Genomic DNA, 57,671 nt, shown 5'->3' with positions numbered 1-57,671 from the left:
CGCTGGCCACTGGCGCTCAGCGAACTCACCCAGCCGATAGGGCGGGGACCAACAATAGCGTTCAGCGGATCGTGTGGTAAACCATGCCCGCTTCGTGGCTGATAAGTATAACGTTGTCGCATTAGCGCTCCTGGCTTGTCTGATAAACTTCGCACCACAACGGTGTCATGGCATCCCAATCACGGTTATCGGGAAAGGGATGACCTTAATGCCCGCCTGGCTGTAGCACGAATTATTTGGGACTCAATTTGGGGATATTAGGTTTAAATGCAATACAGATAATCGTGTAAGCGGATTGTGCGATGCCGTCATCCAGCGTATCTTACGCCCGCGCTACTTTCCGGAGAATCTATGAACAAGCCAACCGCCACCTCGCCATTCCATTCCCGTAATCGCCATCAGGGCCGTTATGATTTTGCTGCTCTGACCGCCGCCCATCCGCCGCTGGCGGTGAAAGTGCGTCCAAATGGCTACGGCGAGCTGTCGGTAGATTTTGCCGATCCCGAAGCGGTGATGCTGCTCAATCAGGCGCTGATCAAACTGTTTTATAACCTGAACTGGCAGTTACCGGAAGGCTACCTGACACCACCCGTACCAGGTCGTGCTGACTATGTGCATGCGCTGGCTGATTTGCTGGCCAGTGACAACGGCGGCAAAGTGCCACGCGATGTCGATATTATGGATATCGGTTGCGGTGCCAACCTCATCTATCCGTTAATCGGCCACGCGGAATACGGTTGGCGTTTCACCGGTACGGATATCACGGCTGAAGCGATTACTGCTGCTAACCAGATTGTCGCCAGCAATCCCGGCTTACAACGCGGTGTGCGCCTGCGTCGTCAGAAAGACGATTCCGCCATTTTCGCCGGTGTGGTGCACAAAAATGAGCGCTACCATGCGGTGCTGTGTAACCCACCGTTCCATGCGTCGGCACAGGAAGCGGCGATGGTGGGTCAGCGTAAAACGCGTAATCTAGGCTTAGGTAAAAATGCACCACTCAACTTTGGTGGTCAGCACAAGGAACTGTGGTGCGAGGGCGGAGAACGTCAGTTCGTGGGTAAGATGATCGACGAGAGTGTGGCTTACGCGGATCGTATTGTCTGGTTTACCTCACTGGTTTCGCGTAAAGAGAACCTTCCTGCGCTGCGCGATCAGTTGCGCGATCTCGATGTTGAGGAAGTGCGAATCATTGAGATGGCACAGGGGCAGAAACAGAGCCGCTTTATCGCCTGGACTTTCCTGCCGCCCGCTGCGCGCACTAAACGCCTCGTGCGCTGATTCAACGGGCGCGGAGGCCGTATTTCTCTGGGTGTAAAACGTGAAGGCGGGCTCTGGCCCGCCCATTTGATCACTTGCGCTAAGCTGTACCGCCTTGCGTTTGCAGTCCATATCGAAATGAGCCCTGGCAATGTCCCACTTCAGTTCTCGCGCTGAATTTAGCGATCGCCATCGGCATCGGTTTGGCGGCAGGTGCGAGTCCCGGCCCCGTCATGCAGGCGCGGAATCTGACAACCCGGTGCCGTCCCTGTGTGATGCTACGATGGATTGGGCGGCGGCAGTGCTGCCAGCGTAGCCGCCGAAGCCACATCGTTACCCGTCTGCATCACTTCCACCGTCTGATGCGGCGTTCTAATCCCTGCGGCATCAAAATGCTTCTTCACCTTATCATCCAGCGCAAAACGCACTGTCCACTGCTTCAGCGGTTGGGTGGTGAATGAGACGCGCACGGTAAAGGATTGATTGGTCAAGCCTACCAGCCCGGAAAAACTTGGTTCGCCAATCACCATGCCGCGAATATCCGGATTCTCCAGCAACGCTTTCACCGCCGCCTGCAAGGTCGCATTCACGCGCTCGGTGTCTTCACTGCGGTCTACATCATAGTTGGCGACAAACGAGCCAATACCGCGCACAAAGTTGGCGAAAGTGGTAATCGAAGACCAGGGAATGATGTGATAGGCACCGGTATCCTGTCGCACGCCGACGGAACGAATCGACATGCGCTCCACCGTGCCGGTAATCGGGCCAATGGTCACCAGATCGCCGGTATTCATGCCATTCTCAAACTGAATAAAGATACCGGTGATAATATCCTTCACCAGCGTTTGCGAACCGAATGACACTGCCAGCCCCAGCGCACCGGCACCCGCCAGCAGCGGCGCGATGTTAACGCCCACTTCTGACAGCAGAATCATAATGGTGATGGTGCTGATCACCACCGCCAGCGCGTTACGGAATAGCGTCAGTAAGGTGCGCGTACGTGCGCTGGGCATCGGCCTTCCGTGTGAATCCGAAGCCAGACGGCTTTCGATCAGGCTAGCCAGCAGTGTCCAGCCGATGGCGGAAAGCAGTAAAATCATCACGATACGAATCAGCACATCCACCATTTTCTGTCCGGCTCCCAGGGTAAGCCAGTGCCAGAGATCAAACAGATTCCAGGCATTGAGCAGCAGCAGTAGCGTGGCGAACACGGTGATCACGCGCGCCAGTTTCAGCAGTGCTTTCACCCAGTCATTGACGCGTTTCTGCAGCTCAGGATAGTTGCGACGCAGATCCGGCGAAAGCGTCAGCGTTTTGCCAATCCAGCGCGTCAGCATGCCGGAAATCAGCGCGGCGATAACAATAATCGCCATGCTGCGCACCGTGGCCGACATCATAAACTTCAGGCTGTCACCCGGATTGAAGATCGAGAACAGGAACAGCGCGATAAAGTAGGCGCTCGCCAGCCAATGCCACACCATCGCAAAGGCGCGAATAAACAAGGCAAAGAAACTCATACTGCGATCCGCCAAACGCGATAGTTCGTCGTGGATGTTACGTCGATTGCGGAAAATCAACCACAGCGCCCAGCCGGTCATAATGCACATGATCAGTACATTCACCAATGCAGCGATTTGCATATTGACCTGATTGCCGACGATCGGCACCACCACCAGTAAGCCATAACCAATGGTGCCGCTGAGCCAGCTGAGACGCGTGTTCCAGTATGCGGCACGTGCATCGGAAAGATGAAAGAAGCGCAGCGTGGGGAAGCGTGGGCAGAATATCAATCGCAACACCGCCTTGAAGAATTCAATCAACGCAAAGGCATTGAGGAATAGCCCCTGCTGATAGGCAATGGTGCGATTGTTGTTGTGGTAGTTGTCACTGATGATCTGACCGACAAACAGCGTCAGCGCCAGCAGCACTAAGTCGAGAAGAAAGGCAACGAGGATGGTGGCAGGAAGATGCAGCCACTTGGTGCGCTCCAGATTATGATTGCGCCCCCAGCGGCCCATGCGCTGCCACACGGGATACATCAACAGCCGCGTGAACCAGTAAAAAGCAAAAACGGCAGCGGCGAGCCCGGCGAAATACTTCAGTGCATTGAAGAAGGTTTGCTGATTAAAGGATTTGTGCGGCGCGTTAACGATGTTGTCGTGCAAACGAACAAACTGCGAGGCGACGGCGCCCCCGTATTCGCGTGTGACGTTGGTGACGCTCTCCAGTACCGTGGGATCTTCCTGCTCAGCCTGCGGTGGTGCCAGGACGGGTTGTTCATTGTTGGCTTTACTGGTGGCGGCCTGACGCAGCTGATCGATCAATTCCTGACGCGAATCGTTATTCTCCAGAATATTCGCCAGCGCGGCATAAGCGGCTTTTTTATCTTCCAGCGTTGGCTCTGCTTCAGCGGTGGTGTTGGCAGCGGGCGTTGACGTTTGTTGAGCGGCGACGGCGGCCTGCGGCAGATTGACCGCGTTTGCGGTGGGAACGAGGAACAGACAGAGCAGCATCCATATGGTAAGGCACCATGATGGGCGGGCAAACGACATGACCTTCTCCTTGAGCAACGCGCAACGGCACAAGAGAAAAAGTATAGTCAGTGATGGAAGGTGAAGATTCTGAAAGGAAAATTCTTTACGGAAGAAGAGGCGGCTTTACAGCCGCCTCGTCATTTATGATACGTGCTGCAGGAACTCACGCAGACGATCGCTCGGTGGGTTGGTGATCAACTCATCCGGATTGCCATCTTCAGCGATGGTGCCTTTATCAATGAAGATCAGACGCGAAGCCACTTTCTGAGCGAAGCCCACTTCGTGCGTCACAATCACCATCGTCATGCCTTCTTCAGCCAGATCCTGCATCACCTTGAGCACTTCATGGCGCAGTTCTGGATCGAGTGCAGAGGTTGGCTCATCAAACAGCATCATTTTCGGCTTCACCGCCAGTGCACGGGCGATGGCGACACGCTGCTGCTGACCACCAGACAGTTCGGCTGGGAAGTGGTGCGCACGCTCGGCGAGGCCGACTTTACCTAACAGTTCACGTGCCAGTTTCTGTGCGTCGTCCTTCTTCGCACCGCGCACACGAATTGGGCCGAAAGCCACGTTGTCCAGCGCACTCATCTGTGGGAACAGATGGAACTGCTGGAACACCATACCGGCTTCCTGGCGAATCAGACGCTCATCGACTTTAGGATCGTTAACTTTCATGCCATCAACAATCAGGTCACCGGTAGTGATCTCTTCAAGCTTGTTGATGCAGCGCAGCAGGGTCGATTTACCTGAGCCAGATGGCCCGATAATCACCACCACTTCACCCTGATTGATCTTCAGGTTAATGTCGTGCAGGACTTTGGTCTGGCCGAAGTTTTTAGAGACGTTTTTAAATTCAATCACAGGATTTTCACCTTCTTCTCAATACGGCGCAGTACAAAGCTCAACACCAACGTAATTACCAGATAGATAATCGCAACGGCACTCCAGATCTCCAGCGCGCGGAAGTTTCCGGCGATGATTTCCTGACCCTGACGGGTCAATTCCGCCACGCCGATCACGATAAACAGCGAGGTATCTTTGATACTCACGATCCACTGGTTACCAAGCGGTGGCAGCATACGACGCAGTGCCAACGGCATGATGACGTAACGCAGGGTTTCACGACGGGAAAGACCCAGCGCCAGGCCTGCTTCACGGAAGCCTTTATTGATCGACAGTACGGCACCACGCGTGATTTCCGCGATATAGGCACCGGAGTTAATCATGATGGTGACCACGGCAGCGGTAAACGGATCGATACGTAGGTCCGGGAAGGCCATCGGCAAGGCGAAGTAAATAAACATTACCTGCACCACGATTGGCGTACCGCGAATCAGCTCGATGAACACCAGTGCGATGTTATTGGCGATCCATCCACCGTACGCGCGTGCGAAGCCGGCGACTAAACCAATGATTAACCCGCCAATTAAGCCGAGTACGGAAATTATCAGGGTCATTTTGGCGCCTTCGATCAAAATCGGCAGGGCTGGCCAAATGACGCTCCAGTCAAACTCCATGGTGTAACTCCAAAATCTGTTGCAATGGAAATGTAAAAAGCAGGGAGACGAAGCTCCCTGCTGGAAAAAATCGGCTTAGGCCGGAATTATTTTGGCTCGCTGCCGAACCATTTTTTATAAATTGTATTGTACGTGCCGTTGTCGCGCAGGGTTTTCAGCGCGCCATTAATCTGATTACGCAGCTCATCACTGCCTTTTGGCAGGGCGATGCCATACTGCTGAGCTTCGATAGACTCGCCAACCGCTTTGAAGCGACCTTTACCGGCGGTGTGGATGAAGTACAGGATGTTTGGCGTGTCGTGCAGCACGGCGTCAGCACGGTTGGTGCCCAACTCCATGTAAGCGTTGTCGATGTTCGGGAACTGACGCAGATCTTTAGACTTGATGTGCGCTTTTGCGTAATCAACAGAACCGGTACCGCTCTTCACCGCAACCACTTTGCCGTTCAGATCGTCGATGCCTTTGATGTTGTTTTCGTTCTCACGCACCATCACCAACAGACCACTTTTGTAATAGCCGTCAGAGAAGTCGATGGCTTTTTTGCGCTCGTCGGTAATGGTGATACCGGCCAGAGCCACGTCAACGTTTTTGGTTTGCAGTGCTGGGATGATACCGCTGAAATCCATTGGCTTCAGGGTGTAATCCAGCTTCAGTTCTTTGGCGATAGCGGCCCACAGGTCGATATCGAAACCAACATATTCGTTACCCTGTTTGAATTCAAAAGGAACGAATGCGGTGTCGGTCGCAACAACCAGTTTCTTATCTGCTGCAGTGGAAGAAAGCGAGAAGGCCAGCGCCAGCGCGGCCACGGAGACTTTAATCAAAGACTTCATCATTATTTTCCTTATTACCCTTCAGACCTGATGGCCTGATGTACGGCTATTCATATGAAAAAATTATGCCAACTTTTCATTTTGGTCGAAATCAGCAGGATGCAGGGCCTGGCTGAAGCGATTTTGCTGTAGTCGAAAAGTCTGCACTAATATGGCTCACCAAAATAGTGCATCGTGCTGTTGTGGTGCAGGCACAGTGTGCACCAAGGGCTTAGCAAGGGAAAGGTAGGATTAAGAATTTGTTAACGACGTCAAAAAAAGCACCAAAATGTTACAGACATAAAAAAAGGCGGGATAACCCGCCTTCGCTGTAACTGACATTATTCGATGTTGGATTCGATGAACCACAGGAATTTATCCAAATCACGCGATGCCGCCGTGAAAATGTCTGCAGTGTCTTCATCGCTTACTTCACTGATGGCCTTACGCGTATCGTTCGCAACAATCGCGTAACGATCGGCCAGCGCTTTCAGATGATCCTGAACGGTGTGGATGTTGAGCGGATAGCTTTTCAATGGCGTCTTGTCGTTGACGATCTGAGTGGTACCCAGCGCCACGCCGCCGAGCTGTACAACACGCTCTGCAATGGTGTCCTGATGATCGGTGATGGCAGTACGGAAGCCATCCAGCATTTCGTGCACACCGATAAAGTTGGCACCACGCATGTTCCAATGCGCCTGCTTGGTGATCAGTGACAGATCAATAAACTCCACTACCAGACGGTTGAGCACCTCGATGGTCGCTTTCTTATCGCTATCAGCAACATCATTACGGGTGTAAATGAGATCAGACGATTTAGTTTTAACCAGTTTTGCGGTACTCATCATTAATATCCTCTAATTGATGGTTGTCCTAATCAAGCACGAGAATAAGTATAGCAGCAGTTTTTGGCTGTGCCGGATTGTTTAAACCGATGACAGGAATAGATAAACCTTCATGTTGTGCGGGATTTGAGCGTTTTATTTATTTTGCATTTATAACAATAACTTACGCTGTATGTTAATTGCTTTTCAATGATGTTGCAAAATAATAACAAAACCTAAGGGTGTGATGAGAAAAAAGAGAATGAGAATGCTTATATATTCAGCCTGCAGCTTAACAGGCTGAATTTGGCATTATTTATTGCGGGTTATTAATATCCACTTCGCTTATTTTGGCACTCTTCTGTTTCATGGTGAGTGTCGAACCTGCCGACGCGGCGATAATCGCCAGCAGCGCGATCCACTGCTTCAGCGTTAGCAGCTCACCGAGGAACAACATCCCTGAAAGTGCGGCCATCGCGGGTTCCAGACTCATCAGCGTGCCAAAGATGCGAGCCGGCAAGCGGGTTAAGGCCATCATCTCCAGTGAATAAGGAATGGCACTGGAGAGCAGGGCGATAATCAGCGCCAAGGGCAGTATTTCCCAGTGCCAGATGCCGGGCGCAGCAAAAGTTAACCCGAGGGGGACGAAGATCACTGAGGCGATCAACGATCCCATGGCAACCGTCGCTGGACCATGTTCCGCACCGGCGCGTTGCCCCGCCAGAATATAGACCGCCCAACAGGCACCTGCTCCCACGGCTAATAGCGCACCCAGCGGATCGATATGGCTGATGCCATCACCAATCGGCAGTAGAAACCACAAACCGGTAACCGCCAGCAGTACCCACAGGAAATCGAGGGGACGTCGCGCACCGGCCAGCGCCAGGGTTAAAGGACCCAGAAATTCCAGCCCAACCGCCACGCCCAGCGGCACGGTGCGGATCGAGAGATAGAAGAGATAGTTCATACAACCGAGCGCCAGACCGTACATCAACAGCGGTTTACGCTGGGCGCGGGTAAAACGTAAACGCCACGGCTTAAAGATGACGCACAAAATCAGGGTGCCCAGTCCGAGACGCAATGCGGTGATGCCCGGAGCCCCTACGGTAGGAAACAGTGATTTTGCCAGGGAAGCACCGCCCTGAAGCGAGAGCATGGCAATCAGTAGCACGGCAATCGGAAACAAAACCGGGGCCATTTTGGCGTTCGTCTGAGGCGTAGACATCCTGTAATTCAATCCCGTAGTGATTAACAACACAGCAACAAAACGCCAGTGTAAAGGAATCTTAAGGAAATAAGGAGGTGTGTAAGAGGGAAAATAAATGCTGCGACAGCCTGGGAAATAACCGTTTTTCGGGCCATTTAAGTAAAGAAATGTCAGGTTAGTTTAGGAATATCCTTAAAGGCATTTTTTATAGCACGAAATATTATTGCAGGAAGATGACGCTTTTTATAAGTAAAATGAATGACATAGGAAACTTCATTAACTTTCTGTTACACCAAACAATCTCTTAGACAACAAATAGCGGGCAGAGTTTCTTGCTAATTTTTGTTATATTTTCAGCGTTGTCAGGAGAGAAGTATATTCACATTTGAGGTGGTTTATGAAAAAAATTGCATGTCTTTCAGCACTGGCTTGTGTACTGGCAGTTTCAGCAGGTTCAGCCATGGCGCAGAGCACCGTTTCTGCTGGTTACGCGCAGAGCGATTATCAGGGCGTTGCTAACAAAGCAAACGGCTTCAACCTGAAATACCGTTACGAAGATGGTACTAACCCACTGGGTTGGATCGGTTCTTTCACCTACACCGAGAAAGACCGCACTGACGCTGGCGTTTACAACAAAGGCCAGTACTACGGCATCACCGGTGGTCCTGCTTACCGTCTGAACGACTGGGCAAGCATCTACGGCGTAGTGGGTATCGGTTACGGTAAATACCAGGCAACTGACGCTGCTGCACAGTACAAAACTGATTCAAGCGATGTTGGTTTCTCCTACGGCGCAGGCATGCAGTTCAACCCAATCCAGAACGTTGCTGTTGACGTGGGTTACGAGCAGAGCCGTATCCGTAGCGTAGACGTTGGCACCTGGATTGCTGGCGTAGGCTACAGCTTCTAAGTTTTTGCTTAGACCAGAGTTGCACAAGAAACGGCCCATTATGGGCCGTTTTTTTATGCCTATTTTTGCGGGGCAGGAGGAAGGGTCGCGCGGATCTTTTTCACCTGATCGGCCGTTACCGGTGCCGCTTTATTACCCCATCCATTGCGAATAAAGTTAGCGACATCAGCGACCTGCTGATCATCCAGGCGCCAGGCGAAATCTGGCATGGTGAAACCGGTCGGTGCCTGTTGCGTAATCGCACGCTGGCCGCCTTTCAGAATCACACTGATCACTGATGACGGGTCTTCACTCAACAAGGCCGGATTGTGCGCCAGCGCCGGGAAGGTACTGGCATAGCCTTTACCGTCCGTACGGTGGCAAGCAGCGCAGTTATCCACGTAAACTTGCGCGCCTGGCTGGCTGAAATCCCCTTTGAACAGCGCTTGCGATGTCGCATCGCTGGCCTGTGGTGCAGTGGTGTTATCCGAAGCCGGTAAAGACTTCAGATAGACGGCAATCGCATTCAGATCTTCATCACTGAGGTACTGAGTACTGTGTGCGATCACATCCGTCATCGAACCAAAGGCAGCGCCTTGCTTATTCGCGCCGGTTTTCAGGAAGAGGGCGATATCTTGTTCGGACCAGCTGCCTAAACCGGCTGCCGGGCTGGCGGTCAGGTCTGGCGCATGCCAGCCTTCCAATGTGCCGCCGGTCAGATAGCCTTTGCTGTTCTGATCCATGGCTTTCTCCTGGAAGCCGATGCCACGAGGAGTGTGGCAGGAGCCACAGTGGCCGAGCCCCTGCACCAGATAAGCACCGCGTTGCCACTGTGCCGATTGACCGGCAACCGGAGCGTAAGTGCTGTCATCGGCAAAGGTCCAGCGCCAGAACGCCAGCGGCCAACGCATGCTGAGCGGCCACGGGATATCACTTTTGTGATTCTCCTGGCTTACCGGCTTCACACCCTGCATAAAGTAGTCATACAACGCGTGCATATCACTGTCGCTGATTTTGGCATATGACGGGTATGGCATAGCCGGATAGAGCGAACTGCCATCTTTGGCGACACCCCCGCGTACCGCTTTGACGAAGTCGTCGTAGCTGTAGTCACCAATACCGTGCGTTTTATCTGGCGTAATGTTGGTGGAGTAAATGGCGCCGATCGGCGTGCTCATTTTGAGCCCACCAGCGAAAGGTTGTCCACCTGCTGCGGTATGGCATGCGGCGCAATCGCCCGCTTTGGCCAGATACTCGCCTTGCTTAACCGAGGCATCGGTCGCGGCCGATGCGGCGTGGCTGATCAGCGCGCCGCTGAGAGCGAAAAAGAGTGTGGAAAATTTCACTATAACGCTCCTTATCAGGCCTGAACCAGCGGACCAGGGTTAGCAAGATAGCGGTTGCGAATCGCATCCGCCGCGAATAATGCGGTGGCACAGACAATCCCGGTGGGGTTGTACGCCAGGTTTTGCGGGAAGCAGCATGCACCTGTCACGAACACGTTCGGTACATCCCAGCTTTGCAGGAACTTGTTCACCACGCTGGTACGCGGATCGTCGCCCATCACGGCACCACCTGTGGTGTGCGTTGACTGGTAAGGGCGGACATCGTAATGGCTGTTGAGCGTTTTGAAGCCCACTTCATAGTGCTTAGGATTCATCACCTTGACGATCTCCTCGGCTTTATCTTTGATGAAGTTGGTCATCTTCAGCTCGTTCTGCTGCCAGTCGAACGTCATACGCAGCAATGGTTGGCCGTAGATATCACGGTACGTGGGATCAAGGTCGAGATAGCACTGCTTATACGGCATCACTGAACCGGACGAGCCGACGTTCATGTTGTGCAGATAATTATCTTTGATGGCCTGTTTCCAGCCGGAACCCCAGCGCGGCGCATCTTTAGGGATGCCCATCTGCTGGATGGGACGTCCGCCGGAGAAGGCTGCCGAAATGGTGGCACCGCCAACAAAGCCGACTTTGCTGTGATCGAAGTTTTCTGCATTGAAATCATCGATAACGGTAGAGGTTGCACCGGTTGCCGCAAAGGGATTGAACCAGTTGTCGTTGTCATAAAACAGCTTGATGCCGCCGGTCATCTGGTAGGCATAGTTCCTGCCCACTACGCCGTCACCGGTTTGCGGATCATATGGCTTACCGATTTTTGACAGCAGCAGTAAGCGCACATTGTGCAGCTGGAAGGCGCTGAGGATCACCAGGTCAGCCGGTTGCTCGACTTCGTTACCTTGCGCATCGATATAGGTTACGCCGGTGGCTTTTTTGCCGCTGCTGTCGGTATTAACGCGAATCACGTGCGCCTGAGTGCGTAACTCAAAGTTACTAAACGGTTTCAGAGCAGGGATAACACAGCTTTGCGGTGAACCTTTGGAATAATTGAAGCAACCGAAGCGTTCGCAGTAACCACAGTAGTTACACACGCCAAGCTGCACGTTGTAAGGGTTTGTCCAGGCTTCGGTACAGTTAGCGGCGGGACATTCGAACGGATGATAGCCGAGTTGTTTCGCTGCTTTGGAGAACAGTTCGCCAGCATACAACGTCTCGAGCGGCTTAGTGGGATAGCCATTTTTACGTGGGGATTCGAACGGGTTACCCCCTTCGACTTTTTCACCGTTGAGATTACCAACCTGACCCGCCGCACCGCAAATTTTCTCAAACTTATCGAAGTAGGGTTCCATCTCGTCATAAGAGAATGGGTAATCCTGCACCGTCATGTCTTTCGGGATGAAATCAGCCCCGTATTTTTCGATGACCGTGCTGCGCATTTTCAAGTCAGCTTCCAGCGGACGCCACAGCTGACCGTTCCAGTGCGTACCGGCACCGCCCACGCCATCACCGGGCAGGAAGGAACCGAAGCGACGATATGGCAGCGCGGTTTCCTGCGTGGTATGGCGAACCGTCACGGTCTCTTTCGAGGCGTTTTGGAACAGTTTTAAACGAATGCCGTAAGTCAGTTCATCGGCAATACGCGGATAAGAGAAGTCGGGGTAGGTATCGCGATTTTCGCCGCGCTCCAGTGCCACTATATTCAAACCAGAACTGGCCAGTTCCATCGCCATGAGCGAACCAGTCCAGCCGAACCCGACGATGACCACATCGACGGGCGCTTTTTTTACTGCCGCCATTACACGCTCCTTTTACTGGAAATGCTGACTGGGCCAAGAGGGTAGGGTTTATTAGGCTGCTGTACGGTATCGACGAAATCCGCACGTGCACCGGGAAAACCAATCATTTTCCACGAGGCCAGCGTTTGGTTGCCGCCGTGAATCGGATCGGCGAGATAACCCTCTTTGGCGTTTTCCAGTAGCTGCTCGAAAAACAGCTTGCCGTGAATGGCATCGTTATGCAGTTTGTCGGCTTCCAGCGCGTGCAAAACCTCTTCCTGTTGCGCCGTTTCCAGTTGATAAAAATCTTTTTGGTACTGCTGCTGACAGTGCTGATCAGCTAAAGCGATGCCCAATCGATAGGTATCGCGTGGCACCAGATGGGATTGATAACCCATTTCCGGAATCGAATCGGCGAACGGGCCTTGCATGTACCACAGGCGACCATAGCCGTAAGGCAATTCCATCTGCTTATCGATAAACACCTGTACACCTTCACTGACGGCGCCAGGACCGTTGGCATCGGCAGGGATCAGGCGATCCAGCGCGGCGAGCAGAAATTTCCACTCTTTATCGTTGAAGTAAGCGGGAACATAGTCGGATAACACACCTTGCGGCTTGTCGGCAGCGGGGGAGGAGAGTGACACCACACCGGTACTGGCTGCGGCGGCGAGGGGAATGAGCGAGAGCGATTTTTGTAAAAATCGTCTCCTGCCCGATGGTTGCTCTTCAGGCTTTTTAAGTGACATTGCTAATCTTCCTTACGAAAAACCCACCCTGGGTTGATTTTGTTATAAGTATGTAATTTTTTGTTATTAGAAGATTAATCAGACGTCACAACAGGTTGCAAGCTAAATGTTAGCAGCCTAAGCGTTTAGATGTCGTTGAAGGTAAAGTTATGTCAGTGCCTGAAGCGATTCAGCCACAGTGAGCGCAGGGATCGGGAATTCGTTCAATAACAATAGAAAGAGTGGGACTAAAAAGGTTACAAAATGTGAGATCGTGCAAAGGATCCGTCAGAGAAACGGATCCTGAGAAGGAATTTATGGATGAATCAGCCGCGCCAGATGAGATTGGGGCAGGGGCGCTCGGTCAGCTGTTTGCCGGTTAGCTTTTCAATCAGCATCAGACGCAGGGCAAAGGGCGAGCGTTTAAACAGGCACAGCAGCGATTTCAGCTCAAAAGCTGGTTTGCTCTGCTCAACCTGGAAGCATTTGCCACAGTCGAGGCAGTTTTTCATGGTGGTCATGTTCACCTCCCGAATGAATAACGACGTAACAGTAAGCATAAACCTGCGATAAACAGCAGGAAAAGGAGTAGCAGCAGATAGGGTGCGCTCATCATTGCCTCCTAAATAAGCTATTCGCTTACATTACGAACAAAGATAGCACTGGCTATACTCTTTAGCCAACACTATTTAGGAAAAATTTGTGCTTATTTGTGCCTGGTTTACAATGAGCGCAGCCAGGCCCGCACCGCAGGTAAAGTGCGGCAGATAATAAAGAGGAAGCTGAATGAGTCGTCGTGCAAAGAGCGCCACCAATACGCCCCAGGGGCCGCTTAAAGATATAGAGGAGCATGTCGAAGGATTTCGCCAGGTGCGCGAAGCGCATCGACGTGAACTTATTGATGACTACGTAGAGTTAATCTCTGATTTAATTCGTGAATTTGGTGAAGCCCGCCAGGTCGATATGGCCGCGCGCCTTGGCGTTTCACAGCCCACCGTGGCAAAGATGTTGAAGCGTTTAGGCACCACGGGTCTGGTGGAACAGGTTCCCTATCGCGGCGTTTTTCTGACGGCTGAAGGTGAAAAGCTGGCTGAAGCGAGCCGTGTGCGTCACCACATTGTGGAAACCTTCTTGCTGGCGCTAGGTGTCAGCCCGGAAACTGCCCGCCGGGATTCAGAAGGTCTGGAACATCACGTCAGTGATGAAACCCTCGCCGTCTTCCAGAAGTTTTACGAGAGCCGCTAACCTACAAGGCCTTACGCCATCATGCCCATCGTACTGCGTTCCTTAATGCGTGATCGTATTTTGCATTTGTTGTTGCTGTTGGGTGTGATTTTATTGCCGCTGGCGGAGTATCGTTGGCCGCAATTGCCTGCCGCCGTTGACTGGCACACCATCATGACGCTCACCGGGCTATTGATGCTGACCAAAGGACTGGAAAACAGCGGCTATTTCGATGTGCTCGGCGCACGTCTGGTACAGCGCTTTCAACATGAGCGCACGCTGGCGCTGTTTATGGTCTGTGCCGCAGCGCTACTTTCCACCTTTCTCACCAACGATGTGGCACTTTTTATTCTGGTGCCGCTGACGCTGACGTTGCGCAAATTCTCGCGTCTGCCGATTTCTCGTCTAATTATTTTTGAAGCGCTGGCGGTGAATGCTGGATCGCTGCTGACGCCAGTAGGCAATCCGCAAAATATTCTGTTGTGGAGTCACGGCACACTCAGCGTGCCAGGTTTTATTCTGCAAATGGCACCGTTGGCTGCGGTGTTGATGATCAGCCTGATGGCACTCACCTGGTGGAGTTTTCCCAAACGAACCATTCAGAAGCATGCGCAAAGCGAAACCCACCAGTGGCAAAAACCATTATTTATCATCAGTGTGCTGCTCTATCTGGTATTTATTGTGGCTTTAGAGCTGAAAATGACCGGATGGGCGCTGTTGTTGGTGGCAGGCTGCTTCCTGATTATGGCGCGAGGCGTATTAATCAGTATCGACTGGAGTTTGCTGCTGGTATTTGTCGCGATGTTCATTGATGTTTTTTTACTGATGCATCTTCCTTTGCTGCAACCGCATTTCGCCGCAATAGGTCACTTAAGCGAAGGGGGAATGTATTTGTTGGCGATCGGTCTTTCACAGATCATCAGTAATGTGCCAGCCACCATTCTGTTGCTGCAAAAAGTGCCGCCTTCTGAGGTGCTCGCCTGGGCCGTCAACATTGGCGGATTCGGCTTGTTGCCGGGTTCACTGGCTAACCTGATTGCGCTGCGTATGGCGCAGGACAGCAAAGTCTGGTGGCGCTTTCACCTGTTTTCTCTGCCCATGCTGGCGTGGTCGATGCTGTGCGGTTGGTTTCTGTTGCACTGGCTACATTAAGGTAGCCAATTTGTCCTGCAGGTGAAGCTGACGCGCTGGTTATTCAGCGCGTTATCGCACTCAGTGGCAGAAAATGCGTTGATTGTTGGGTTGTGTAAAGTTGTACTGGCATTTGTCAATTTTCGATCTAAGGTTAAGTTGACCGTTTTTGCCCGTGGATCGGGATCACAGCCAGCGATGATAACTTATGAGTGATAACCACAATCAGCCGCCCGCTCGCGAGCAGCAGGATGCACAGCACGCTTCAGACTCCAGTCAAGAAAACAATGAACCGCAACGTAAACGCCCCGGCAAAAAGCCCCTGATCATTCTTGCCATCGTGGTCGTGATCATGCTGCTGGTGGGACTGTGGTTCTGGTTTACCACGCGCAATATTGAAAGCACGGATGATGCCTTTACCGAAGGCGATGCGGTAACCATCGCGCCGAAAGCGGCGGGTTATGTGGTGAAACTACTGGTGAGAGACAACCAGCGAGTGAAGCAGGGGGATTTGCTGGTGGAGATCGACCCGCGCGATACCAGTGCCCAACGCGATCAGGCCAAAGCCCAACTCGGTCTGGCGAAGGCGCAACTGCATCAGGCACAGGCGCAATTAGCGCTGTCTCGCGTGCAGTATCCTGCGCAGCGCGATCAGGCGTTAGCCGATCAAGCAAAAGCTCAGGCCAATCTTTTGAATGCGCAGGCGGATTATCGTCGTCAGCGCGGCGTAGATCCTCGCGCGACTTCCCAACGCAACATCGATACTGCAGCCGCGCAGTTGCGCTCCGCTGAAGCACAAATGCAAAGTGCTAAAGCGCAGGTCGAAGTGGCTTCACAGGTGCAATTGCAGATTCGTCAGCAGGAAACCAATGTGGAGGCGCGCCAGCAGCAGGTTGAGCAGGCGCAGGCACAGCTCAACACCGCCGAACTGAATCTCTCTTATACCCAAGTGCGCGCCCCCTACGATGGCTTTGTCACCAAGCGTAACGTGCAGGTCGGCACACTGGTACAGGCCGGCACGGCGCTGTTTTCACTGGTGTCGCCGGATATCTGGATCAATGCCAACTTCAAAGAGTCACAGCTGGCACGGATGAATCCTGGTGACAAAGTGGATATCAGTATCGATGCCTGGCCTGATATGAAGCTGGAAGGGCACGTTGATAGCGTGCAGATGGGCTCCGGCTCGCGCTTCTCCACCTTCCCGGCCGAAAATGCCACCGGTAACTATGTGAAAATTGTGCAGCGCGTGCCGGTGAAAATCGTTATCGATAAAGGGTTGGATCCGAATCATCCGCTGCCACTGGGCCTGTCGGTTGAGCCGAAGGTCACCGTCGAATGAGTGCGAGCGAAAGCTGGCGTCCGGCCAGCAATCCCTGGCTGGTCGCCATCACGGTGACGCTGGCGGTGTTTATGGAGATCCTCGACACCACCATCGTTAACGTGGCGCTGCCGCACATTGCCGGCTCACTCTCTTCCAGTTACGACGAATCCACCTGGGTGCTGACTTCCTATTTGGTAGCCAACGGCATTGTGTTGCCCATTTCCGCCTTCTTTAGCCGCTTGTTTGGGCGTAAACAGTTCTTCCTGATCTGTATTGTCATGTTCACCATCTGCTCGTTCCTGTGCGGTATCGCCACCGAGCTATGGCAAATCATTCTGTTCCGCGTGTTGCAGGGCTTTTTCGGCGGCGGTTTGCAGCCGGTGCAGCAATCGGTGCTCCTCGATTACTTTAAAGCGGAAGACCGTGGCAAAGCTTTTGGTCTCTCGTCGATTGCGATTATCGTTGCGCCAGTGATCGGCCCCACACTCGGCGGCTGGATCACCGATAACTATAGCTGGCGCTGGGTGTTCTTCATTAACATCCCCGTCGGCATTTTAACGGTGCTGGCGATCTATCAGCTGCTGGAAGATCCGCCGTGGGAGCGTAAATGGGCAAAGGGCAAGCTGAAGATCGATTACATCGGCATCAGCTTGATCACCCTTGGACTCGGCTGTTTGCAGGTGTTCCTCGACCGTGGCGAAGATGAAGACTGGTTTGCCTCGCACTTTATTCGCCTGTTTTGCATGCTGGCGGTGATCGGCATTGTCGGCGCCGTCTACTGGTTGCTGTATGCACGTAAACCAGTGGTGGATATCACGGTCATGAAAGATCGTAACTTCTGGGTGGCCGGTTTGCTGATGGCAGGCATGGCGATGATTCTGTATGGCAGTTCGGTGGTACTTCCACAGCTGGCGCAGCAGGATCTGGGCTATACCGCGACCTGGTCGGGGCTGGTACTCTCGCCAGGTGCGATATTGATCGTTCTGACTATTCCGCTGGTGCTGAAGCTGATGCCGATTGTGCAAACACGCTACATCATTGCTTTCGGCTTTACCTGTCTCGCCAGCGCCTTCTTTTATTCCACGACCTTAACGCCGAACGTTGATTTTACCACCCTGGTATTAATGCGCAGTGCGCAATCGATAGGGCTGGGTTTTCTGTTTGTGCCGCTGACTACCATTGCTTTTATTACGGTGCCGCAACGGCTCAATGCGGATGCATCGGCATTGTTTACCATGTTCCGTAATGTGGCGGGATCGATCGGGATTTCACTGGCAACGGCAGGGATTACCGAACGTATGCAGACGCGCTCAGCGAATATGGTGCATAACATGACGCCGCTTAACGAGCCGTTCAACCTGACTTTGCAGCATTGGGCGCAGGCGATTCGCGACTTTACCAGCGCCGTCGGTGATCCACTGACGCTGGCGACCGGTCAGCTGTACAAAGAGATGATTGCGCAGGCGCGTATCCTTGCGTATATCGACGTATTTATGGGGCTGAGTATTGTGGCCTTGCTGTTGATTCCATTTTGTTGGTTGCTTTCGCCGATCAAGAGCGAAGGCAGTGCAGGAGCACATTAAAATGATCACCTCTTCGCGCTTGAGTTTGCTGGCGCTCTCTCTGCTTCTGGCGGGTTGCGCTGTGGGTCCTGATTATCAGCCTCCCCATGCACAGACACCGGGCAGCTATCGCGATTTACCATCGCAGGAAGCCTCAAAGCCGCAATCGGCGGCCACCAACCCGCTATGGTGGAAAAGCTTTAATGACCCACAGCTGGATAGCCTGATCGAACGCGCCATCGCAGGTAACTTAACCTTGCAGCAATCGGTACTGCGCATTGCCGGTGCGCGTGATCAACTGGCACAGGCGCGCGGAGGGCTTTTTCCGTCACTCAATGGTTCAGCCAAAGTGACCCGTCAGCAGTTGGGTTTAAAAGGCTTACTTAAGTCCAACGGGGTTTACGATCAGGTGGACAGTGACGTTGCCAGCCAGCTGAATGGCCTCGATCACTCTGTCACGCTGTACCAGGGTAGCTTTGACGCCAGCTGGGAGCTGGATCTGTGGGGCAAAGTGCGGCGTCAGATGGAAGCCGCAGATGCGCAGCAGCAGGCCGCCATCGAACAGCGCAATGATGCGCTCGTGTCGCTCGAAGCGGAAGTGGCGCGCGCCTATCTGCAACTGCGCGGCGCGCAAGCGGTGCTCAACACGCTGCAGCAGCAAATCGATGTGGCGCAGCAAACCTGGGAACTGACGCAAAGCCAGCAACGTAACGGCATGGCACCGCTCACCGATGTGGAAAACGCGCGTGCACAGCTGGCCTCGTTGAATGCGCAATTGCCAGGTTATCAATCGCAGGAGCGGCAGGCCATGAATGGCTTAGCGGTTTTGCTGGGCAAAACGCCGGGCGCACTGGATAATGAGTTGATGAGCAGTAAAGCGTTACCCGCGCTGCCGAAAATGGTGGCGGTGGGGATCCCATCCACGCTGGCGCGACGACGTCCGGATATTCGGCAAGCGGAAGCCAATCTGCATGCGCAGACCGCCAACATCGGCGTGTCGGTGGCGGATCTGTTCCCCAGCCTGTCACTGACGGGTCAACTCGGGGTTCGCAACACCGATGCCAGCTATCTGGATGACTGGAGCAGCCATTTCTACAGCATTGGACCTTCGCTCTCCATTCCGATTTTCCAGGGCGGGCGTTTGGTCTCCAGTGTGAAACTGGCGCGCGCGCAGCAGGCCAATGCGGCGCTGGAATATCGCCAGACGGTGCTGACCGCCTTGCAGGATGTCGAGAATGCCCTGGTCAGCTATCGCGCCGATCAGCAGCAGGTGACAGCTCTGGATGAAACCACTGGCGCATTGCAGAGAGCATTTGATCTCGCCAGTGATAGCTACAAGCAGGGGATTTCCACCTTCCTGGATGTGTTGGACGCACAGCGCCAGTTAGCGCAGGCAGAAGCACAATCGACACAGGCACGCATGCAGAGTGCACTGGATTTAGTCGCGTTGTACAAAGCGCTGGGCGGCGGCTGGGAACCTTATCAGAACGTTAATTTGCCTGAATATTCCGTGTTTGGCCCTGCCACCACGGTGCCTTAATCATAAAAGGGGGCAGTCTGCGGGCTGCCCCAGCATTAGGCATTACACTCCACCCATTTTGGAATGAAAATTTTCATTTTGGATTAAATGCAAATTCCCCTCTGATCACTCTTCACCGATTTACACGCAGTAAAGCCGCTTTTTGTGATCTGCTCCGCATGCAAATGCGGTGTTTATGATCTATCGCGCAAAATTTAAATTTCATAATTATTCCTGTTGGTTGAAATAAACTATTTTTAAATCTTCTCTCACTGTTAAGGATTGGATTATGCCGCGGGAAAACTACCTTACCCCCAACAAAGCATCAGGGCCGAACAGCAGCACGCGCACTGAACCCTTTGTGAAGGTAATAGCAATGATTGCCACCTTAGGGGGGTTGCTGTTCGGCTATGACACCGGTGTGATTTCTGGCGCACTGTTATTTATGGGTAACGATCTCCATCTGACACCCTTTACCACGGGGTTGGTCACCAGCAGCCTGCTGTTTGGCGCGGCTTTTGGTGCCCTGGCGTCAGGCCACTTTGCCGCCGCGGCCGGGCGGAGAAAAATCATTCTGGTGCTGGCGGTGATTTTCGCCATTGGCGCAATCGGCACCGCGTTAGCACCTGACGTTGAATGGATGATTTTCTTCCGCCTGGTATTGGGTGTGGCGGTGGGGGGAGCGTCAGCGACGGTTCCGGTGTACATCGCGGAGATGGCGCCCGCCAACAAACGTGGCCAGTTAGTGACCATGCAAGAACTGATGATCGTCTCCGGGCAGATGTTGGCTTACATCTCCAACGCCGGATTTAACGCGGTATGGGGCGGTGATACCACCTGGCGCTGGATGCTGGCGGTCGCGACGGTGCCTGCCGTGCTGCTGTGGTTTGGCATGCTGTTTATGCCCGACTCACCGCGTTGGTATGCGATGAAAGGGCGGTTGGCGGAAGCGCGTCAGGTGCTGGAACGCACGCGAGCTAAACAAGATGTTGAGTGGGAACTCACGGAAATAGAAGAGACCTTAGCTGAAGAGCAACATGAAACGCGCCCACGCCTGCGTGAACTTCGCCAACCCTGGCTGTTTAAATTATTTTTGATTGGCGTGGGGATTGCGGTCATACAGCAGTTAACCGGGGTGAATACCATCATGTATTACGCTCCGACCATGTTAAAAGCCGTGGGCATGAGCGATAACGCAGCCTTAATTGCCACCATCGCCAATGGCGTTATTTCGGTATTAATGACTTTCGTTGGTATCTGGCTGCTGGGGCGCATTGGGCGCCGTACCATGACGATGTTAGGGCAGTTTGGCTGTACCGCCTGTCTGGTGTTTATTGGTGCCGTCAGTTATTTCATGCCGGAGACGGTAAATGGTCAACCTGATGTACTGCGCAGTTATATGGTGCTGCTGGGAATGCTGATGTTTTTGAGTTTCCAGCAAGGAGCACTCTCACCCGTGACCTGGTTGCTATTGTCTGAAATTTTCCCTACACGTCTACGTGGAATATTTATGGGCGGTGCCGTGTTTGCTATGTGGATCGCTAATTTCCTTATCTCGCTGATGTTCCCGATCCTGTTGGCATCGGTGGGCTTATCGGGAGCGTTCTTTATTTTTGCGCTAGTCGGAATAGGAGGAGCCATTTTTGTGGTTCGCTATGTACCAGAAACACGAAATCGTTCGCTGGAACAGATCGAGCATTATTTGCACGACTGGCTGTCAAATGAAGAACCGCAACCGCAGTTGACGCACGCTGTGAAGAAAAGCTCGTAACCTGAGGTGACGTTTTATGAGGGTATGACGTTTTATGAGGGTAAAAGCCGGTGCATGCGCTGGCTTTTTATCGTAAAGGGGGATAAAAATGCGATTGTGCTATCAACTGTAAAAATATAATAATCACCTGTGAAAATAGATTTTCGTCCATAACATTAATCTTCATTAATCTGCGAACACACTTCAGCCAGACAAGGCATTAGCCGCTAAATGCTTGTTTATCAGCCGGGAATAACCTCTGAAATCGGTACCAGTTCCAGTCGGTGGTACTAAAATGCTGTTGTTAATTCACCGTTAATTAAAGCTTCTCGCTGGGGGGACCGCTCAAATTGTGAATACGTTAATCAGTTAGGAATTATCCGTCCGCATAAATTAATTTATTTTTTTATTTGAATTGGGTAATCTTGCCACTACAGTTTATTTAAACCCCCTTAAGCAAGGACCTTGTGATGAGTGACGCATTTAAAGTTCTGAACAACATTCGCACATTACGTGCGCAGGCTCGTGAACTGCCATTGACCGATCTGGAAGAGATTCTGGAGAAATTAACCGTGGTGGTGACTGAGCGCCGCGACGAAGTTCATGCAGAAGAAGCGCAGAATCGCGAGAAAGAAGAAAAGCTGTCTAAATACCGCGAAATGCTGCTGGCTGACGGTATTGACCCGAACGAATTGCTGGGTGCGCTGGAAACCGGTAAAAAACGCGCGAAGCGTGCACCGCGTCCGGCTAAATATTCTTACACCGATGAGAACGGTGAAGAGAAATCATGGACCGGCCAGGGCCGTACCCCAGCAGCGATTAAGAAAGCGCTGGACTCTGGTAAAAGCCTGGATAGCTTCCTGATCAAATAATCTACACAATCCTTGTAAGCGGGAGCCGAAGACCACGTTGTCTTCGGCTTTTTTATTTCTCTATTTACAACAACGCGTTCAACGCCTTCGCTCGCTGCCCGCAGGCGCAGAGGTGGCGTCCCGGTGCTGCTTTCTGGCATAATGCCCGCTGTTTTTTCCTCCACTGCGTAACAAAGGTCAATGCCGTGTTAGTTTCCAGCAATATTACTATGCAGTTCGGCAGTAAGCCGCTGTTTGAGAATATCTCCGTTAAGTTTGGCGGCGGTAATCGTTACGGTTTAATCGGTGCGAACGGCAGCGGTAAATCGACCTTCATGAAAATACTGGGCGGCGACCTGGTACCAACCAACGGTAATGTTTCACTCGACCCTAACGAGCGTATCGGTAAGTTACGCCAGGACCAATTTGCTTTTGAGCAATTTAGCGTGCTGGATACGGTGATTATGGGTCACGCCGAATTATGGGCGGTGAAGGAAGAGCGCGACCGTATTTATGCTTTGCCAGAAATGAGCGAAGAGGAAGGCTATAAAGTTGCCGACCTGGAAGTCGAATACGGTGAAATGGATGGTTACAGCGCGGAATCTCGTGCCGGAGAATTATTACTGGGCGTGGGTATTCCGGTAGAACAGCATTACGGTCCGATGAGCGAAATCGCACCAGGTTGGAAACTGCGTGTGCTGTTGGCGCAGGCATTATTCTCAAACCCGGATATTTTGCTGCTCGACGAACCGACGAACAACCTGGATATTGATACCATTCGTTGGCTGGAGCAGGTGCTAAACGAACGTAACAGTACCATGATTATCATTTCGCATGACCGTCACTTCCTGAATATGGTGTGTACGCACATGGCGGATCTGGATTACGGCGAGCTGCGCGTGTATCCAGGAAATTATGACGAATATATGACCGCGGCGACGCAAGCGCGTGAACGTTTAATTTCTGATAACGCGAAGAAGAAAGCGCAAATTGCTGACCTGCAATCGTTTGTTAGCCGTTTTAGTGCCAACGCCTCTAAATCGCGTCAGGCTACTTCGCGTGCCAAGCAGATTGATAAAATTAAACTGGATGAAGTGAAAGCGTCCAGCCGTCAGAACCCTTATATCCGTTTTGACCAGGATAAGAAGCTGTTCCGTAATGCGCTGGAAGTTGAGGCACTGACAAAAGGATTTGATAACGGTCCGCTGTTCAGCAAGCTTAATCTGATGGTTGAAGTTGGCGAGAAAGTGGCTATTTTGGGCGCCAACGGTATCGGTAAAACCACGTTGCTGAAAACATTGGTCGGCGAGCTAACGCCTGACAACGGCACCGTGAAATGGTCCGAGAATGCGCTCATTGGTTATTACGCGCAGGATCATGCCGAAGATTTCGCCGATGACCTGAGTGTTTTCGACTGGATGAGCCAGTGGAAGCAGGAAGGTGACGATGAGCAAGCGGTGCGCAGTATTCTGGGCCGTCTGCTGTTTGGTCATGATGAAATCAAGAAGCCTGCTAAAGTGCTGTCCGGTGGTGAGAAAGGCCGCATGTTGTTTGGCAAGCTGATGATGCAGAAGCCTAACATCTTGATCATGGATGAACCGACCAACCACCTCGATATGGAATCGATTGAATCGCTTAACCTGGCACTTGAAGGTTACGAAGGCACTCTGATTTTCGTTTCACATGACCGTGAGTTTGTTAGTTCACTGGCAACCCGCGTGATGGAGATGAAGGGCGATCGCATTATCGACTTCACCGGCAACTACGAAGATTATCTGCGCAGTCAGGGTATCGTTTAAGATCGTTACACCCCTGTAGCCTCGTCCGCCGCATCCCTGCGGCGGGCGTTTTACTTTGGTTCGCCAGTTCGCCGGAAAGTTCTGCACCGTCAGGCATAAATGGTGGGCCGCTCCGTAAAGACGGCGTGAATACATCCCTGTAGCCTCGACCGCCGCATCCCTGCGGCGAACGCTTTACTCCGGACCCACCATTCCTGCCTTTATCAATATTTGTGCTTTCTGTTGGTTAATTTAGCCTGCGCGAACAACGATTGGATTTAAACAGCCACACCAAAGTTTAAAGGGAAGATAAGGTTCGCCCGAAGAGCAAAGCGTCTGGGCCAGGGATGGCCCAGCCGATCGGCATGGATGCCGGTTTCCTTTGCGATCGGGCGGACCTTATCTGACCCTGCGCCTAACCTTCAGCGAAAACAGCCAAATCCACCATCATCCATGCAAACGCGGCTGCTAAGTCCTTGGTAACTTTGCAATCGGGCTAACCTTATCTGACCCTGCACCCAACCTTCAGCGAAACCAGTGAAACCAGCCAAATTAGCCAATCTGCCCAATATTCACATACTGGGTTTCCAGGTACTCCTCCAGCCCAACATCCGCGCCCTCGCGCCCTAATCCTGAGGCTTTCACGCCACCAAACGGCGCCACTTCTGTGGAGATAATCCCTTCGTTAACGCCGACCATGCCGCTCTCCAGTTGTGGAGTGACGCGCAGCGCCCGCGCCAGATCACGGGTAAACAGATAGGCGGCCAGGCCATAAGGCGTATTATTGGCGCGCTCAATCACTTCCTGTTCCGTACGGAATCGGAAGCAGGCGGCAACAGGGCCGAAAGTTTCTTCGTGCGCCAGACGCATCTGTTCATTGGCATCGGCCAGCACCGTGGGCTGATAAAAGCTGCCACCCAACGCATGACGCTCGCCACCGCAAACCAAACGCGCACCGTGCTGCAAGGCATCCTGCACATGCGCTTCGACCTTCTCCATAGCTTGCTGATGAATCAGTGGCCCCTGCTGTGCGCCTGGTGTCAGGCCCGGTGCGACTTTCAACGCGTTAGCCGCCGCAGCCAGTTTGGTGACGAATTGATCATACACGCCATCCTGTACGTAAAAGCGGTTCACGCAGATACAGGTCTGTCCGCTGTTGCGGAATTTGGCTGCCATGGCGCTTTCGATTGCGGCATCAATATCGGCATCATCGAACACGATAAACGGTGCATTACCGCCCAGCTCCAGCGACAACTTCTTCACTGAACTCGCGGCATCACGCATCAGCAACTGGCCAACGGCCGTAGAGCCGGTGAAGGAAATCTTCCGTACCGTATCGTGGTGCGTCAGCGTGTGGCCAATCTCCACCGTTTCCCCGCTCACCGCATTCAGCACGCCAGCCGGAACGCCAGCCTGTTCCGCCAGTACCAACAGGGCAAAGGCTGACAGCGGTGTCTCATTCGCCGGCTTCACAATCGCGGTACAACCGGCGGCCAGCGCCGGTCCCAGCTTGCGCGTCAACATCGCCAGCGGGAAATTCCATGGCGTTATCGCGGCGACCACGCCCACGGGCTGTTTCAGCGTCAGGATCAGATTTCCGGCCTTGGTTGAAGGGATCGTCTTGCCGTTGGCCCGCTTGCCTTCCTCGGCAAACCATTCAATAAAACTGGCGGCGTAAAGCACTTCGCCACGCGCTTCTGCCAGCACTTTTCCTTGTTCCTGTACCACCAACTGCGCCAGCGCTTCCTGATTCTCGAGAATCAATTGATACCAGCGTTGTAAGATTGCTGCACGCGCTTTGGCGGTTAAGGCACGCCAGGCGGGCAGGGCGGCGGCAGCGGCATCAATCGCGCGGGTGGTTTCCGCTGCGCCAACGTTGGCCACCTGCGCCACCACGCTGTTGTCAGCGGGATTGGTCACATCATAAGTGCGATCGCTTTCCAGCCATTGTCCATTGCAATACCAGCCGGTACGCAGCAGTGAAGATGTCATGCGATATTCCTTGCAGATTGAAATGAGTTATCCGTAAACACCGTGCGCGCAGCACGGCTATGACGGGCGATACGTTTACCCGCGGTGTAATCGTTGATCACGTCGCACGGCGTATAGTTGCGTTCCAGTTCGAAGCGCTCTTCGCTATCCAGCGGGGTATGCAGTGCAGCAATCGCGCTATCCAGTTGGGCAACGCTGTCTGCGCCTACCAGCATCGAATCCACACCGGGATGGGACAACACCCAGGCCTGAGCAATCTGCGCACTGGTCAACCCGCGCGCGGCGGCAACACGGCCAACGGATTCCGCAATCTGGATCGAGGCTTCATCGGCATACATTTCACGTGTGAAAAAATCGGTTTGATTGCGGATGGATTGCGCATCGCCACTCAACAGCCCGCGCGCCAGTGGGCTAAACACGGAAACGCCCAGCCCCTGATCACGGCAGAACGGCATCATTTCGCGTTCCTCCTCGCGGTAGGCGCAGTTCAGTTGCAGTTGCATATTGATCGGTTTCACAAACCCGTTGCGTTCGCAGCACCACAAAATCTTCGCCAGTTGCCAGCAATACATGGTGGAAACGCCGACGTAGCGTGCTTTGCCGCTACGCACGATGCTGTTCATCGCTTCCCACGTCTCTTCGATTGGTGTGCTCACGTCGAAGTAGTGCAGCATGTAGATATCAACATAGTCGGTGCCAAGGCGGCGCAGACTGCCATCAATACTGTCGAGAATGTGCTTACGCGAGTGGCCCTGATTGTTCTGACCTCCGCCAAGGGGATAACCGACTTTGGTGGTCAGCACCAGTTCATCACGCTGGGCGATACGTTTTAGAACGCGGCCTACCACTTCTTCACCGGCACCGCTGGAGTAGAAATCGGCCAGATCGATAAAGTTAATGCCGCTCTCCAGCGCGTGACGAATAATCGGCTCGCTTTGTGCCTCGTCAAAAATCCACGGTTTCCAGCTCTTGCTGCCCATATTCATGGTGCCGAGGCAAAGACGCGACACCTGTAAACCACTGTGGCCCAGTTTGATGTATTCCATGCTGCAACTCCTGCTACTTTGGGGAATAAAAGGGATTGCCCAACTCGGGCAGGGCATTGATTAACTGCTGACGTCCTGGCAGCTTCTCCATGGCCGCTTCTATCGCCACCTTGCAGGCGCGATAGTTATTAGCAAACACTTCATCGAGATCGGTACAGCCCGGATTCACCCAGTTAGCGGTGACAATGCACCACTCATCTTCGGCTTCCGGTGGCAACGTGCCTTGCAACTGCGCCTCGGTTACGGCTTTGGCAATCGCTGCCTGTGAAGCACCCCAGGTGGCGTTGCCGTGCAGATCGCTACTGATAGCGGCTTTGTTGACATACAGCGTCATCGGCTTGGCTGGCACGTTAGGCTTGATCACCACCATAAATGGGCAGTGGCCTTGGGAAGGCGTCGCCAGGCTGGTGGAGAAGGCCTGACCTACCACGCCGCTGCGCGGTCCAATCATGATATTGATATGCGAAGCGTTAACGCCGTCGCCTGCAAAGCCTTCACCGATATACATTTCCATCATTGCCTCCAGTTAAAGATGTTGTGTTGAAGTTGAAGCGTTAGGGCTGAGCGCTTTATCTACCGCCGGGGTCTCTTGAGAAGCGTCAGTGAGCGTCAGACCTTTGGTTTCGGGTGCCCAGGCGATGGACACCAGCGCGCCGAGCACCAGAATGGCCGCCAGCAAACCCATGGTGCCGGCGATGCCGTAATTGACGATGGCGAGTGGCAGCAGCAGCGTACCCACCGCCGAGCCCAGTCGGCTCATCGAGGTGGCGAAACCTACGCCGCGAGATCGCACATCGGTAGGGAAGCTCTCCGCCGGGAACACGCCCACCAGATTGCTCACTGCCGACATAATCAGCGTGAAAGCGGCAAACAGCAGAATCAGCCAGATACCGGGACTGGTGTGCAGCAGGCTCAGCAGCAGCAAACAGGCCGCAAGGAAAATAAAGGAACCGATCAGGAAGCCTCGGCGCGAGCACATCGCCGTGAGCACAATGCCCAGCACGGCACCTACCAGCAGCAGACCGCTTAGCAGCAGGTCGGTGGCAAAGCCTTGATCAAGACCCATCTCGCGCAGGATGGCGGGCAGGAAGGTGTAGATGGCGAAATAAGGGATCACCAGACAGACAAAGAACAGGCAGTTAAAGGCGGTACGGCGACGATAGCGCGGGCGGAAAAGTGCGCTCAGGCTGCCATCCTGCTCCTGCTGTTTCTCTTCCTGTAATGTGACGTGTGAGCCAAACAAACGATGAACGATGGCCATGGCTTCCTCTCGACGGCCACGACGTAATAGCCAGCGCGGGGATTCCGGCGTACCTATACGCAACAGCAAGATCGCCAAAGCCGGTAGAGCAGAGGACGCGAGTAACCAGCGCCAGCCATCAACGTGTGCCTGCAGTGCCAGATGTCCAGCAAAGCTGGCGGCGACATAGCCGACAGTCCACAGCACGCTGAAGGCTCCCAACAGTACGCCGCGATGTTTGCGCGGGGCAAACTCCGCCAGAATGGTATGACCGACCGAGAAGTCACCGCCTAAGCCGAAGCCAATCAGCACGCGCAGCAAGAACAGTTGCTCTGCTGACTGGGCAAAAAACTGCATGCCGGATGCGAGGGTAATCAGGATAAAGCTGAAGCAGAAAATCTTTTGGCGGCCGACGCTGTCGGCGATCCAACCGAGAATCAGGCTACCGAGAAATAACCCGATCAACGCCGAGCTGCCAATCATGCCTTGCCAGAATGGCGTGAGTGACATTTGCGGCGTCATCTGTGTCAGCGCAAAGCCAACGGAACCGAGAATGTAGCCATCGGTGAGATGCGCACCGAAGGTGAGCCCGGTGATTTTGAGGTGAAAGCGATTTAAGGGTACATCATCCATCAGAGTCGTTTGCGTCATGTTCCTTCCTCCTTCGGGGAGAGATGGTTGTTATTTTATTGTTATCTGGATGAGAAATTACTGTGACATTGGAGCCGGGGGCAGGCCAGTGCGAAAAAGTCATACCCCTATTCCGCAATTTCCTGTGATTGCACTCAAAAATTTAGGTTTACGTTCTCCGTTACCGTCTGGGTTGTGGTTAGATTGGCGCGATGTTTTACCGCCTGGCTGCTGGAGTCAGAATGAGAAAGTTGCCTTCACTCAGTATGTTACGGCTGTTCGAAGAGACCTGTCGTACGCTGAGCTTCAGTAAAGCCGCCGATGCCTTGTTCATGACGCAGAGCGCCGCCAGCCGCCAGATGCGCCAGCTGGAAACCTTCCTTGGGAAAGATCTGTTCGTTCGTAGCCACAGCGGATTGATGCTGACGCCGGAAGCCATCCAGCTTTTGCCAGTGGTTCGTCAGTCGCTGGATCTGCTGGAAGAGGGCGTACGCAGCGTGCAGCAACACAACCCCCGTCAACACCTGCGTTTACAGGTCGCCCCTACGTTTGCCACGCGCTGGTTAGCGCCGCGTCTGGTGTCATTGCGTCAACAGCATCGTCAGCTGCAAATCATGCTGATCAGTGAAGCGCGGCAGAAATACAGCGACTTCGATTGCGCGATTCGTTTTGGCTCGCAGCAGGATGCGCAAGAGGCAGGCGCGGAAGGAGAATGGCTGTGTCATGAAACGCTGGTGCTGGTGGGCAGTCCGCTGCTGATGCTGGATGGCATCTGGCCAGATATCAGCCTGATGCCGCAGTTGCACGTGTTGAATGGCGACAGTCGGCTGGATAATTGGTCTCGCTGGTATCAGGCCTGCGGTGAAACTGCACCGCCGGAAGATAACGGATTGGCGTTCAGTACGCAGGATCAGGTGATCAATGCCTGTGTCACTGGCGCAGGTTTTGCCGTGCTGGATCGTGCCATGGTGCGTAACGAACTGAACAGCGGCGTGTTGGTTCAAATCTCGCCGCAATTGCTTTCCAGCGCCAATGGCTACTGGCTGGAGGTGCCATTCGGCAAACAGATGTTGCCGCGCGTGGCGGTATTTCGGGATTGGCTGCTGGCGGAGATGCAACGTTTCAACGCTGCCACGCCTGCAGCCAGCGTTATCCTTTAGTGAAAAGGTGGGTATGTGGTGGATTTAGTTGAATTGTTAAAGAGCTCGCCGGTGGTTGCCGCTGTCAAAGATGCCCAAAGCCTGCAACAGGCGATTGACTCACCTTGCCAGGTGGTGTCGGTGTTGTATGGCAACATATGCAATATCGGGCGCATTGTCGGACAGATAAAACAGGCCGGGAAAATTGCCTTTGTACACGTCGATTTGCTGGAAGGCAGTTCACGCCAGGAAGTGGTGATCCAGTTCCTGAAAATCGTGACGCAGGCTGATGGCATCATCAGTACCAAACCCGCGATGCTGAAAGCCGCACGGCAGCATGGTTTCTGGGCAATCCATCGCCTGTTCGTGCTGGATTCCATCTCCTTCAACAACATTGATAAACAGGTAGCGCAGTCGCAGCCCGACATTGTGGAGATCCTGCCAGGCTGTATGCCGAAGGTGCTGGGCTGGATCACCGAGCGCATCAGTCAACCGATCATTGCCGGCGGACTGGTATGCGACGAAGAGGATGCACAGCGGGCATTAACGGCGGGTGCGCTGGCCGTCTCCACCACCAACGCTGGCGTCTGGCCATTGGCGCAGCGACGCTAAGCCTCCACGAGTGGGCTAAGGCGCTTTAGCAGGGGATCGAGCGCGCGATGAAGTTGCTGGTAAACCTGCTGGTTCAGTTGCTGATATAGCGCATGATGGCGAGCATTCGGCAGGAATGTCTCGCCGGTTTTCACCAGCGCGGCCACGCCTTCCTGATAACTTTGCCACACACCCAATGCCATGCCCGCATTGAGGGCACAGCCAATAGCGGCGGAGCTACGCATCGCATTGCGGCGGGCAGGCACACCAAAGATATCGGCGAACAGTTGCATAAACAGATCGCTGTTGGCACCGCCGCCGGAAATCACTAACTGTGTCAGCGGGCGATCCAGCGCCTGCATCATCGGGTCCAGATGGTTTTTCATGGTGAACACGATGCCTTCCAGCAAAGAGCGGAACAGGTGCGCGCGGGTGTGGCGACCATCAAAACCGATGATCGCCCCTTTGCGCCACGGTGCTTCGGCCGGTGCGGCCCAATCGTGCAGCGTGAGGAGTCCATCACTGCCGGCCGGAACCACACTGGCTTCAGCGCCGAGCAGGGTTTCAATATCCACACCGGTATCCTGTGCATCCTGCAGTGCCGCCGCGCCAAACTGATCGCGGAACCAACTCACCGTCCACATCCCTCGCCGAACGCCCATGCACTCGTAGAGAAAATGGCCCGGCAACGCAGCCTGGAACGGCCAGAAGTGTTCGCTGGCGTGCGGTTGCGCGTCACCATGCACCATCGCCCCAATGTAGGTGCCCAGTGAAATCAGCGCTTCGCCCTGAGCCAGCGCGCCAGCACCTAAGGCTTCCACCGCTTTGTCATGGGCGGTAGCGATAATCGGTAAGCCCAGTGGTAAACCGCTCGCCCGCGCGGCGGTTGAGGTGACCTCGCCCAGCATTTCGCCGGGGCGCACCACATCAAATAACTGCTCCCGGCGCACATGGCAGCTCGCCATTTTGTTGTCGTCCCACGTCTGGCGTGCATCATCCATCGGCCAGCAGCCAATGTAGTTGGCGCTGGTATCGCGCGCCTGGCCTGTCAGGCGATGGGTGATATAGCCTGACGTGGTGGTGACCCAGCGCACTTCACCGTATTCTGGCTCGGGTTGATAAGGCTGATTGAGCCGTACATCCATCCAGTTGATCACCGGCCAGGCTAGTTCACCATCCTGACGCATCAGCACCCGGCAGCAGCGGATCACGCACAGTCCGGCAGCCAGCAGCTGATGGTCCTGACCACCGAACTGATGGAAACGCGTCATCGCCGCACGGCAGGCCTGTTTGACCGAGTACCAAAGATCGTCGTCAGGATGCTCAGCACGATTTGGCTGAGGGATCTCCAGCGCACGTAGCGGCTGCTGTGCACTGCACATCACCTCTCCGTCGGTGCGGAAAATCACCACTTTGGCACTCTGTGTGCCGACATCAATTCCCATCAAATAACGCGCAGACATATCAGACTCCTTTTAATGGCGCGGCGTGACCAGCAGGTGAGCCCCGCTTGATCTGGCTAATCAGTAACGCGGTAAACAACAGCACCAGCAGGCTGGCGCAGCCCCCCATGATCCACATGTTGCGATAGGCAAGCGCAGGCGGCAGCGTATCCTGCCAGTAACCCACCAATGGATAGACGAACACATCGGGTAAGAAGCCAATGACTGAGCAAATACCAATGGTGGTGCCGAGGATCTGCTTCGGGGTATTCACTTCGCCGATGCAGGCAAAATAGAGGCCGCGTGAGGCGTAACAGGTGAATCCCATCAATAAGATCAGGCCAATCGCCAGTGCCAGGCTGAGCGGGGATTGTGTGACGACATACAGCAAGGCAATCACGCACAGGCAGAGCCCAGACAGGAACTGGATCACACGTGTTGGCGAACGCCAGCGGCTGTAACTGGTGACCATGCCGCCCAGCGGACCGCAGATGGCGCGAAACACTTTGTTGATGATGATGCCCATGTAGCTGGCAGCCACTAATGACATGCCATAGATTTCGGACAGATAGTTGGTGGAGTAGCTGAGAATGGCGTAAATGGTGTAAACGCCAAAAATGATCATGCTGCAGTACCAGGTGGTGGGCATTTTCAGCACGCGAAGCGCATGCTGCAGACTAAAGGCTGATGATTGCTCCTCATCCTGCTGGGCAAAACCGTCGCTCACCAAAAACCAGCAGGCAATGCCGAGCGCCACATAGGTGCCACTGTAAATCAAGATCACCGCTTTCAGGCTATTAGGATCGTCAGGATGGAATTGAGCAAATACCCAGACGGTAAACAGCGCCAAACCCATCACGCCGACGCCACGCAAACCTTCCATCCACCCCATTATTTTGCCTTGCTCTTCACGTGTGCCCAGCAGTGAAGCCGCTTTGATCGACACCGCCCACAGCAGCAGAATGGTGGTGATGGCGAAGGCGACCTGAATCAGCAGCATCGCCCACAACGGCGGGTAGGTGGCCATAATGGCACCCAAAATACCGGTGGCAATCATGGCGCCGGACATCACTTTACGATGGGAGAATTTGTCGGAAATTAAGCCGCCGGGGGCATAAAGTAAAATAGCGGTAATACCAAAGGTGCTCATAATAACGCCGATTTCGGTATTCGAAAATCCCATGAATTTCGCCATCGGGATTTGATAGATATAACGTAAATACGCCAAATCAAAACTAATGCCACCGCTGATGCTAATAACCGCTAATGTTAACCAACGGATTGAGTTTTTGGTTTGCATCTTCGCCCCCAAATTAGAAACAAAAAAAAGAGAAAAGCGTCCTTTCCGCAATTGCAGAAAGTTACTTTTCTCTTGGTCTCAGACAGTAACAGGGAGCATTTTTAGCATGACAACTTGCCATAACGTTGTGAAGAAAGTCACAGAATGGCGTTATTAAACTGACTCGGTTTATTCTTATATATTTTTCGCCTGGATATTTAATCTGCTGCTTATTCCAGCACCTTAGTGCGAACGGATTTTTTTGTGATTGCGATCGCTTTTTATTTCGAAATACCCATGCTAGCGTAATACCCAGTTACTCGAGATCTGGAGAAAAGTAACTTCTTCGCTTTACTGCGAAGGAGCTTGCTTTTCTCCTTTTTTTTGCCCGTTATTCAGACCAGGAGATGGAATCATGACGGAATCGCTGGATACATTTTCACTCGATTTCTTTTCGCTGCGAGGGCAGTGCGCCATTGTCACCGGCGGTAACACGGGTTTGGGCCAGGCCTTTGCCGTCGCGCTGGCGAAAGCGGGTGCCAATGTCTTTATTCCCGACCTGGCGCCTGCCAATTCAGAGACAAAGCAACTGATTGAAAAACAGGGTGTTCGTGCAGAGTTTATGCAAGCGGATATCACCCAGGCCGGCGAACCGGCGCGCATTGTCGCGGAGTGTCTGGAGCGCTTTGGTCGACTGGATATTTTGGTCAACAATGCCGGCATCTGTAAGCTCAACAAGGTGCTGGATTTCGGTCGTGAAGATTGGGATCCCATGATCTCGGTGAATCTCACCGCTGCCTTTGAGATGAGTCATCAGGCGGCAAAAATCATGGTGCCGCAGCAGAGCGGTAAAATTATTAATATTTGTTCGCTCTTTTCCTGGCTGGGTGGTCAATGGTCACCGGCTTATTCCGCCACCAAACATGCCCTGGCCGGTTTAACCAAATCTTATTGTGATGAACTGGGGCAATACAATATTCAGGTCAACGGTATCGCGCCTGGCTATTACGCAACGGCCATCACGACTGCGACTCGCAGTAATCCCGAAACGAATCAACGAGTGCTGGATCATATTCCGGCGAATCGTTGGGGAGATACGCAAGATTTAATGGGTGCGATGGTGTATTTAGCCAGCCGTGCTTCGAATTACGTCAACGGCCATTTATTGGTTGTCGATGGTGGATATCGGGTTCGTTAATTAATCATATTTGTTGAGAGGAAGAATATTATGACGCTTTCACGTGAAGCCATTGTCGAGCAGTTAAAAGAGATCGTTGGCCCACAACAGGTCGTGACCGACGAAGCTGAATTAAAGCGCAGCAGTCATGACCGTTTTCGTAAATATGCCGATATTCACGGTGTTTACACCTTGCCGATCCCGGCTGCGGTGGTAAAACTGCAAAGTACACAGCAGGTTTCGGATGTCTTAGCTTTTATGAATCGCCACCACATCAATGGCGTACCACGAACCGGTGCATCGGCTACGGAAGGGGGGCTGGAAACCGCCGCGCCAAACTCGGTAGTGCTGGATGGATCCAGTATGAATCAGGTCATAAAGATCGATATCGAAAACATGCAGGTCACTGCACAGTGCGGCGTCACGCTGGAAGTGCTGGAAAACCAACTGCGGGCACAGGGTTACACCACCGGTCACTCGCCGCAGTCGAAACCGCTGGCGCAAATGGGCGGCCTGGTGGCGACGCGCAGTATTGGTCAATTCTCGACGCTGTATGGCGCGATTGAAGATATGGTGGTGGGGCTGGAAGCCGTATTTCCGAATGGCGACATCACTCGCATCAAAAACGTGCCGCGTCGTGCAGCGGGGCCGGATATTCGCCATGTGATTATCGGCAATGAAGGTGCGCTGTGTTACATCACGGAAGTCACGGTAAAAATATTCAAATATCAGCCGGAAAATAATCGCTTCTACGGCTATCTGCTGGATTCAATGCAAACCGGTTTCGCCATCCTGCGTGAAGTGATGGTGGACGGCTATCGTCCTTCAATTGCTCGTCTTTACGATCCGGAAGATGCGAAGCAGCACTTCAGCCATTTCTCGAAAGACAAGTGTGTGCTGATCTTTATGGCAGAAGGCACGGCGGGCATTAGCGAAGCCACTGGTAATGGCATTGCAGCGATCGTGGCCAAACACCGCGAGTGCCAGCAAGTGGACAGCCATCTGATCCAGACCTGGTTTGAGCACCTCAACTGGGGACCAGAGAAAGTACAGGCGGAGCGTGATTTCATCCAGCGTACCGGCAACATGGGCTTTACCACGGAAGTGTCCGGTGACTGGTCAACAATTAACGCTATCTATGAAAATGTGCTGAAGCGTATTCGCACTGAATTCCCACATGCCAAAGACATCACCATGCTGGGCGGTCACTCCTCGCACAGTTACATCAACGGCACCAATATGTACTTCGTTTACGATTACAACGTGGTGGATTGCCGTCCTGAAGAGGAGATGGCGAAATATCACGTACCGCTGAATGGCATGATCGTGGAGGAGACGTTGAAGCTTGGTGGTTCCATGGTGCATCACCACGGTATCGGTAAGCATCGTGTGCAGTGGGCGAAGCAAGAACACGGCAGCGCATGGCCCATTTTGCAGGCGTTGAAAACCGCGTTTGACCCGAACGGGATCATGAATAAAGGCACCATCTTCCCGCAGGAGTAAAACCACAAGGTGCGCAGCCATGCGCACCTTGATTATTTCTTGCCGCACACCTCGCAATGCCTGTCCTGCATCACCTTCATGCTACGGAATTCTGCACTCATCGCGTCATAGATCAACAGGCGTGAACGGGCAGGTTGCCCTAGCGCCGTCAGCACTTTTATGGCCTCTAAAGCTTGCATCGCACCAATGACACCGACCAACGGCGCCAGCACGCCGGCTTCCACGCAGCTTAATGTCTGATCGCCAAACAAGCGGCTAATACAGCGATAACACGGCTCGTCCTGCTGCCAGGTAAACACGCTGAGTTGACCTTCCATACGAATGGCCGCACCGGAAATCAGCGGCACCTTGTGCTGGAAACACAGACGATTGATCTGTTCACGCGCACTGACGTTATCAGTACAGTCCAGCACCGCATCATGGCGCGCGATCAGGGCGCTGAGTTGGGCATCATCCAGCTGTGCATCAATCGCTTCAAGCTGGCAATAAGGATTCATCGCCGACAGTTGCTGACGCGCAGACTCCACCTTGGGCTGACCGAGGGTGGCATCACTGTGCAGAATCTGGCGCTGCAGGTTACTCAGGCTTACGGTGTCGAAATCCAGCAAGGTAAGATGGCCCACGCCAGCCGAAGCAAGATAGGGTGCAGCAGCACAGCCGAGTCCGCCGAGTCCGACGAGCAAAACGCGCGAGGCTTTAAGCTTCTCCTGACCGTCAAAATCAAAATCCCGCAGTATGATCTGACGGTTGTAACGCAGCATCTCCTCATGGCTCAGTTCGACGCTCATTAGCCCTCCAGCAGGCTATTGAAAACTTCAACCTCAACCCATTCGCCGGGCTCCACATCCGCACGATCGCGGTCTAGCACAATAAAGCAGTCGGCCAGGGCGAAAGAGCTAAACACGTGTGAACCCTGGGCGCCGGTGCTGCGAACTTCCAGCACGCCGTCTTCACCACGACTGAGAATGCCGCGCTGAAAATCGAGGCGGCCAGGCGATTTTTTCAAACGCTGAATGGCGCGAGCGCGTTGGCGCAGCGGCATAATGCGCGTGGTCTGGCCGGTGAGGGTCGCCAGAAGCGGTTGCACCAGCTGATAGAAGGTCACGGCGGCTGAAACGGGATTGCCAGGCAGGCCGCAGAACCAGCTGTTCGCTAAACGGCCAAAAGCGAACGGTTTGCCCGGCTTCATCGCCAGTTTCCAGAAGGTAATCACGCCTAACTCTTCCAGCATCGCTTTGGTGAAATCCGCCTCGCCGACGGACACGCCGCCGGTACTGATCACCACATCTGCCTGACGATCGGCCTCGCTGAACGCCTGGCGCAGCGCCTCGGGATCGTCCGCAATCACGCCTAAATCGATCACTTCGCAGCCCAGTTTGTTGAGCATCAACGAAACGGTAAAGCGGTTGGTGTCGTAGATTTGCCCGTCAGCCAAAGGCTGGCCAACCGCCTGCAATTCATCGCCGGTGGAGAAAATCGCCACGCGCAGTTTGCGCAGCACGCTCACTTCGGCAATCCCCAGTGAAGCCAGCAGCGGCAACTCGGCGGCACCGAGGCGAACCCCCGCCTCCAGCACCTGTTTGCCAGCCTGAATGTCTTCACCAATACGGCGGATATTTTGCCCGAGTGTCACGGCGGCGGTGAGGGCGATGCCACCCGCACGCTGTTCGGTTTGCTCCTGCATCACCACCGCATCGCAACCAGCCGGAATCGGCGCACCGGTCATAATACGAATCACGCTGCCAGCGGGCCATTCGCCGTTGAACGGTGCACCGGCAAAAGCTTTGCCCGCAACGGGAAACACATGTTCTGGCGAGATATCGCTGAGACGTAGGGCATAACCGTCCATTGCGGAATTATCGAACGGTGGCACATCCAGCGGGGAAGTGACCGGTTTTGCCGTGACGCGTCCTGCCGCTTCAAACAGCGAGACGCTAAGGCAATCGCTGATGGGGGTAAGCTGTTGCAGCATTTTTTGCTGCGCGTCTTCGAGGGAGATTAATCCTGCGGTGAAAGGTTCCATGTCTGTCTCTGCGTGATGAATTTCAGATGCTGCCTATTATGGTGGCATTTGTCTGCCGAGTCACATGTGACTAAAAAAGCATAATCCACATTAAAAGGTTATGACCGGAGATACACTTTCTGCTTTACAAGCCGGGAGCGCCTTTCTATAGTCGAAAATTGCCAAAAAAAGATGAAAACCATTCTAAATCAGTGTTTTTGGCTCTGATTTCCTGACAGGGTACCGGTTATGGCTAAAGCAGTTATCGCAATTCACGGCGGTGCGGGCGCAATCACGCGTGCCGCCATGAGCGCCGAAAAAGAGCAGCACTATCGTCAGCAACTGAACGCAATCGTTACCGCAGGCCAGCAGATTTTGGCTGCAGGCGGCAGTGCGCTGGATGCGGTGACCGAGGCGGTACGGTTGCTAGAGGAGTGCCCACTGTTCAACGCAGGCAAAGGCGCGGTGTTTACCCATCAGGGCACCCACGAACTCGATGCCAGCATTATGGATGGTCGTACCCTTGATGTCGGTGCGGTGGCGGGCGTGAATCACATTCGTAACCCGATTCTGGCGGCGCGTAAAGTGATGGAAAATAGCCCTCACGTGCTGTTTATCGGTGCGGGGGCAGAAGCCTTTGCCGCAGAACAGGGGCTGGAACAGGTTGCACCGGATTTCTTCTCCACGCCTGAACGCTGGGAGCAATTACAGCGTGCGCTCAGCAGCCAGCAGATGGTGCTCGATCATGATGGCGCCGCGCAAAGTCACAGCGACGATCCGCTCGACCCCGATCGCAAATTCGGCACCGTGGGTGCCGTGGCGCTCGATCTTCAGGGTAATCTGGCCGCGGCGACCTCAACCGGCGGTATGACCAACAAGCAGGTCGGGCGCGTGGGTGATTCCCCGCTCGTCGGTGCGGGCTGCTACGCTAATAATGAAACCGTGGCGGTCTCTTGTACCGGCACCGGTGAAGTGTTTATTCGTACTCTGGCAGCGTATGACGTTTCTGCACAGATGGAGTACGGTGGCCGTAGCCTGCAGCAAGCCACCGCCAACGTAATTCATGACAAAGTGCAGGAGCTGGAAGGCAGCGGCGGGCTGATTGCCGTCGACAGCCACGGCAATGTGGCGCTGCCCTTCAACAGCGAAGGGATGTATCGGGGATTCGCCTATGTCGGTGGCGAAGTCGAGGTAGCGATTTACCGCGATAGCTAAGGAGCAGGCATGACGCAGCAGCATCAGCAGTTTGCACCCGAGCAGGTTTTGGCGGTGCGTGACCTCAACGTACGGTTTGAGCATGAAGGGCGAATCACCGAAGCGGTTCGTCACCTGTCGCTGGATTTGCATCGTGGGGAAACGCTGGCACTGGTTGGCGAATCCGGTTCGGGCAAATCGGTCACGTCGCTGGCGCTGATGCGCTTGATTCAGCAGGCGGGCGGCGATGTCAGTGGCGATATCCGCCTGCGTCGACGTAACGGCGAGGTGCTGGATGTGATGCGCGCCACCGCCAGCCAGATGCGCAAAGTGCGCGGTGCCGATATGGCGATGATTTTCCAGGAGCCGATGACCTCACTCAACCCTGTTTTCACCGTGGGTGAGCAGATCGCCGAATCCATCCGTTTACATCAGGGCAAAAGCCACCAGCAAGCGCAGGCCGAAGCGCGGCGCATGCTGGATCTGGTGCGCATACCTGAAGCCCATAATGTGTTATCGCGTTTTCCGCATCAACTCTCTGGCGGCATGCGTCAACGCGTGATGATTGCCATGGCGCTGTCGTGCAAACCGGCGCTGCTGATTGCCGATGAACCCACCACCGCGCTGGACGTGACCATCCAGGCGCAAATTCTGCAGCTGATTCGCGTGCTGCAAAAAGAGATGCAGATGGGGGTGATTTTTATCACTCACGACATGGGCGTGGTGGCGGAGATGGCCGATCGCGTGCAGGTGATGTATCGCGGCGATGTGGTTGAGCGTGCGCCGGTGCAGCAGCTGTTTGATGCGCCGCAACAGCCTTACACCCGCGCCTTGCTGGCGGCAGTACCGAAGTTGGGGGCGATGAGCGGCCAGCCGTTGCCGGCCAAATTCCCGTTGCTGCACACTAATGGTCGTGAAGAGGTGGCGACACCGCAGGATACGGTGCGCAGCAATGAACCGCCGATTTTGCAGGTGCGCGACCTGGTGACGCGCTTTGATATTCGTGGTGGTTTACTGAATCGCGTTAAGCGCCGTGTGCATGCGGTGGAGAAGGTCAGCTTTGATCTGCATGCTGGCGAGACGCTGGCGCTGGTCGGTGAATCCGGCTGCGGAAAATCCACTACCGGTCGTTCGCTGCTGCGCTTAGTTGCCAGCCAGGGCGGCACGATTACTTTCAATGGTCAGCGCATTGATGCGCTGCAGGGCAACGCGCTGGCTTCGCTGCGGCGCGATATTCAGTTCATTTTTCAGGATCCTTATGCCTCGCTCGATCCGCGCCTGACGGTGGGTTTCTCGATTATGGAACCGCTGCTGGTGCATAAAACCATGGATCGGCAACAGGCGGAGAAGCGCGTAGCGTGGCTGCTGGAGCGCGTTGGCTTGCTGCCGGAGCATGCGCAGCGCTATCCACACGAGTTTTCAGGCGGTCAGCGTCAGCGTATCTGCATCGCCCGTGCGTTGGCGCTGAATCCTAAAGTGGTGATTGCCGATGAGTCGGTCTCGGCGCTGGACGTCTCAATTCAGGCGCAAATCATTAACCTGATGCTCGACTTGCAGCGCGAGTTTGGTATCGCCTTCTTATTTATTTCTCACGATATGGCGGTGGTAGAACGCATCAGCCATCGTGTGGCCGTCATGTATCTCGGACAGATTGTGGAAATGGGGCCGCGCCAGGCGGTGTTTGAGCAGCCGCGCCATCCCTATACCAAAAAACTGATGGCCGCGGTGCCGGTCGCCGATCCGGCGCACCGTCATCGTGAGCGGGCATTAATGGTGGATGAGATCCCCAGCCCGATTCGCCCCTTGGGTGATGAGCCAGAAGTGGCACCGTTACTGGAAGTGGCACCGGGGCATTTTGTTGCCCGCCACGCCATTAGCGGCGCCTGAGCAGCAAGCAACCGCGTCATCCACGGATGCCGCGCATGACAGGGATTACAGGAGAACGATAACAATGCACCACATTATGCGAAAAGGGGTTATCACTGCCGGGTTGTTGAGTTCAGCGTTGGCAATGCCAGCGTGGGCAGCGAAGGACGCGGTGATTGCTGTGGCGTCAACCTTTACCACGATGGATCCGTACGACGCCAATGACACATTGTCGCAGTCGGTGGCCAAGGCGTTCTATCAGGGACTGTTCGGTTTTGATAAGGACATGAAGCTGCAAAACGTGCTGGCGGAAAGCTATCAGGCGAGCAGCGATGGCTTAACTTACACCATCAAACTACGCTCGGGCGTGAAGTTTCAGGATGGCACCGATTTCAATGCCGAAGCGGTGAAGGCCAACATCGACCGTGCCAGCAACCCGGATAATCATCTCAAGCGTTATAACCTGTTTAAGTATGTCGCCAGCACCGAGGCGGTGGATCCGACCACGGTGAAGATTACGCTGAAGCAGCCGTTCTCGGCCTTCATCAACAATCTGGCACACCCGGCGGCAGTGATGATTTCACCCACCGCCCTGAAGAAATACGGTAAGGACATTGGCTTCCATCCGGTGGGGACCGGTCCGTATGAGTTCGTCACCTGGAATCAGACCGACTTCGTTAAAGTGAAGAAGTGGGATGGCTACTGGAAGAAAGGCTATCCGAAGCTGGACAGCATCACTTTCCGCCCGGTGGTAGACAACAATACCCGTGCGGCTATGTTGCAGACCGGCGAAGCGACCTTTGCATTCCCGGTACCGTTTGAGCAGGCGAAATTGCTGCAGGGCAACAGCAAACTCGACGTCGTCACCACGCCATCAATTATGCAGCGTTACATCAGCCTCAACGTGACGCAGAAGCCGTTTGATAACCCGAAAGTGCGTGAAGCGCTGGAGTACGCCATTAACCGTGAGGCGCTGGTCAAAGTGGCGTTTGCGGGTTATGCCACACCGGCTACCGGCATCGTGCCGCCGGCGATTGATTTTGCGCAGACCTATCCGGCAATCAAATATGATCCGGCCAAAGCGCGTGAACTGTTGAAGGAAGCCGGTTTCCCGAACGGTTTCGAGACCACACTGTGGTCCTCTCACAACCACAGCACGGCGCAGAAAGTGTTGCAGTTCACTCAGCAGCAGCTGGCGCAGGTCGGCGTGAAGGTTAAAGTCACCGCGATGGATGCTGGCCAACGTGCTGCAGAAGTCGAGAGTAAAGGGCAGAAGGAGAGCGGTGTCCGCATGTTCTACACGGGCTGGTCGGCTTCGACCGGTGAAGCAGATTGGGCACTGACGCCGCTGTTTGCCACCACCTCCTGGCCGCCAGCTATCTTTAACACGGCGTTCTACAGCAATCCGCAGGTGGATAAAGATCTGAGTGATGCATTGAAAACCACCGATCGTGATCAGAAAGCCAAACTGTACAAAGACGCTCAGGATCGTATCTGGAACGACCATCCGTGGATTCCGCTGGTGGTTGAGCAGTTGCTCTCCGCGAACAATAAAAACCTCACCGGTTTTTATGTCATGCCCGATACCTCATTCAATTTTGATGAGGCGGATCTGAAGTAACTGGCAAGGCCAGCCTTGCGAGGCTGGCCGTTGCTGCGCAGGATTTTGCATGCTCAACTATTTTCTCAAACGACTACTGGGGTTGATCCCCACGCTGCTGATTGTTGCGGTGCTGGTGTTCTTGTTTGTCCACCTGCTGCCGGGCGATCCGGCGCGCCTGATCGCGGGTCCGGAAGCGGATGCCTCAGTGGTGGCACTGGTGCGCCAGGAGCTGGGCCTCGACCAACCGCTGATTCAGCAGTTCTGGCACTTTATTCTCAATGCCTTACAGGGGGATTTCGGCCAGTCGATGGTATCCAAACGTCCGGTCTCGGAAGAGATTGCTGCACGCTTCTTCCCGACGCTGTGGCTGACGCTGACCAGCATGGTATGGGCGGTGATTTTCGGTATGACCATCGGCATTACATCGGCCGTCTGGCGCAACCGCTGGCCCGATCGCATCGGTATGACGCTGGCTGTGTCTGGTATCTCTTTTCCCGCTTTCGCCTTAGGCATGCTGCTGATGCAGGTGTTCTCTGTTGAGCTGGGTTGGCTGCCAACGGTCGGTGCCGACAGCTGGAAACACTACATTCTGCCGTCGATAACCCTGGGTGCAGCCGTGGCGGCGGTGATGGCACGCTTTACCCGCGCCTCGTTTGTTGAGGTGATGCAGGAAGATTACATGCGTACCGCGCGCGCCAAAGGGGTACGTGAGTCGCTGGTGGTGGTCAAACACGGTCTGCGCAATGCGATGATCCCGGTGGTGACCATGATGGGCCTGCAGTTTGGTTTCCTGCTGGGTGGCTCAATTGTGGTGGAGGTGGTGTTCAACTGGCCAGGTTTAGGCCGCCTGTTGGTGGATTCTGTTGAGATGCGCGATTACCCGGTCATTCAAGCCGAGGTGCTGCTTTTCTCGCTGGAGTTCATTTTGATCAATTTGATTGTCGATATGCTGTATGCGGCGATCAACCCGGCCATCCGTTACAGGTAAGGAGTCGCACTTGAAAAACTGGCGACGCGCAGCGGCATTGAAAACCATGCCGATGATGACGGAAACCCGGGTACGTACGCCGTGGCGTGAATTCTGGCGCCGCTTTCGTCATCAACATGTGGCGATGGTGGCGGGCTTATTTGTGCTGCTGTTGATTGTGGTGGCGTTTATCGCCCCGTTTATTGCCCCGTTTGATGCAGAAAACTATTTTGACTACGACCGGCTGAATGATGGGCCATCGATGATGCACTGGTTTGGTGTGGATTCGCTGGGGCGTGACATATTTAGCCGCGTACTGGTCGGTACGCGTATTTCACTGATTGCCGGTTTTTTCTCGGTGGCGATCGGTGCGCTGATAGGTACGTTACTGGGCTTGCTGGCCGGTTATTACGAGGGCTGGTGGGATCGCATTACCATGCGTATCTGTGACGTGCTGTTTGCTTTCCCCGGCATTCTGCTGGCGATTGCGGTGGTGGCGATCATGGGCAGCGGCATGAGCAATGTGATTGTGGCGGTGGCGATTTTCAGTATTCCAGCCTTTGCTCGTCTGGTGCGTGGCAATACGCTGGTGCTGAAACACCAAACTTTTATTGAATCAGCCCGTAGCATCGGCGCATCAGACTGGACGATTATTATGCGTCACATTCTGCCCGGTACCGTGTCGTCAATTGTGGTCTATTTCACCATGCGTATCGGCACGTCGATCATCACGGCGGCGAGTTTGTCGTTCCTCGGGCTGGGCGCACAGCCGCCCACGCCGGAGTGGGGCGCGATGCTGAATGAAGCGCGTGCCGATATGGTGATTGCGCCGCATGTGGCGATCTTCCCCAGTCTGGCGATTTTCCTGACGGTGTTGGCGTTTAATCTGTTGGGAGATGGACTGCGAGATGCGTTGGATCCGAAGTTAAAGACCTGATCCCGTTTGCACGCCTTAGGGTGCAGAGTTCGTCAGCTGAGGCCATTTTCGCAAAGGCTGTCACGGTTAAAAGTGGCAGCTTTTTTCGTTTGGCTGAGAATGCAGAGGTGCGGGCCAGCGCACCTATGCGGCTGCCGGGCCGTCCTCGCGCCGCTGAGGCGGTGCCTTCGGCTTCCACGTCGTGCCGACGGATCGTTCAGGTAAGGCCGTCCTGGCCAACCCGAACTGCCAGTCACATCCCTGCGACGGGCTCCTGGCTCAACGTAAAAGCCTCAGCGCTGCGGATAGCCCTTGCAGCAGCAGAGGCGCGCTGGCCTCCACTATGGTGCCCTTTTTAACAATGAACACTGCGTTATCATCCATTGCTAAACAGACGAGCAGGTCGCCACTTTTGGCGCCCCTGGTTTTCAGTTACCTCAGAAGGTTTCCCAGTTGTCGTTGCTGTGTGCACCGGCAGCGGGCAAAGCGCGTGGTGTGGCTGCGACAGGGGCTTTCACGGTTTTTGTTATCGGTGCAATCACAGCCCGTGTCCCGGTTTTAAAGCGCGCCACCGCCGAGGACAAGCTGCTGGCCTGTTGCTCCAGCGAAGCCGAGGCGTTAGCCGATTCCTGCACCAGCGTGGCATTCTGTTGCGTCACGCGATCCATCTCGTTCACCGCCACACCAATCTGGTCGATACCGCGACTCTGCTCGTCTGAAGCTGATGCAATTTCGCCCATGATGTCAGTCACGCGCGTGACCGCACTGACGATCTCCTGCATGGTATCGCCGGCGCTGCTTACCTGTTGTGAGCCTAAATTGACGCGCTGCACGGAGCCCTCAATCAGCAGCTTAATCTCTTTCGCTGCCTGTGCACTGCGCTGCGCCAAGCTACGGACTTCACCCGCTACCACCGCAAAGCCACGCCCCTGTTCACCTGCGCGCGCTGCCTCAACGGCAGCATTGAGCGCCAGAATATTGGTCTGGAAAGCAATGCCGTCGATCACGCTGGTAATGTCGGCGATTTTTTTCGAGCTGTCGGCGATGTCACGCATGGTTTTTACGACGCCATCCACCACGTTGCCGCCTCGGTCAGCCGTTTCCGATGCGGTTTTCGCCAACTGCGTCGCCTGACGTGCGTTATCGGCATTCTGTTTAACGGTGGCGGTCAGCTCTTCCATGCTGGCGGCGGTCTCTTCCACCGAGGCGGCCTGTTGTTCAGTGCGAGAGGAGAGATCGTTGTTACCGTTGGCGATCGCGCTGGCACTGCCGAAAATGGCATCGGCACTGTCGCGGACATTGTTGATCGTGCCCAACAGTGCTTGCTGCATATGGTTGAGGCTCGCGGCAATGGCGGCCATTTCACTGTTTCCTTCAATCGTCAAACTGGCGGAAAGATCGCCCTCGGCGAAGCGCTCCATCTGCTGCTGCACTTGCTTCATCGGCGCTAACAGGATGCGGCGAACCAGCAGCCAAACCACCAGCAACAACAGCACCACAATCACTGCCATCACGGCGACCATCACCAGCATATGCTGATAAGTGCTATCGTTATCCGCAGTGCGCGCATTGATCAACTGCACGTTGTCGCCACGCCATTGTTTGTAGGCCGCTTCCAAATCATCCTGCGCCTGCTGTGCATCCAACTCACCATAGGCGGCGTAGTTATTGGCTTTCAGGAATGCGGCAGATTGGTTTAAAAGCTGATAATAAGCCGTGAACTTGCTCTCAATGAGCTGGGCGGACTCTGCACTTTGCCCCGCAATCCGTGGGACACTTTTGTAGCGGTCAAAGTGCTGCTTAGCTTCATCAAGCGATGCGCCCGCGGAAACCAGCAGCTTGTTAATGGCAGCGCGTGAAGCATCATCGGTCTGATTCTTCAGGATGCGAATCGCCACGCGGTTAATGATAACGCGCGTTTTCACCAGCGTTTGCCAGCTATCGGAGAACTCACGTTGTTGATGCGATAGCTGGTTACTGGCGGTGAAATTATGCTGGCCAGCGATCAGGGAAGATAAAAACAGCGAGCCGGAGATGGCCTGCATAGCGGTGAATACCAACAGCATCAATATGATGGCAGTCACAATTTTCATTTTCGTTAACATGATTTTCCCTGAGCAAAGTAGGCTAGTAGAGAAGTTATCGGTGTAAAAGCATATTGCTTAAGAGCCGCAAAAAAATAATTGCAATAAGTGATAATGTCGTGCAGGAGAAATGCAGTGAAACCCTTTGATTACGAACAAGACTTTAAGAATATCGATTTCCGACAGCGGCCAGACCTTTATCAGGTTGGGCGCGGTGAGCAGGGGGTATTAATGGTGGAGCCTTACAAGAGCGAAATTCTGCCGTTCTGGCGCTTCCGTACCGTGGAATTGGCTCAGGAATCTTCCGTTCAGATTATGCAATTGTTTGAGGAGTATCGTGCACAGGACGACTTTGTCGGCATGGATATGGCGCGAAAATTTATTCAGATGGGTTATACCCGCGCGCGTCGCTACAGTAATCACAAAGGCGGGCGAAAATATGATGCGGATGGCAATGAGCTGCCGCGCACCACAGAAAAAGAAAAGGCCGCTGCAGCGGCCATCTTTAAATCATGCTGGGATCGGCTGAGATCGGATACCGATTATCTGGCGCGCAAACGCGCGCACCAGCAAAAGCACGGTTAAACGCGCGTACCCCATAAATCGTACTCATCGGCGTGTTCAACTTTGACACGCACCACATCACCGACTTTCACCTGACGATCGCCATTCAGATACACCGCGCCGTCGATCTCAGGTGCATCGGCCATACTGCGACCCACCGCGCCTTCTTCATCCACTTCATCGATGATCACCAACACTTCACGGCCCATTTTCTCCTGCAAACGTTCGCTGGAGATTTTCTGCTGCAGTTGCATGAAGCGATCGAAACGTTCCTGCTTCACGTCGTCTGGCACCTGATCCGGCAGCTGGTTGGCCGTCGCGCCTTCAACCGGGCTGTACTGGAAGCAGCCAACGCGATCCAGACGCGCTTCTTTCAGGAAGTCGAGCAGCATCTGGAAATCTTCTTCGGTTTCGCCGGGGAAGCCGACGATAAAGGTCGAACGCAGCGTCAGTTCCGGGCAAATTTCGCGCCAGCGTTTGATGCGCTCCAGCGTGCGTTCAACCGCGCCTGGACGCTTCATCAACTTCAGGATGCGTGGGCTGGCGTGCTGCAGCGGAATATCAAGGTACGGCAGAATTTTCCCTTCGGCCATTAACGGAATCACGTCATCCACATGCGGGTAAGGGTAGACATAGTGCAGACGCACCCACACGCCGAGTTTCGCCAGCTGTTCGCACAGGCTCACCATGCTGGTTTTCACCGGGCATCCGTTCCAAAAACCGGTGCGGTGCTTCACATCCACGCCGTAAGCCGAGGTATCCTGTGAGATCACCAGCAGCTCTTTGACGCCGGCTTCCACCAGACGCTTGGCTTCGTCGAGCACCGAACCAATCGGGCGGCTGTCGAGATCGCCACGCATAGAAGGGATGATGCAGAAGGTGCAGCGGTGGTTACAGCCTTCGGAAATTTTCAGGTAAGCGTAGTGGCGCGGCGTCAGCTTGACGCCTTGCTCTGGCACTAAGCTCAGGAACGGGTTGTGTTCCGGCTTTGGCACGTAAGTGTGAACGTGCGACAGCACTTGCTCGTAGCTGTGCGGGCCGGTGATTTCCAGTACCTTAGGATGCACTTCGCGGATCTGATCCACTTTGGCACCCAGGCAACCGGTGACGATCACTTTGCCATTCTCGTTCAGCGCTTCACCGATGGCTTCCAGTGATTCCTGTACGGCGCTATCAATAAATCCACAGGTGTTAACGATGACGATCTCCGCATCATCGTAGCGTGGCACCACATCGTAGCCTTCAGTACGCAGTTCCGTCAGGATGCGTTCTGAGTCGACGAGGTTTTTTGGGCAGCCGAGTGAGACGAAGCCTACGCGCGGCGGATTTTTGACATGGCTCATAAGGATAATAATTCATCATAATTAGTGTGGATAGGCGGGGGATTGTACAGAGGTTGCGAGGGAAAATGTATAGGTGATGTAAGAATCTCCTTAACAGCGTAATGGGCGTTTCCCGCTATGCTTAACGGAGCCGTTATCCGTTCAAATCATCGCCGATAAGGCTGGTGGCTGCGAACCGTTAACGGTGATCCGAGTTGTGTAAACCCGCCTGTTTTGCTTAAATGTTCGGTTGGTGATTGTAAGTTATTCACCGCACTGAAGAATTTGAACGCGTGCTGACGGTGCCGATCGTATCGCCAGCGCAGATGCGGATAAAGTGAGAGCAGACAAATGCAAGAGATCGTTAAAGGTTTTCTGAATTTCCAACAGAATGTGTTCCCTGAAAGGAAGGATCTTTTCAAAAGTCTGGCGTCAAACCAGAATCCCAAAGCCCTGTTTATCTCCTGCTCAGACAGCCGTCTGGTGCCTGAATTAGTCACCCAATCCGAGCCAGGCCAACTGTTCGTGATCCGTAACGCCGGTAATATTGTGCCGCCGTTTGGTCCCGAACCGGGTGGTGTGTCCGCCACGATTGAGTACGCGGTAGTTGCGCTGGGCGTGACTGAAATCATCATTTGCGGTCACTCCAACTGTGGCGCCATGAACGCCATCGCATCCAATGCGGATTTGGAAAGCATGCCCGCAGTTGATCACTGGTTGCACTACGCCAATGCAGCGAAAGCTGTGGTGGAAGAGCGTAACTATGAAGCGGTGGAAACCCGTCTCAATGAAATGGTCAAAGAGAACGTGATTGCTCAGCTGAACAATATCAAAACACACCCTTCGGTAGCGGTGGCGCTGCGTAAAGGCAAAGTGCGTCTGCATGGGTGGGTTTATGATATTGAGAGCGGCGGCATTATTGCCCTGACCAAAGGCGGCGAAAGTTTCATTTCGTTGTCTGAGAATCCTGAGACCTGCTTCGAGTAATTCCTCTAACCACCTGCAATGCGGGTGGTTTCTTCTCTCAATCTGTGAAAATTTCCCGCTAAAGCGCAGCGTGCGCTCTACACTTGAGAAGCGATTTACCTCTTATAAGGGCTTTCTCATGCGATTTCGTCTTTATATTCCTGCTTTAACGCTGGCTATGCTGGCGGTGGGTTGTACCTCTCATGTTGCGGATAAACAGCAGTTTTCCGGCTTTCTCGGCGATTACAGCCAGTTAAAATCTGAACAGTCACCGAGCGGTAAACCGACATTGCGCTGGATCTCGCCGGATTATCACAGCGCGGATTACACCAACGTGGTGTTCGAACCCGTGGTTTACTATCCCGCCGCGCGACCGACTGAACGCATCAGCCAGCAAACATTGGATGAAATCCGTCAGTACACCGATAGCCAGTTAAAACGCGCGGTCGCAGAACGTAAACCGGTGGTGGGCAAGCCTGGTGCACATACGCTTAGGGTGAAAAGCGCCATCACCGCCGTAACGGCAGAAAACGAAGGAGTGCAGTTCTATGAAGTGGTGCCGATTGCGGCGGTGGTCGCCAGCACCATGGCGGCAACCGGGCATCGCACCCAGAACAGTGCGCTATTCCTGGAAGTAGAAGCGGTCGATGCACAGACGGGTAAGCCGCTGATTAAAGTGGTGCGCAAAGCCTTCGGTAAGTCACTGCCTAACAACAGCGCGCCGATTACGCTCAACGATGTGCGCCCAGGCATCGATGAGATGGTTCGAGATGTCGTGGCATTTTCTGCCCCTTGATCCAATCGCCCGACATTTTGTCGGGCTTAATGTTTTGTAAATCCTGCACATCCTTTCTTACTGGCTGACTACCCTTAACGGCAGACCGTGATAAAGGAGAATCCCATGCGTTTACTGCCTGTCGCGCTGCTGCTTGGCGCTTTAAGCTATGCTCATTCGACCCTGGCTGCCGATGTCCAGGTTCAGGTGTTGCAGGACAAACTCGACCATCCTTGGTCGGTGGCTTTCCTGCCCGACAATCAAACGCTGCTGATCACCGAACGCGCCGGGCATCTGCGCAGTTGGCAGCCGGGAAAAGGATTGTCGCAGCCCATCAGCGGTGTGCCAAACGTGTGGGCAAACCGCCAGGGCGGCCTGCTGGATGTGGTTTTGGCACCTGACTTTGCCCAGAGCCGCCGCGTGTGGCTCAGTTACACCACGGCTGATGCGCAGGGGCGAGCGGGCGGTGTCGTCGGCTATGGTCATCTCAGTGACGATAATCGTCAGTTGAGTGACTTTAAGGTGGTGCTGGAACAGACACCGAAACTCTCCAGCGGCGCGAATATAGGAACCCGGCTGGCGTTCGATGCGCAGGGCTTTCTCTTTATCGCGTTTGGCGACAACTTTTCCAGCCTGAGCGCGCAACAGCTCGACAAGCTTTCAGGAAAAATCGTGCGCCTGACGCAGAACGGTGATGTCCCAGCGGATAATCCCTTTGTGCAACGTAAAGACGCGCGTGCAGAAATCTGGTCCTACGGCATGCGTAATCCACAGGGATTAGCCTTCAATCCGTGGACGCAGCAGATGTGGGAGAGTGAACACGGCCCGCGCGGCGGCGATGAAGTGAATATCCCCCAGAAAGGCAAAAATTACGGCTGGCCATTGGCCACCTACGGTATTGATTATAGCGGGCAGAAAGTACCGGAAGCGCAGGGCACGCATGTCGCGGGAACAGAACAACCGCAGTTCTGGTGGAAAGTATCACCGGCCATCAGCGGGATGGCGTTTTACAACAGCGCACGTTTCCCGCAGTGGAAAAATTCGCTGTTCATCGGCGCACTGAAGGAAAAAAGTCTGATTCGCTTACGGGTGAACGGTGAGAAAGTGGTGGAAGAGCAGCGATTGCTGGGGGATCGCGGCGAACGTATTCGCGATGTGCGCCAGGGACCGGATGGTTATCTCTATGTGCTCACCGATGAAGCCAACGGCAAGCTGCTAAGAGTCGGGCTGGCGGAACCCGCCAGCGCCTCGCGCGGATAACTTAACGCACCCAGTTACAGACTTCCCAACCGCGCTGCTGTGCTTGCTCCAGCAGCAGCGCATTAGGGTTGACCACCCAGGCGTGATCGGCGTGATTGAGCAGGGGTAAATCGTTCATGGAGTCGCTGTAAGCCCAGGTTTTTTCAAAGCGCTGATCCTGCTGCAAAGCCTTCCAGTCACTCAGACGGGTCACTTTCCCTTCACGATAGGTGGCGGTGCCGTAAATCTGGCCGCTGTAGCGCTCGTCCACCACTTCCACGCCAATCGCCAGCGCACCGTGCACGCCCAGACGTTGTGCAATCGGTACCGCCAGATGATCGCCGCTGGCGGTGATGATCATCACGGTATCGCCGCGCTGCTGATGCCAGTTAATGCGTTCCCGCGCAGCGGGGAACACGCGTGGCAGGATATCGCGATGGATGAAACGTCGCACCCAACCCTCAACCGTCAGGGTCGCCATACCGGCGAGCGGGGAAAGCGTCGTGCTCATGTACTCTTCAATTGACAGGGTGCCGGCATGGTATTTCTCCATCAAGGCTTGTTCCTGAGAGATGAGTGCTTCGGGGGCAAATCCCTGTGAGACCAGCCAGCGCAGCCACAGGCTGGTACTGTCTTCACAAATCAGGGTTTCGTCCAGATCGAAAACGGCTAAGTCCATCGTGGTTCTCCTCGGGCTGATTGGCATCAGGTTAGCGGAATTTTGTGACTGGCTTAACCGTTCTGCGAAAAATCGGAATTTCTCTCACTTTTTCCACTACGGCCGAACCGTAAAAGTGGCAGCGCAGCAGGGTTGATGCCAGGGTTACTCTAATAAACTCTATAAAACTTTACGGTTGGACGGTTTTGTTCGCAGGTGGTAAGCGTGTAGCTTTTATTAAGACATGTCTTACCTGCTAGAAAACCATGATTTAACAAGGACAATCTGGTCACGCTCATGAGAAAAAACTCCGTCATTTCTGCTTTGCGGCCGCTGGCTGCCACTTCATTATTAGTGCTTTTCCTTCCCGTCACCACTCAGGCTGAACAGGCGCCTGCAGCCCCTCAAATTGAGGCTAAAGCCTGGATTCTGATGGACTACAACAGCGGCAAGGTACTGGCTGAGTCCAATGCCGACCAGCGGTTAGATCCCGCCAGCCTGACCAAAATGATGACCAGCTATGTGGTCGGCCAGGCGCTGAAAGCCGGTAAGATCCATAACGATGACCTGGTGACTATCGGTCAGGATGCATGGGCAACCGGCAATCCAAAACTGCGCGGCTCCTCGCTAATGTTCCTCAAACCCGGTGACCGCATTCCGGTTTCTGAGCTCAATAAAGGCGTGGTGATTCAGTCAGGCAATGATGCCTGTATCGCGCTGGCAGATTATGTCGCCGGTAGCCAGGACTCGTTTATCGGCCTGATGAACAACTACGTTAAAGCGTTTGGACTACAAAATACCCACTTTATGACGGTGCACGGGCTGGATGCCGATGGGCAATACAGCACCGCGCGCGATATGGCGATCATCGGGCAGCGTCTGATTAGCGATGTGCCAGAAGAGTACGCGTTAAACAGCGAGAAAGAGTTCACTTTTAATCACATCAAGCAGATGAACCGTAACCGCCTGTTGTGGAGCAGTAACCTGAAAGTGGATGGGATTAAAACCGGACATACCTCGGGCGCGGGGAATAACCTGGTCGCGTCTGCGGTCGACGGGGATATGCGTTTAATTTCGGTGGTGCTGGGTACCCAAAGTGATGCGATTCGCTTCCGTGAAAGTGAGAAGTTGCTCACCTGGGGTTTCCGTTTCTACGAAACCGTGACGCCGATAAAAAGCGACAAGCCTTTTGCCCAGCAGCGTGTGTGGTTTGGTGAACAGAGCCAGGTCAATCTCGGCGTGGCGAAAGATGCGGCGATCACCGTCCCGAAAGGTCAAATGAAAAACCTTAAGGCGAGTTTCACCCTGAATTCACCGCAGCTGGAGGCGCCGCTGGAGAAGAACCAGGTGGTGGGGACCATTGATTTCCAACTGGATGGCAAAACCGTGGATCAGCGCCCGCTGGTGGTGATGGAAGCGGTGCCGGAGGGCGGGTTTATGGGTCGTATCTGGGATTTCATCATGATGAAATTTAACGGCTTGTTTGGGAAGTGGTTTAGCTAGTCCCCTATCGGGCGGCCCGAGTGAGCCGCCCTTTACCTTATCCGCGTACCCACCCTTTTTTGATCGGCATAGCGAACAGAGCGCGATACAGCTGGTGGGTGAATGTCAGCATGCGTTCGCCGTACAACTGCCACGCCATATGCGAGGCCAGACACGCCAGTAAGCCCACCAAAAATCCGCCCAGCATATCCATAGGCCAATGTACGCCAAGATAAACGCGTGACCAGGCAATCGCACTGCCCACGGCCAGCAGAATGACGCCAGACCACAGGCGATGCCAGAAGATGAACGCCAGTGCAAAAGTGAAGATGGTGGTGCCATGATCGCTGGGGTAAGAGTCATCGGCGGCGTGAGCGAGGAATTGGTGCCCTAAGCCAATGGCAAATGGACGCGGATGCGGCAACAGTTGGCCCACGCACCATGAAATGCTCAATGCATAAATCAGCGCCATACCGGTTTTCAGTACCAGCGCGCGTTGAGATTGCACTTGATCGCGCGGCCCCCAAAACCATAAGGCCACAATCAGCAGCGGGACAATGGCAATCACATCTTTGGCGATAAAGGTCGCCAGGTTAATCAACCATGGCGGTGAATCCGTCGTGGCGTTGATCCATAGAAACAGGCTATGGTTGAGCGCTTCCATCACGTTTGCTTTTCCTCATCTTGTCTACCCAAAAAGAAACACCAGCAAAAATCAGCACCTGGCTCAGCCACACCCACCATCCCGACCACAGATTGTGAGAGAAGAAGTGGGCACCGCGCATCACCTGTCCGTATCCCATCAGTAAGCCCACGGTGATACCAAACAGCAGCGCCAGCACGGCGCGGCGCGGACGCTCTGGCCACCACAGGAAGAACAGCGCCATCAGAGCAAAGCCGCTGGAAGCGTGACCGCCTGGGAAGCATTGCCCGGGACCGCTGTTGGCCGGAGTAGGGTCCAGCAGCACAAAACTGGCCGCTTTACCGCCAAACATCGCCAAATCCCATGGACAGGAGTGCGCGCTATGCGCCTTCAGGATGCCCACCACTAGCGGCCCAATGCCAAACAGCAGGGCCACCAGCACGCGGCGACCATCACGCTTCTGCACACCTCTTAACAACATCAATACCGCACCGGCGATGATCACATCCTTGAACAAGCGATGATTGATCAGGTCCAGCCAGCGGTTGTGTTGCCACGGAAACGTCTGCGTCTGTGGGTCAAACCACAGCTGACTGATGGCGATATCCAGGCTTTCGTGGCGCGACCACCACATAAACACCAGTGCCGAAATTGCCAGTAAAATAAAGTTGATAGCGTAAAAGCGACCAGACAAACAATAAATAGTCGGGTTCTTAATCTTATCGCGGGTTGTTGGAGTGTTTAACTTTGATGAAAGTTGCATGAATATTTTAAAAATAGCGAAACCAGAGTGGCAGGGTCGCAATTTACGCTTAGGAGAACCTTAAGCGGCAGGATTTGCAGGCATAAAAAAACCCGCAAGTCAGTGACCGGCGGGCTCCACAATTTGGGGATTTCAAAGAAAAGCAGTGGCACTTATTCAGACTGCGCCCCAAATAGAAAGTTCTGAACGCGGTAAAAATATTTTTAAAAAGGCAAAAGCGGCCAAATTATCACAATAAGCGTGCCGGCCAGCGTCAGCAAAACGTTAGCAATCGCATAAGTTCCTGCATAGCCCAGTGCCGGAATGCTACTGCGCGCGGTATCGCTGATGATCTCCATCGCCGGGGCGCAGGTGCGCGCGCCCATGATGGCGCCAAACAGCAGCGCGCGGTTCATGCGTAACACGTAGGCACCAAACAGATAGCAAATCACCACTGGGATCAAACTCACCAGCAGGCCGCTGAGCAACATCAAAGCGCCTGCGCTGCCCAGGCCATGTTGCAGACCGCTACCGGCGCTCAAACCGACACCTGCCATAAACACCATCAAACCGAACTCCTTCACCATGGTCAGCGCACCCTGCGGAATGTAGCCGAAGGTCGGATGGTTCGCGCGCAGGAAACCGAGCATGATACCCGCGAACAGCAAACCGGCGGCGTTACCGATGCCGAAGCTAAAGTTGCTGAACTGGAAGGTGATCATGCCGATCATCAACCCAATGATAAAGAAGGCGCAGAAGGCCAGCAGATCGGTCATTTGACTGTGAATGGCAATAAAGCCGATGCGATCTGCCAGGCTTTTCACTCGGCGCGCTTCACCACTGACCTGCAACACATCGCCCTTGTTGAGCATGATGCTGTCATCAATTGGCATCTCAATCTGGCTGCGAATCACCCGATTGAGGAAGCATCCATGATCGGTGAGTTTCAGATGGCTCAAACGTTTGTTCACCGCATTGTGGTTTTTCACCACAATCTCTTCGGTGACGATACGCATGTCGAGTAAATCGCGGTCGAACACTTCTTTGCCGTTACGGAAGCTGGCATCAAGGCGTGCGTGTGCATCGGGGTAGCCCACCAGCGAAATTTCATCACCGAGTTGCAGCATCGCATCCCCATCCGGGCTGGCGAGAATACCGTTACGGCGCAGACGTTCAATGTAGCAGCCGGTCTGACGATGAATGCCTAACTCGCGCAGGTTTTTGCCGCCGCTCCATTCCACCAGTTCCGGGCCAACGCGATAGGCGCGGATGACCGGCAAGAACACTTTACGCTGGCTGTCGGCATCCAGTCCGCGCTCTCGCGCAATCTGCTGCGCGCAGGTCGGTAAGTCCTGATGTTGCAGACGGGGCAGATAGCGAGCACCAAAGATCAGGCTGACCAGACCGATTAAATAGGTGAGGGCGTAACCGAGGCTGAGGTTATCCTGCATCATGTTGAGCTGATGGCTGTCACTGATGCTTTGCCGCAGCGTGTCACCCGCGCCCACCAGCACCGGCGTGGAAGTCATGGAACCGGCCAGCATGCCCGCCGTCAGGCCGATATCCCAGCCGAACACTTTACCCAGCCCAAGCGCAATGAGCAGCGCACTGACCACCATCACAATGGCGAGGAAGAAGTAATTTTTACCGTCGCGGAAAAAGATCGAAAAAAAGTTAGGTCCGGCTTCAACACCGACACAAAAAATAAACAACATAAAGCCGAGGCTGAGTGCGTCGGTATTTATCGCAAAATGCTGCTGGCCTAAAATCAATGAAACAACGAGGACACCAATGGAATTTCCTAGCTGTACCGAGCCCAGGCGTAATTTACCTAAGCACAGCCCCAGGGCTAAGACGACAAATAATAACAGAACGTCATTTCCGCTTAACAATTCTGCGACGTTAATGTTCACGGTTTAACTTCTTCTTTACCTGTAACAAGTTGATGAGAAGGCCTTTTTTCGCTATCTTGTGGCAGCCGTTAGCGTCCTTGCCGCCAGCAAGGTGCAGACCATTATTTAAAACGGCGTCATTCTAATCATAAATAACTTCCTCAGCTATCAGCAGTTTTTAATCTTTCTGCCAGCGGCTGTTTCTTTTTATTTCCACTTGTGCGCATCAGGGCAGTAAACGTTTCAATATTGTTAACAACAAAGTTGAGGATGGTTATGTTGCAGCGCAATAATCGCTGGCCAGCATCAGTTCTGGGTATGATGCTTTATACGCTGGTGTTTATTTTTGCACACCATTTTTGGGCCCTTGCCGCGGAACAAACTATGCGCGGACAGCCTGAATTATTGCTGTTTTTATTGCCGGGCATGTTAATGGCGGTGTTGCAGCCAGACAGCCCCCTGGTCAGTACACTGTGGGTCGCCGTGGTGGGCACGCTATTGGGTATGGCCTGGATGTGGCTCACCGTCACGCAGATGCACAGTTGGCTGCTGATTGTTGCATGGAGTTTAAGTGCGCTGTTTTGGGCTGGATGCGGGGCGTTACTGATCCGCCTGATGCGAATTATGCTGGCGATGCGTGCCGAATAGCACGATCAAAAACGGGCCCGCAGGCCTAATGCCGATCAGTTAAG

General features: G+C 54.0%; 50 protein-coding genes (1 of these 50 running past the window's edge). 25 read left to right on the top strand and 25 right to left on the bottom strand.

The window, feature by feature from the left end; translation table 11 throughout:
* Positions 1–122, bottom strand: the beginning of a protein-coding gene (locus tag VH86_RS22620; protein WP_045834182.1) for a flavin reductase family protein. 508 nt of this gene lie to the left of the window's left edge; only the first 122 of its 630 coding nucleotides appear in the window; the start codon lies at positions 120–122; its stop codon lies off the left edge, out of view.
* Between the two features lie 229 nt (positions 123–351).
* Between VH86_RS22620 and rlmF the strand changes: the two genes are divergently transcribed.
* Positions 352–1,278, top strand: coding sequence for a 23S rRNA (adenine(1618)-N(6))-methyltransferase RlmF (rlmF, locus tag VH86_RS22615; protein WP_045834181.1), 927 nt, complete (start codon positions 352–354; stop codon positions 1,276–1,278).
* 257 nt (positions 1,279–1,535) lie between these two features.
* Here rlmF and ybiO read toward each other — a convergent pair whose 3' ends face one another.
* From ybiO to rhtA, 6 genes are all read right to left on the bottom strand, one after another.
* Positions 1,536–3,770 carry a mechanosensitive channel protein gene (ybiO, locus tag VH86_RS22610; protein ID WP_231647361.1) on the bottom strand — a complete coding sequence of 745 codons (2,235 nt, stop codon included), beginning with the start codon at positions 3,768–3,770 and terminating at the stop codon, positions 1,536–1,538.
* A 162-nt stretch (positions 3,771–3,932) separates the two neighbouring features.
* On the bottom strand, positions 3,933–4,655 hold the full coding sequence (glnQ, locus tag VH86_RS22605) for a glutamine ABC transporter ATP-binding protein GlnQ (RefSeq protein ID WP_038647952.1): 723 nt from the start codon (positions 4,653–4,655) through the stop codon (positions 3,933–3,935).
* Positions 4,652–5,311, bottom strand: coding sequence for a glutamine ABC transporter permease GlnP (gene glnP / locus VH86_RS22600; protein ID WP_038647949.1), 660 nt, complete (start codon positions 5,309–5,311; stop codon positions 4,652–4,654). The genes glnQ and glnP overlap by 4 nt, the downstream gene beginning before the upstream one ends.
* Positions 5,312–5,397: 86 nt before the next feature.
* Complete coding sequence (gene glnH / locus VH86_RS22595) at positions 5,398–6,144, bottom strand: glutamine ABC transporter substrate-binding protein GlnH (protein WP_038647947.1); 747 nt, start codon at positions 6,142–6,144, stop codon at positions 5,398–5,400.
* A gap of 320 nt (positions 6,145–6,464) precedes the next feature.
* Positions 6,465–6,968, bottom strand: a complete 504-nt coding sequence (gene dps, locus VH86_RS22590) for a DNA starvation/stationary phase protection protein Dps (protein WP_038647945.1) — start codon at positions 6,966–6,968, stop codon at positions 6,465–6,467.
* A 295-nt stretch (positions 6,969–7,263) separates the two neighbouring features.
* Positions 7,264–8,172 (bottom strand): threonine/homoserine exporter RhtA, encoded by a 909-nt coding sequence (gene rhtA, locus VH86_RS22585; RefSeq protein ID WP_038647943.1) that lies wholly within the window; start codon positions 8,170–8,172, stop codon positions 7,264–7,266.
* A 379-nt stretch (positions 8,173–8,551) separates the two neighbouring features.
* On the opposite strand from rhtA, the gene ompX reads away from it, so the two are divergent.
* Positions 8,552–9,064: an outer membrane protein OmpX gene (ompX, locus tag VH86_RS22580; protein ID WP_045834179.1), complete on the top strand. Its 513-nt coding sequence runs from the start codon at positions 8,552–8,554 to the stop codon at positions 9,062–9,064.
* A gap of 59 nt (positions 9,065–9,123) precedes the next feature.
* On the opposite strand, the gene VH86_RS22575 is transcribed toward ompX, so the two are convergent.
* From VH86_RS22575 to VH86_RS22560, 4 genes are all read right to left on the bottom strand, one after another.
* Entirely contained in the window at positions 9,124–10,392 is a 1,269-nt protein-coding gene (locus VH86_RS22575; protein ID WP_052696640.1) for a cytochrome c, read from the bottom strand.
* Between the two features lie 11 nt (positions 10,393–10,403).
* Positions 10,404–12,182 (bottom strand): GMC family oxidoreductase, encoded by a 1,779-nt coding sequence (locus VH86_RS22570; protein WP_045814031.1) that lies wholly within the window; start codon positions 12,180–12,182, stop codon positions 10,404–10,406.
* A complete protein-coding gene (locus tag VH86_RS22565) occupies positions 12,182–12,910 on the bottom strand; it encodes a gluconate 2-dehydrogenase subunit 3 family protein (RefSeq protein WP_045834178.1) in 729 nt (242 codons plus the stop codon). The genes VH86_RS22570 and VH86_RS22565 overlap by 1 nt, the downstream gene beginning before the upstream one ends.
* Before the next feature lie 305 nt (positions 12,911–13,215).
* Positions 13,216–13,410: a hypothetical protein gene (locus VH86_RS22560; RefSeq protein WP_045814029.1), complete on the bottom strand. Its 195-nt coding sequence runs from the start codon at positions 13,408–13,410 to the stop codon at positions 13,216–13,218.
* A 265-nt stretch (positions 13,411–13,675) separates the two neighbouring features.
* Here VH86_RS22560 and mntR point away from each other — a divergent pair, with 265 nt between their 5' ends.
* From mntR to VH86_RS22520, 8 genes are all read left to right on the top strand, one after another.
* On the top strand, positions 13,676–14,134 hold the full coding sequence (gene mntR, locus VH86_RS22555; RefSeq protein WP_038647933.1) for a manganese-binding transcriptional regulator MntR: 459 nt from the start codon (positions 13,676–13,678) through the stop codon (positions 14,132–14,134).
* Between the two features lie 21 nt (positions 14,135–14,155).
* Entirely contained in the window at positions 14,156–15,265 is a 1,110-nt protein-coding gene (locus tag VH86_RS22550) for an SLC13 family permease (protein WP_045834177.1), read from the top strand.
* Between the two features lie 187 nt (positions 15,266–15,452).
* The gene (locus tag VH86_RS22545) at positions 15,453–16,583 is read left to right on the top strand and encodes an HlyD family secretion protein (protein WP_045834176.1); all 1,131 of its coding nucleotides are present in this window, start codon (positions 15,453–15,455) and stop codon (positions 16,581–16,583) included.
* On the top strand, positions 16,580–18,148 hold the full coding sequence (locus VH86_RS22540; protein ID WP_038647927.1) for a DHA2 family efflux MFS transporter permease subunit: 1,569 nt from the start codon (positions 16,580–16,582) through the stop codon (positions 18,146–18,148). The genes VH86_RS22545 and VH86_RS22540 overlap by 4 nt, the downstream gene beginning before the upstream one ends.
* 1 nt (position 18,149) lies before the next feature.
* A complete protein-coding gene (locus tag VH86_RS22535; RefSeq protein WP_369800375.1) occupies positions 18,150–19,667 on the top strand; it encodes an efflux transporter outer membrane subunit in 1,518 nt (505 codons plus the stop codon).
* Positions 19,668–19,935: 268 nt separating this feature from the next.
* Complete coding sequence (locus VH86_RS22530) at positions 19,936–21,417, top strand: sugar porter family MFS transporter (protein ID WP_045834175.1); 1,482 nt, start codon at positions 19,936–19,938, stop codon at positions 21,415–21,417.
* Positions 21,418–21,866: 449 nt separating this feature from the next.
* A complete protein-coding gene (locus tag VH86_RS22525; RefSeq protein WP_034820857.1) occupies positions 21,867–22,268 on the top strand; it encodes an H-NS family nucleoid-associated regulatory protein in 402 nt (133 codons plus the stop codon).
* A 185-nt stretch (positions 22,269–22,453) separates the two neighbouring features.
* Positions 22,454–24,046, top strand: a complete 1,593-nt coding sequence (locus VH86_RS22520) for an ABC-F family ATPase (protein ID WP_045814023.1) — start codon at positions 22,454–22,456, stop codon at positions 24,044–24,046.
* 531 nt (positions 24,047–24,577) lie between these two features.
* On the opposite strand, the gene VH86_RS22515 is transcribed toward VH86_RS22520, so the two are convergent.
* From VH86_RS22515 to VH86_RS22500, 4 genes are read right to left on the bottom strand one after another with little or no spacing between them, the layout of a single operon-like run.
* On the bottom strand, positions 24,578–26,017 hold the full coding sequence (locus VH86_RS22515) for an NAD-dependent succinate-semialdehyde dehydrogenase (RefSeq protein WP_045834174.1): 1,440 nt from the start codon (positions 26,015–26,017) through the stop codon (positions 24,578–24,580).
* Complete coding sequence (locus VH86_RS22510) at positions 26,014–27,063, bottom strand: aldo/keto reductase (RefSeq protein WP_045834173.1); 1,050 nt, start codon at positions 27,061–27,063, stop codon at positions 26,014–26,016. The genes VH86_RS22515 and VH86_RS22510 overlap by 4 nt, the downstream gene beginning before the upstream one ends.
* 13 nt (positions 27,064–27,076) lie before the next feature.
* The gene (fae, locus tag VH86_RS22505; RefSeq protein ID WP_045814020.1) at positions 27,077–27,577 is read right to left on the bottom strand and encodes a formaldehyde-activating enzyme; all 501 of its coding nucleotides are present in this window, start codon (positions 27,575–27,577) and stop codon (positions 27,077–27,079) included.
* Positions 27,578–27,589: 12 nt separating this feature from the next.
* Positions 27,590–28,954, bottom strand: coding sequence for an MFS transporter (locus VH86_RS22500; protein ID WP_045834172.1), 1,365 nt, complete (start codon positions 28,952–28,954; stop codon positions 27,590–27,592).
* Positions 28,955–29,175: 221 nt separating this feature from the next.
* On the opposite strand from VH86_RS22500, the gene VH86_RS22495 reads away from it, so the two are divergent.
* Both VH86_RS22495 and VH86_RS22490 read left to right on the top strand, forming a co-directional pair.
* On the top strand, positions 29,176–30,093 hold the full coding sequence (locus VH86_RS22495; RefSeq protein ID WP_045814018.1) for a LysR substrate-binding domain-containing protein: 918 nt from the start codon (positions 29,176–29,178) through the stop codon (positions 30,091–30,093).
* An 18-nt stretch (positions 30,094–30,111) separates the two neighbouring features.
* Complete coding sequence (locus VH86_RS22490) at positions 30,112–30,684, top strand: glycerol-3-phosphate responsive antiterminator (RefSeq protein WP_045834193.1); 573 nt, start codon at positions 30,112–30,114, stop codon at positions 30,682–30,684.
* Here the strand turns inward: VH86_RS22490 and VH86_RS22485 are convergent.
* Both VH86_RS22485 and VH86_RS22480 read right to left on the bottom strand, forming a co-directional pair.
* On the bottom strand, positions 30,681–32,126 hold the full coding sequence (locus tag VH86_RS22485) for an FGGY-family carbohydrate kinase (RefSeq protein WP_045834171.1): 1,446 nt from the start codon (positions 32,124–32,126) through the stop codon (positions 30,681–30,683). The genes VH86_RS22490 and VH86_RS22485 overlap by 4 nt on opposite strands.
* 1 nt (position 32,127) lies before the next feature.
* On the bottom strand, positions 32,128–33,405 hold the full coding sequence (locus tag VH86_RS22480; protein ID WP_045834170.1) for a nitrate/nitrite transporter: 1,278 nt from the start codon (positions 33,403–33,405) through the stop codon (positions 32,128–32,130).
* 391 nt (positions 33,406–33,796) lie between these two features.
* Between VH86_RS22480 and VH86_RS22475 the strand changes: the two genes are divergently transcribed.
* Together VH86_RS22475 and VH86_RS22470 are read left to right on the top strand one after the other, a co-directional pair.
* The gene (locus VH86_RS22475) at positions 33,797–34,582 is read left to right on the top strand and encodes an SDR family oxidoreductase (RefSeq protein ID WP_156150612.1); all 786 of its coding nucleotides are present in this window, start codon (positions 33,797–33,799) and stop codon (positions 34,580–34,582) included.
* Positions 34,583–34,612: 30 nt separating this feature from the next.
* The gene (locus VH86_RS22470) at positions 34,613–36,064 is read left to right on the top strand and encodes an FAD-binding oxidoreductase (RefSeq protein ID WP_045834168.1); all 1,452 of its coding nucleotides are present in this window, start codon (positions 34,613–34,615) and stop codon (positions 36,062–36,064) included.
* Between the two features lie 32 nt (positions 36,065–36,096).
* On the opposite strand, the gene moeB is transcribed toward VH86_RS22470, so the two are convergent.
* Positions 36,097–36,852, bottom strand: a complete 756-nt coding sequence (gene moeB / locus VH86_RS22465; protein ID WP_045834167.1) for a molybdopterin-synthase adenylyltransferase MoeB — start codon at positions 36,850–36,852, stop codon at positions 36,097–36,099.
* The gene (gene moeA, locus VH86_RS22460) at positions 36,852–38,087 is read right to left on the bottom strand and encodes a molybdopterin molybdotransferase MoeA (protein ID WP_045834166.1); all 1,236 of its coding nucleotides are present in this window, start codon (positions 38,085–38,087) and stop codon (positions 36,852–36,854) included. Before moeA ends, moeB begins: the two co-directional genes overlap by 1 nt.
* A gap of 228 nt (positions 38,088–38,315) precedes the next feature.
* On the opposite strand from moeA, the gene VH86_RS22455 reads away from it, so the two are divergent.
* The 5 genes from VH86_RS22455 to gsiD all read left to right on the top strand — a co-directional run bounded on the left by VH86_RS22455 (position 38,316) and on the right by gsiD (position 44,633).
* A complete protein-coding gene (locus tag VH86_RS22455; protein ID WP_038647915.1) occupies positions 38,316–39,281 on the top strand; it encodes an isoaspartyl peptidase/L-asparaginase family protein in 966 nt (321 codons plus the stop codon).
* A 9-nt stretch (positions 39,282–39,290) separates the two neighbouring features.
* Positions 39,291–41,147: a glutathione ABC transporter ATP-binding protein GsiA gene (gene gsiA, locus VH86_RS22450; RefSeq protein ID WP_045834165.1), complete on the top strand. Its 1,857-nt coding sequence runs from the start codon at positions 39,291–39,293 to the stop codon at positions 41,145–41,147.
* 64 nt (positions 41,148–41,211) lie between these two features.
* Complete coding sequence (gsiB, locus tag VH86_RS22445) at positions 41,212–42,747, top strand: glutathione ABC transporter substrate-binding protein GsiB (RefSeq protein WP_045834164.1); 1,536 nt, start codon at positions 41,212–41,214, stop codon at positions 42,745–42,747.
* Between the two features lie 49 nt (positions 42,748–42,796).
* The gene (gene gsiC, locus VH86_RS22440; protein WP_034820789.1) at positions 42,797–43,717 is read left to right on the top strand and encodes a glutathione ABC transporter permease GsiC; all 921 of its coding nucleotides are present in this window, start codon (positions 42,797–42,799) and stop codon (positions 43,715–43,717) included.
* Positions 43,718–43,727: 10 nt separating this feature from the next.
* Positions 43,728–44,633: a glutathione ABC transporter permease GsiD gene (gene gsiD / locus VH86_RS22435; RefSeq protein WP_038647910.1), complete on the top strand. Its 906-nt coding sequence runs from the start codon at positions 43,728–43,730 to the stop codon at positions 44,631–44,633.
* Between the two features lie 416 nt (positions 44,634–45,049).
* Here gsiD and VH86_RS22430 read toward each other — a convergent pair whose 3' ends face one another.
* Positions 45,050–46,717 (bottom strand): methyl-accepting chemotaxis protein, encoded by a 1,668-nt coding sequence (locus tag VH86_RS22430; protein WP_045834163.1) that lies wholly within the window; start codon positions 46,715–46,717, stop codon positions 45,050–45,052.
* A gap of 114 nt (positions 46,718–46,831) precedes the next feature.
* On the opposite strand from VH86_RS22430, the gene VH86_RS22425 reads away from it, so the two are divergent.
* Positions 46,832–47,281 (top strand): DUF4385 domain-containing protein, encoded by a 450-nt coding sequence (locus VH86_RS22425; protein WP_045834162.1) that lies wholly within the window; start codon positions 46,832–46,834, stop codon positions 47,279–47,281.
* On the opposite strand, the gene rimO is transcribed toward VH86_RS22425, so the two are convergent.
* Positions 47,278–48,603, bottom strand: coding sequence for a 30S ribosomal protein S12 methylthiotransferase RimO (rimO, locus tag VH86_RS22420; protein ID WP_045834161.1), 1,326 nt, complete (start codon positions 48,601–48,603; stop codon positions 47,278–47,280). The two genes, VH86_RS22425 and rimO, sit on opposite strands and share 4 nt — an antisense overlap.
* Positions 48,604–48,933: 330 nt before the next feature.
* Between rimO and VH86_RS22415 the strand changes: the two genes are divergently transcribed.
* The 3 genes from VH86_RS22415 (at position 48,934) to VH86_RS22405 (ending at position 51,583) form a co-directional block, all read left to right on the top strand.
* On the top strand, positions 48,934–49,569 hold the full coding sequence (locus VH86_RS22415) for a carbonic anhydrase (RefSeq protein ID WP_034820773.1): 636 nt from the start codon (positions 48,934–48,936) through the stop codon (positions 49,567–49,569).
* A 118-nt stretch (positions 49,570–49,687) separates the two neighbouring features.
* Complete coding sequence (locus VH86_RS22410; protein ID WP_045834160.1) at positions 49,688–50,344, top strand: DUF3313 domain-containing protein; 657 nt, start codon at positions 49,688–49,690, stop codon at positions 50,342–50,344.
* Between the two features lie 105 nt (positions 50,345–50,449).
* Positions 50,450–51,583, top strand: a complete 1,134-nt coding sequence (locus VH86_RS22405) for a PQQ-dependent sugar dehydrogenase (protein ID WP_045834159.1) — start codon at positions 50,450–50,452, stop codon at positions 51,581–51,583.
* 1 nt (position 51,584) lies between these two features.
* On the opposite strand, the gene VH86_RS22400 is transcribed toward VH86_RS22405, so the two are convergent.
* The gene (locus VH86_RS22400) at positions 51,585–52,241 is read right to left on the bottom strand and encodes an HAD family phosphatase (RefSeq protein WP_045814002.1); all 657 of its coding nucleotides are present in this window, start codon (positions 52,239–52,241) and stop codon (positions 51,585–51,587) included.
* Positions 52,242–52,517: 276 nt separating this feature from the next.
* On the opposite strand from VH86_RS22400, the gene VH86_RS22395 reads away from it, so the two are divergent.
* Complete coding sequence (locus VH86_RS22395; RefSeq protein ID WP_081946740.1) at positions 52,518–53,723, top strand: serine hydrolase; 1,206 nt, start codon at positions 52,518–52,520, stop codon at positions 53,721–53,723.
* A gap of 37 nt (positions 53,724–53,760) precedes the next feature.
* Here VH86_RS22395 and ybjG read toward each other — a convergent pair whose 3' ends face one another.
* The 3 genes from ybjG to VH86_RS22380 form a co-directional block, all read right to left on the bottom strand.
* Positions 53,761–54,366, bottom strand: coding sequence for an undecaprenyl-diphosphate phosphatase (gene ybjG / locus VH86_RS22390; protein WP_038647896.1), 606 nt, complete (start codon positions 54,364–54,366; stop codon positions 53,761–53,763).
* Positions 54,347–55,108, bottom strand: coding sequence for a phosphatase PAP2 family protein (locus tag VH86_RS22385; protein WP_045834158.1), 762 nt, complete (start codon positions 55,106–55,108; stop codon positions 54,347–54,349). The genes ybjG and VH86_RS22385 overlap by 20 nt, the downstream gene beginning before the upstream one ends.
* 203 nt (positions 55,109–55,311) lie before the next feature.
* Positions 55,312–57,000: an aspartate:alanine antiporter gene (locus VH86_RS22380; protein ID WP_038647892.1), complete on the bottom strand. Its 1,689-nt coding sequence runs from the start codon at positions 56,998–57,000 to the stop codon at positions 55,312–55,314.
* A gap of 249 nt (positions 57,001–57,249) precedes the next feature.
* On the opposite strand from VH86_RS22380, the gene ybjM reads away from it, so the two are divergent.
* Positions 57,250–57,627, top strand: coding sequence for an inner membrane protein YbjM (gene ybjM / locus VH86_RS22375; protein WP_369800374.1), 378 nt, complete (start codon positions 57,250–57,252; stop codon positions 57,625–57,627).
* Positions 57,628–57,671: the final 44 nt, after the last annotated feature.

Source organism: Pantoea sp. BL1 (assembly GCF_000963985.1).
GTDB lineage: Bacteria > Pseudomonadota > Gammaproteobacteria > Enterobacterales > Enterobacteriaceae > Pantoea > Pantoea rwandensis_B.
The sequence above is the reverse complement of the archived record's forward strand: the minus strand, read 5'-3'. Positions and strand labels throughout refer to the sequence as shown.

What these genes read in the sequence shown, in the direction of transcription:
- VH86_RS22485 (WP_045834171.1), bottom strand. Translation starts at nt 32,126, where the DNA reads ATGTCTGCGCGTTATTTGATGGGAATTGATGTCGGCACACAGAGTGCC.
- VH86_RS22495 (WP_045814018.1), top strand. Translation starts at nt 29,176, where the DNA reads ATGAGAAAGTTGCCTTCACTCAGTATGTTACGGCTGTTCGAAGAGACC.
- VH86_RS22565 (WP_045834178.1), bottom strand. Translation starts at nt 12,910, where the DNA reads ATGTCACTTAAAAAGCCTGAAGAGCAACCATCGGGCAGGAGACGATTT.
- mntR (WP_038647933.1), top strand. Translation starts at nt 13,676, where the DNA reads ATGAGTCGTCGTGCAAAGAGCGCCACCAATACGCCCCAGGGGCCGCTT.
- VH86_RS22515 (WP_045834174.1), bottom strand. Translation starts at nt 26,017, where the DNA reads ATGACATCTTCACTGCTGCGTACCGGCTGGTATTGCAATGGACAATGG.
- gsiA (WP_045834165.1), top strand. Translation starts at nt 39,291, where the DNA reads ATGACGCAGCAGCATCAGCAGTTTGCACCCGAGCAGGTTTTGGCGGTG.
- VH86_RS22535 (WP_369800375.1), top strand. Translation starts at nt 18,150, where the DNA reads ATGATCACCTCTTCGCGCTTGAGTTTGCTGGCGCTCTCTCTGCTTCTG.
- VH86_RS22545 (WP_045834176.1), top strand. Translation starts at nt 15,453, where the DNA reads ATGAGTGATAACCACAATCAGCCGCCCGCTCGCGAGCAGCAGGATGCA.
- VH86_RS22570 (WP_045814031.1), bottom strand. Translation starts at nt 12,182, where the DNA reads ATGGCGGCAGTAAAAAAAGCGCCCGTCGATGTGGTCATCGTCGGGTTC.
- VH86_RS22415 (WP_034820773.1), top strand. Translation starts at nt 48,934, where the DNA reads ATGCAAGAGATCGTTAAAGGTTTTCTGAATTTCCAACAGAATGTGTTC.
- VH86_RS22560 (WP_045814029.1), bottom strand. Translation starts at nt 13,410, where the DNA reads ATGACCACCATGAAAAACTGCCTCGACTGTGGCAAATGCTTCCAGGTT.
- VH86_RS22500 (WP_045834172.1), bottom strand. Translation starts at nt 28,954, where the DNA reads ATGACGCAAACGACTCTGATGGATGATGTACCCTTAAATCGCTTTCAC.
- moeA (WP_045834166.1), bottom strand. Translation starts at nt 38,087, where the DNA reads ATGGAACCTTTCACCGCAGGATTAATCTCCCTCGAAGACGCGCAGCAA.
- VH86_RS22550 (WP_045834177.1), top strand. Translation starts at nt 14,156, where the DNA reads ATGCCCATCGTACTGCGTTCCTTAATGCGTGATCGTATTTTGCATTTG.
- VH86_RS22400 (WP_045814002.1), bottom strand. Translation starts at nt 52,241, where the DNA reads ATGGACTTAGCCGTTTTCGATCTGGACGAAACCCTGATTTGTGAAGAC.
- glnP (WP_038647949.1), bottom strand. Translation starts at nt 5,311, where the DNA reads ATGGAGTTTGACTGGAGCGTCATTTGGCCAGCCCTGCCGATTTTGATC.
- rimO (WP_045834161.1), bottom strand. Translation starts at nt 48,603, where the DNA reads ATGAGCCATGTCAAAAATCCGCCGCGCGTAGGCTTCGTCTCACTCGGC.
- VH86_RS22395 (WP_081946740.1), top strand. Translation starts at nt 52,518, where the DNA reads ATGAGAAAAAACTCCGTCATTTCTGCTTTGCGGCCGCTGGCTGCCACT.
- moeB (WP_045834167.1), bottom strand. Translation starts at nt 36,852, where the DNA reads ATGAGCGTCGAACTGAGCCATGAGGAGATGCTGCGTTACAACCGTCAG.
- VH86_RS22455 (WP_038647915.1), top strand. Translation starts at nt 38,316, where the DNA reads ATGGCTAAAGCAGTTATCGCAATTCACGGCGGTGCGGGCGCAATCACG.
- VH86_RS22530 (WP_045834175.1), top strand. Translation starts at nt 19,936, where the DNA reads ATGCCGCGGGAAAACTACCTTACCCCCAACAAAGCATCAGGGCCGAAC.
- VH86_RS22430 (WP_045834163.1), bottom strand. Translation starts at nt 46,717, where the DNA reads ATGTTAACGAAAATGAAAATTGTGACTGCCATCATATTGATGCTGTTG.
- VH86_RS22385 (WP_045834158.1), bottom strand. Translation starts at nt 55,108, where the DNA reads ATGCAACTTTCATCAAAGTTAAACACTCCAACAACCCGCGATAAGATT.
- VH86_RS22480 (WP_045834170.1), bottom strand. Translation starts at nt 33,405, where the DNA reads ATGCAAACCAAAAACTCAATCCGTTGGTTAACATTAGCGGTTATTAGC.
- glnH (WP_038647947.1), bottom strand. Translation starts at nt 6,144, where the DNA reads ATGAAGTCTTTGATTAAAGTCTCCGTGGCCGCGCTGGCGCTGGCCTTC.
- VH86_RS22510 (WP_045834173.1), bottom strand. Translation starts at nt 27,063, where the DNA reads ATGGAATACATCAAACTGGGCCACAGTGGTTTACAGGTGTCGCGTCTT.
- gsiC (WP_034820789.1), top strand. Translation starts at nt 42,797, where the DNA reads ATGCTCAACTATTTTCTCAAACGACTACTGGGGTTGATCCCCACGCTG.
- ompX (WP_045834179.1), top strand. Translation starts at nt 8,552, where the DNA reads ATGAAAAAAATTGCATGTCTTTCAGCACTGGCTTGTGTACTGGCAGTT.
- VH86_RS22405 (WP_045834159.1), top strand. Translation starts at nt 50,450, where the DNA reads ATGCGTTTACTGCCTGTCGCGCTGCTGCTTGGCGCTTTAAGCTATGCT.
- VH86_RS22540 (WP_038647927.1), top strand. Translation starts at nt 16,580, where the DNA reads ATGAGTGCGAGCGAAAGCTGGCGTCCGGCCAGCAATCCCTGGCTGGTC.
- VH86_RS22525 (WP_034820857.1), top strand. Translation starts at nt 21,867, where the DNA reads ATGAGTGACGCATTTAAAGTTCTGAACAACATTCGCACATTACGTGCG.
- fae (WP_045814020.1), bottom strand. Translation starts at nt 27,577, where the DNA reads ATGGAAATGTATATCGGTGAAGGCTTTGCAGGCGACGGCGTTAACGCT.
- ybiO (WP_231647361.1), bottom strand. Translation starts at nt 3,770, where the DNA reads ATGCTGCTCTGTCTGTTCCTCGTTCCCACCGCAAACGCGGTCAATCTG.
- dps (WP_038647945.1), bottom strand. Translation starts at nt 6,968, where the DNA reads ATGAGTACCGCAAAACTGGTTAAAACTAAATCGTCTGATCTCATTTAC.
- VH86_RS22470 (WP_045834168.1), top strand. Translation starts at nt 34,613, where the DNA reads ATGACGCTTTCACGTGAAGCCATTGTCGAGCAGTTAAAAGAGATCGTT.
- ybjG (WP_038647896.1), bottom strand. Translation starts at nt 54,366, where the DNA reads ATGGAAGCGCTCAACCATAGCCTGTTTCTATGGATCAACGCCACGACG.
- rlmF (WP_045834181.1), top strand. Translation starts at nt 352, where the DNA reads ATGAACAAGCCAACCGCCACCTCGCCATTCCATTCCCGTAATCGCCAT.
- ybjM (WP_369800374.1), top strand. Translation starts at nt 57,250, where the DNA reads ATGGTTATGTTGCAGCGCAATAATCGCTGGCCAGCATCAGTTCTGGGT.
- rhtA (WP_038647943.1), bottom strand. Translation starts at nt 8,172, where the DNA reads ATGTCTACGCCTCAGACGAACGCCAAAATGGCCCCGGTTTTGTTTCCG.
- VH86_RS22410 (WP_045834160.1), top strand. Translation starts at nt 49,688, where the DNA reads ATGCGATTTCGTCTTTATATTCCTGCTTTAACGCTGGCTATGCTGGCG.
- gsiB (WP_045834164.1), top strand. Translation starts at nt 41,212, where the DNA reads ATGCACCACATTATGCGAAAAGGGGTTATCACTGCCGGGTTGTTGAGT.